The sequence below is a fragment of the Kurthia massiliensis genome, from assembly GCF_000285555.1.
GTDB classification, from domain to species: Bacteria; Bacillota; Bacilli; order Bacillales_A; family Planococcaceae; genus Kurthia; species Kurthia massiliensis.
The window spans coordinates 393,716-451,386 of record NZ_HE610997.1 but is presented as its reverse complement, the minus strand read 5'-3'; the positions used below and the strand labels follow the sequence as shown (position 1 = coordinate 451,386).

The following is a 57,671-nucleotide window of genomic DNA, read 5'->3' as shown; positions in this document are numbered from 1 at the left end:
TGCGTGAGGAATCACTAGATCACGTGTTATTATATGGGCCTCCAGGGCTTGGTAAAACGACGCTTGCTGCAGTCATTGCGAATGAAATGGGTGTTAATATTCGAATGACGAGTGGTCCTGCGATTGAACGTCCAGGGGATTTAGCGGCAATTTTAAGTGGGCTAGAGCCAGGTGATGTACTGTTCATTGACGAAATCCACCGTCTACCACGTTCGATTGAAGAAGTACTCTATCCAGCGATGGAAGATTATTGTTTAGATATCGTCGTCGGTAAAGGGCCAGAAGCACGTTCGATTCGCCTAGATTTACCACCATTTACATTAGTTGGCGCAACTACACGTTCTGGAGCGCTATCTGCTCCACTTCGCGACCGTTTTGGTGTATTATTACGGTTGGACTACTATGATGAAGAAGCGTTAGCAGAAATCGTCACACGTAGCGCCTCTTTGTTTGACGTTGGCATCGATCCGACAGCTTCACTAGAATTAGCACGTCGCTCACGTGGGACACCACGTATTGCGAACCGTTTATTAAAACGTGTACGTGATTATGCACAAGTGCTCGGTGACGGCGATATTACGATTGAGTTATCGAAAACGGCGTTAGAGCTTTTACAAGTCGATCCGCTTGGCTTAGACAGCATTGACCGTAAATTGATTGAAACGATGATTGAACGCTTCCGTGGAGGTCCTGTAGGGCTTGATACGATTGCTGCAAGTATCGGTGAAGAATCAATGACGATTGAAGACGTCTATGAGCCATATTTAATGCAAATTGGCTTTATTCAACGAACACCTCGTGGTCGTATGGCAACGATGGCCGCGTATGACCATTTTGGCTATCGCCACCCATCAGAAATTTAAGAAAAAGAAGGCATAACAATTATGAAACTAGAAGATTTTGATTACCACTTACCAGAAGAACTTATCGCACAAGTACCATTAGAAAACCGTGCTGCAAGCCGTTTAATGGTTTTAGATAAAGAAACTGGTGAAGTCTCACATCATCATTTCCCACACGTCGTTGATGAATTAGAAGCAGGCGATTGCTTAATTTTAAACGACACACGCGTACTACCTGCACGTTTAATCGGCGTGAAAGAAGAAACAGGCGCACATATCGAAGTGTTATTAATTAAACAAACAGCAGACGATGAATGGGAAACATTAGTAAAACCTGCAAAACGTATTAAAGAAGGTACAATCGTATCATTCGGTGACGGTTTACTAACAGCGACTTGCACAGGTGAAATGGATCACGGCGGTCGTAAATTTAAATTTAACTATGAAGGTATTTTCATCGAAATCCTTGAAAAATTAGGTACGATGCCATTACCTCCATACATTCATGAGAAATTAGATGACCAAGAGCGCTATCAAACTGTATACTCTAAAGAGTTAGGTTCAGCGGCTGCACCAACAGCTGGTCTTCACTTCACAGAAGAAATTTTAGACGCAATCCGTGCAAAAGGTGTACAAGTAGCATTCGTTACATTACACGTTGGTATCGGTACATTCCGTCCAGTAAGCACAGACAATATCGAAGAACATGATATGCACGCAGAATTCTACAATTTACCAGAAGGCACAGCAAAAATTATCAACGACACAAAAGCAAATGGTGGTCGCGTGATCGCTGTAGGTACGACTTCAACACGTACATTAGAAACAGTTGCCCAAAACAATGACGGCAAAATCGTCGCTGAATCAGGCTGGTCTAAAATCTTTATTTACCCAGGATTTGAATACAAAGCAATCGACGGTATGGTGACAAACTTCCACTTACCGAAATCATCATTAGTGATGATGATTAGTGCGCTTGCAGGTCGTGAAAACGTCCTAAACGCATACAAAATCGCTGTAGAAAACAAATACCGTTTCTTCAGCTTCGGTGATGCAATGTTTATTCGCCCGAAAAAGAAAGGAAATTAATACATGTCTCAACAACCACCAATTCGTTACGAATTTATTAAAGAATGTAAACAAACAGGCGCCCGTCTAGGTATCGTGCACACACCACACGGCTCATTTGAAACACCAGCTTTCATGCCAGTAGGTACGCAAGCAACAGTTAAAACGATGGCGCCAGAAGAAATCAAAGCGATGGGCGCAAACATGATCCTATCCAATACGTATCACTTATGGTTACGCCCAGGTCACGAATTAGTGAAACAAGCTGGCGGTCTGCATAAGTTCATGAACTGGGACGGCGCAATCTTAACAGATTCAGGCGGTTTCCAAGTGTTCTCATTATCAGATATGCGTAAAATTACAGAAGAAGGCGTACACTTCCGTAACCACTTAAACGGTTCTAAAATGTTCTTAAGCCCTGAAAAAGCGATGGAAATTCAAAATGCATTAGGCGCAGATATTATCATGGCCTTCGACGAATGTCCACCATTCCCAGCAACATTTGAATACATGAAAGCTTCTGTAGAACGTACAACTCGTTGGGCTGCACGTTGTAAAGAAGCGCACGCACGTCCTGATGAACAGGGGTTATTCGGTATTATCCAAGGTGGCGAATACGAAGAACTACGTAAACAATCAGCACGTGACTTAGTCGCAATGGACTTCCCAGGTTATGCTATCGGTGGTTTATCAGTAGGTGAACCGAAAGATATTATGAACCGCATGTTAGAATATACAACACCGTTAATGCCAGCAGATAAACCACGTTACTTAATGGGCGTCGGTTCTCCTGACTCATTAATCGACGGTTCAATCCGCGGTATCGATATGTTCGACTGCGTATTACCAACACGTATCGCTCGTAACGGTACATGTATGACAAGCCAAGGACGCGTTGTCGTGAAAAATGCGAAATATGCAGAAGACTTCACACCAATTGATCCAGAGTGCGATTGCTATGCATGTAAAAACTATACGAAAGCGTACATCCGCCACTTAATTAAAGCGGACGAAACGTTCGGTATTCGTTTAACATCAACACATAACTTACACTTCTTACAAAACTTAATGCGTCAAATTCGCCAAGCAATCCGTGAGGACCGCTTAGGTGACTTCCGCGAAGAGTTCTTTGAAAAATATGGTTTCAATAAACCAAATGCAAAAAACTTCTAAGTCTTGTATAATATTATGTTGATAGTGTTTTTTTTATAGAGAGAAAGGGGGATGTAACAAATGGGTTCTTTAACAAGTTTATTACCGATGATTATTATTATCGCGTTAATGTACTTTATGCTGATCCGTCCGAGTCAAAAGCAACGTAAAAAGCAACAAGAAATGCAAAATAATTTATCACGTGGCAACAAAATCGTGACAATCGGCGGTATGCACGGTACAGTCGATGCTATTGACGATCAAACAGTTGTATTAACAATTGAAGATGGTTCAAAAGTTCGTTTCGAACGCGCAGCGATTCAACGCGTATTAGAAGGCGAAGGCGTATCGTTAACAAAATAATTGTCTATTTGGAGAGTCTAGGAATACCTAGGCTCTTTTTTCATAAACTTTTTTGTGACAGATGACGTCCTATTAAAGCAGATAGTTCGAGTTATTGGTATAATGATGACAGAACTCAATCATAAAGGGGCTGTTCAAATGGTCGTATTTCAATCGTTATATGAGCAAGTTGCAGTTGTATTACAAATGAAGTGTGAAGATTTCGCGATGCAGCGAACGTACGTAACGCCAGAGCAACTATGGGCATTTTGTGTGTCACACATATGGCAAGAACATCAACTAGAGCAGCTCCATATGCATGAAGTTGTCGCGGACTTATGTTCGTTAACAGTCGAACAATATTGGGCGTTACATAGCGCACAATCGTCATAATTTTTTGACGTCATTTGACACAGACGCCAAGCTGTTTCATAATAAGGCTGTTATGTAGAAAATGGCAAAGGGATATGCGTATATCCTTATTGCTTTATAAAAATAGTTTTTTCATGAGCTTATTTTTATAACATATTGTGGCATTCGTTTGAGGAGGATTTTGAATGAAATTAAGAAGTCGAATCGTCGCCTTCCTGCTAATTGTCGTCGCACTATTTGCAGCGATGGGTACGACGGTGAGTGGCGTCCTAAAAGACATCAATCTAGGTCTCGACCTACAAGGTGGCTTTGAGGTACTTTACGAAGTACAGCCGCTCGATGAAAAAAACGGTAAAGTCACAGCCGAGGATGTGCAAGCAACAGCAGATGCCATCTCTAGACGTGTTAACGTATTAGGGGTATCTGAGCCAAGCATCCAAATTGAAGGGGATAACCGTATTCGCGTACAGCTTGCTGGTGTAAAAGACCAAGACCAAGCCCGTGATGTACTATCAAACCAAGCGAACTTAACGTTCCGCGATGTCGATGATAAAGAGTTACTAAATGGTAACGATTTAAAACAAGGCGGCGCGAAAGCAGCATTTGACCAAAATGGTGCCCCAATGGTGACATTGAAACTGAAAGATGCGCAAAAATTTGCAGATATTACATCTAAGCTTTCACAACGTCCACAAGGCGAAAATTTATTAGTCATCTGGTTAGATTTTGCAAAAGGTGATTCTTATGCAAAAGAAATGCAAAAAGAAAACCCAGCTTACGCTTCAGCAGCAAGCGTAAGAGAAACGCTAAATACATCTGATGTTCAAATTACAGGTAACTTTACTGTAGAAGAAACGAAAAATTTAGCAGGTATTTTAAACGCTGGTGCATTACCAGCAAAATTAGTTGAAGTTTACTCAACATCAGTCGGTGCACAATTCGGTGATAACGCATTAAAAGCCACAGTATTTGCGAGTATCATCGGTGTAGCAGCAATCTTCGTATTCATGTTACTTGTTTACCGTCTACCAGGTTTAATCGCAGTGATCACATTAACAGTATTCACATACATCGTTCTGTGGATCTTTGAAATGATCAATGCTGTATTAACGTTACCAGGTATCGCAGCGCTCGTGCTCGGTATCGGGATGGCGGTTGATGCGAACATTCTTATGTACGAACGTATTAAAGAGGAACTTCGTATCGGTCGACCGATTAAGGCCGCTTTCCATGCTGGTTCTAAATCATCATTCACAGCAATTTTCGATGCGAACATTACGACATTACTTGCCGCTGCAGTATTATTCTACTTCGGTACAAGTAGCGTAAAAGGTTTCGCAACAACATTAATCATTAGTATCGTCGTAACATTCTTAACAGCTGTATGGGGTACACGTATTTTACTAGGCTTACTTGTGAAATCAGGTTACTTAGATAACAAACCAGGTCTTTTCGGTGTTAATAAAAAACGTGTTCACAAACTGTCTGAAGGTATTGAAACGTTAGATTTAAAAACACACTTCGATCGTTTTGATTTCGTACACAACCGTAAAAAATTCTTTGCGTTATCAGCGATTTTAATTCTTGCTGGTATGATTGTTTTAGGTATTTTCCGTCTAAACTTAGGTATCGACTTTACAGCGGGTTCTCGTGTTGAAATTCATACGTCACAATCTTTAAAATCTGATGAAGTTGAAAAAGTCGTTGAAAAAGAAGGATTAACACCGAAAGATATTTCAATCGCCGGTGATAAATCTGAAACAGCGGTATTACGCTTTGAAAAAGACTTCACGAAAGATGAAGTAAAAGAATTCCGTGCACATATGCAAAAAACGTACGGTGACGATACAGAAGTAGCGATTTCTACCGTATCACCTACAATCGGTAAAGAGCTTGCGAAAAATGCAATTAAAGCATTAATTTATGCAGCAATTGGTATTATCATTTATGTAGCGGTTCGTTTCGAATGGCGCATGGGTGTCGCAACGATTATTTCATTACTGCATGACGTATTCTTCATGGTAGCAATCTTCAGTATGTTCCGTATTGAAGTAGACATTACGTTTATCGCTGCGGTACTGACGATTGTCGGTTACTCAATTAACGATACGATCGTTACATTTGACCGTATTCGTGAAAACTTACATCGTGTCGGTATTATTAAAGATAAAGAAGAATTGGCGAATATCGTCAATAAATCATTACGTCAAACGCTTGGCCGTTCTGTCAATACAGTCGTAACGGTGTTAGTCGTTGTTATCGCGTTAATGATTTTCGGTGCAACATCAATCCAAACATTCGCACTTGCTTTACTGATCGGTTTAGTAACAGGTGTTTACTCTTCTATTTATATTGCTGCTCAAATTTGGTACGTGCTTAAAGTACGCCAAATGAAGAAAAAAGGCGGTAAAGTAGACGTAAGTAAAAAAGAACGCAAATGGGGTTCTGACGAGCCAGTCGTTTAAGTTTATTGAAAGAGTCGAGACATATCTCGGCTCTTTTTTTATGCATATTTTTGAATGCGTATGCTCAAAATGTAATGTATTTGTCACGTAGGAGTAACGTGCTATAAAATGGGCTGTGATACAATATTGTCTAATCAAGCGTAAATAGTGGACGTTTATGGGAACATACAGTAGGTAGGAGATAAGAGAATGAATGTGAAAAAATGGGGATTAGCGTTTGGCGCAACAATTGGCTTGGCATTTGCAACACCACAATTCGCACAAGCGGCGACACAAGAAGATGTATTTGTCGTATACAAAAACGATGCAGGTAAACAAGCGATTATGCAGCAAGCGTTATCGATTACGAAAGATTTCGAAGCGTTTCAAACGATTGAAGGGGCTTTTACCGATGAAGCATTGAAATCGCTTCAACAAAACGATGATATTCATATCGTTGAAAAAGAAGCTACTACATATGAAACAGCGAATGTAGATACATCGACATTAAAAAGTATTTCAAAACCACTTTGGAATGTGAAAATGACAGGTGTCCAAACGCCGTGGCAACAAGGGTTAAGTGGCCAAGGCGTCAACGTCGCTGTACTTGATACAGGTGTTGCAGAAATCACTGCGTTAAACCACGTGACGGCTTTATCATTCGTAAATGACGATCCACAGACAGCAACGAATGAAGCGACGCCAAAAGATGTAGAAGGTCACGGAACGGCTGTTACGAGCATTATTGCGGGCGGAAAACAGACGACAACTGATGGTACGTTTGTAGGCATCGCACCGAATGCGAAAGTGTATAGCTTAAAAGTGTTTGACCGAGATGGTGCGGAAATGTCGACTATTTTATCAGCTGTTGAATGGAGTATTGAAAATGGTATGGACATTTTAAACATGTCTCTCGGTGCTGAAGAAGCAGACCCGATTTTAAAACGTGCTGTTAGTGCTGCGAATGCTGCAGGCCTAACAATCGTCGCTGCAACGGGAAATGAAAGTTCATTTACACGTGTCGCACCGGTTGATTATCCAGCAGCTTATAGTGGCGTCATTGGTGTCGGTTCTGTAGATGCTTCAAAAGAGCGTTCTTATTTTTCAAATGGTGGCGAAGCGGTTGATTTTGTCGCGCCAGGGGAAGATGTACGCGTTTTAAGCTTAAAAGGAAGCACAGTGTTAGAATCAGGCACTTCATTTTCAGCACCACACGTGACGGCGATGTTAGCACTATTAAAAGAAAGATACCCAACATATTCGACAGCTCAGCTCCAAACGTTATTAAAACAATATAGTGAAGATTTAGGCGCAAAAGGGCACGACGTATTATATGGCGACGGTTTAGTGAAGTTAACAAATTTACCTGCTGTCGCAACGACAACACCTGTCGTTAATACGCCGACAGTACCTGTAGATGAAGACGGTTCAAGTTTACCAACAGAAAGTAATACGAACGTTATTGAAACACAAAATGACGCACAAAAGTACATTAGTGCGCATCAATATGACATTACGAAAGTCATTTCTAAAATTGCAGAAAATCAAAAGTTAACACTCGGTTTAGAGTTTACAAAAGTGTATTCTTTATACAATCATTTAGCAAAACCAGAACAAACGTATATTAAACAATATAATAAAAAGTTAAAAACGGTCGTCGTTTCTTCTTCAACCAAATCATCTAAATTAAGGGCGAATAACTTAACGAAAATGGCGAAAGAAAAAACAACGCAATTGAAATTTACGACAGCAATTAAACCGTCATCGTTAACAGCCAGTCGTATTTATGTGTATAAAGATGGTACAAAATTAACAGGCTTCCAATTGAAAAAAGCTGCAAGTGGGAAAGCAATTCGTCTAACATTCCCGAAAGATTTAAAAGCGGGTAATTATGTCATTATGATCGACCCGACAAATTTAAAAACGAAAACAGGAAAGAAAATTACGACACCATTCGCGGTGAAATTTACCGTAAAATAAATAAATCGCTTATAACGAGGGCATTGCTTCGTTATAAGCTTTTTTTTATAGCTTTTTTCGATAACCAACGATATTTTGGGTTGGTTTTTTTATTATAGAAGGTCGTAAGTAAAGGAAAGGATTTTTTATAATATAGCGTAAAGGGGTGAAGTAGATGGTCGTTTTCGTTTGGATAATAGGCGCTGTATTGGCGTCATTTTGTCATGTTGTTGGGGAACGATTGCCTCAAGGAAAATCATTTTTATGGACGCGTTCCGTATGTTCCCATTGTCAGCGGACATTACGTTGGTATGAGCTGGTGCCGGTATTCTCTTTTTGTTATGTAAAAGGGAGATGTAAAACGTGTCGTCAACCAATTTCAATACTGTATCCGGTTATAGAGATATTATGTGGCTGTTTATTTGTAGCGATTTATACATATAGTGCGGACGTTTATACGATGACGCTTTATGTACTTTTAACATTATTGTTTATCATTATTACCGTTAGCGATATCCATTATTTCATCATACCGAACCGAGTGCTCGGCTGTTTTGCGGTGCTCTTTTTAAGTTGGCTTTGGATGGCGAACGAATCGTTATGGAGCCATTTACTTTTAAGTGTAATAATAGGGTTTTGTTTAGCGTTATTTTCAATCGTCACACATGGTGGACTTGGATTTGGCGATGTGAAATTATACGCACTGTTAGGTCTCGTATTATCGTTTGAACAACTTATATGGTCATTGTTATGGGCATGTATAGGTGGATTATTATATGCAGGATGGACAAAGTTAAAAATCGGCGCACCGTTGCCATTTGCACCTTTTATTGCCATTGGGACGTTTATGAGTATCGTTATGTACTCGTAAAATCATTCGAAGTGAAATGAACAGGACTTTTTCATGTGCCAACGTATCGAATGTCGGTATAATAGGTACGAGTGAGGAAGTGACATTATGGGAACTATAGAAAAAAAGTGGCGTATACATACGCCTGACGAAACAGCAGTAACGGCCGTTGCACGCGAAACAGGTTTATCGACGTTGGCGGCAAAAATTTTAGTAACACGCGGTCTTGATACACCGCAAAAAGCAACTGAATTTTTACGTGTCGATGACGCTGTCGTACACGACCCATTTTTATTGCACGACATGGAAGGTGCAGTAGCGCGTATTCGACGTGCCATTGATGAACAACAACATATTGTTGTCTATGGGGATTACGATGCGGGTGCGACACGTTTCTAAGTGAAAAGCTTAGACACTAAAGAGTTGCGAAATTCTTTAGGAGAACTGATTTCCTTGACAGGTGGAATGATGGAGTAACGCCCTGAAACGCCTGCTCTGATACTCCGACATGCTTTTGCTAAGGTTAAATGGCGAAGTATGAAGCTCGGTGAAGTCGGCAGAGAGATACCGTAAGCTTATAATGTGAAAATCTTTTCATTCACAGTAAGTCACGAAAGCTGTCTAGAGGTAGATGGTGTGTCCTATATGCCGGGAGTCCATAAAATATCTATGGTTAGAATGTGCTGCACAAGCACTGACGAATCTCTGAATGTACAGGTCTAGACGTAGACATTGTAGAAATGCAATGGGTGGCAGTGCCATCGTATGTGTGGGTAAGTAAGAATCTGGCGTTATGAAAGCCCATAGCTTGTTACAGGCAAGCTCCAGCATACAGGACTATAGGAGAAACCTAAGGATATATGAAAGGATAAAGGAATCGGAACGTGGAAAGCGGAGGATGTGGAGGTATTAACCTACCTATGAAACAGTTCAGTATATAAAGGAGTAATCTATTAAAACTGATTAACCTACCGTGAGAGTGGAGTCACAGTACCTTTGAAACCGTGATAATAAGCGGTGGAGGGATAGGCTCTAGTCGGAACTTTCAAAGACTTATAAATGCATAACAAATCACAGATTCGAGTATGACTAATAGAATCACCACTTGAGAAAGGGGGTGATGTCTGTGGCAAATTCACGAATCGCAAAACATGTTAAAAAGTCCAAACTAAGAAATGCGGAATATTACAGTATGCAAGATACATTTGATATGCTGTATGACCAAAGTTCAAAAGGAAGTAATTTTAAAAATTTAATTGGGATAATTAGTTCGCCCGAAAACATTAAATTAGCGTATCGTAATATTAAGAAAAATCTTGGGAGTAAAACGGCAGGGGTAGATGGTCGAACAATCGAACATGTATCGAAGCTAACAGAGGAACAGTTCATTCTTTACGCCAAGAACAAATTACGAGATTATAAACCGAAAGCAGTTAGACGAGTTGAAATACCAAAGCCGAATGGAAAAACGAGACCATTAGGAATTCCAGCTATTTGGGATAGAATAGTCCAACAATGTATATTGCAAGTTCTTGAACCGATAGTGGAAGCAAGATTCTCAGGAAGAAGTCATGGTTTTAGACCAAATCGTTCTGTTGAGAATGCTATCGCCCAAAGTTATCGATTAATGCAGAATTCTAAAATGTCATATGTAATAGACATTGATATAAAAGGGTTCTTCGATCACGTATCACATGAAAAGTTATTAAAACAAATGTGGACAATCGGGATAAGAGACAAAAACTTGCTCACGATTATTTCTAAGATGCTAAAAGCTAAAATCAAAATGCCAAACGGACAAATCATTGATAATGATAAAGGAACACCACAAGGAGGTATTTTATCTCCGTTATTGTCTAATATCGTACTCAATGAATTGGATAGATGGATTGAAAGTCAGTGGGAAAATACACCCGTCTTTAAGGAAAAGATAATTATTCGTAAAGATAGGGGAAATTTCACAGATAAAGGCAATCAGTTCAAAGCTTTGAAGCAAACGCGATTAAAAGAATGTTACATTGTTCGATACGCAGATGACTTTAAAATCTTCTGTAGTAACTATAATCATGCTAAAAGATTATTTATCGCAGTCCAGAAATGGTTAAAAGATAGGTTAGGCTTAGAAATTAGTGAAGAAAAATCCAAAATCGTGAATCTTAAGAAGGATTACTCGGAATTTTTAGGAATAAAAATGAAGTTAATTCCTAAAGGTAACAAGTGGGTTGTTAAAAGCCATATGTGTGATAAAGCAATACAGCGCACCAAAAAGAATCTAAAGAAAATCATTAATGGTATCCGTTATGATAGTGGCTCAAATGACCAAGCTAGAAAGATAGCGTTATACAACTCAACTGTAATCGGACTTCATCAATATTTCCGTATTGCAACAATGATAGCCGAAGATATGGGAAACATTGCATACGAGATAAATGCATGTTTGAAAGACCATCGTATGAAACGGCGCATTAAGAAAACAGGTGTAATTACATCAGATTTCATTAAAAAGGAATACGGAAATAGTAAACAACTTAGATTTATCGCTAAAGCACCGTTTCTTCCAATAGGATACATTAAACATAAAAGCCCAATGATGAAACGGAACGTAGTCAATGCATATACAAAAGAGGGTAGAGAAGAAATTCATAAAAACCTCTCAACGATAGATATAGCATCACTTCGATTTTTAATGGAACATCCGATTCCTCAAAGAAGTGTTGAATATAATGATAACCGTATTGCATTGTATTGCGCACAAAAAGGAAAATGTCATGTAACAGGATACGAATTAAATCCATTAACGTTGCATTGTCATCATAAAGTACCTCGATTGCAAGGGGGTACTGACGAATATAAGAACCTTTGCTTAGTTGATAAAGACATTCATATTTTGATTCATGCTAAGGATGAAGATACAATCTCGAAATATAAATTCTTAATCTCAAATACGAAAATGTTAAATAAGTTAAATACGCTACGAAAGAAACTCGAACTAGAACCAATAACAATCTAATTTGGACAATTAGACATTTATTTATAAGTGAATCTTGTTAAGTTATGTAGATTACAAAAGTTTTGGAAGTTTTCGATGGAACGCCGTGTGAGGTGAAAGTCTCACGCACGGTGTGAAGTGGGGGAAAAGCTGGAGATTATATCAAATGTTTACCTATCACTATATGGTATTACGAGTTCAACAGTGATGAAAACGGTATTAACCGATTTAGGTGCACTCGTTGAGCACGTTATTCCGAATCGTTTTAAACATGGTTATGGCCCGAATGAAGAATTATTCCGTGAAATTGCCGCAGATGGCGCTGATTTAATTATTACGGTCGATAACGGTATTGCAGGGAATGGACCAATTGCGGCAGTGAAAGAACTAGGCGTTGACGTCATTGTGACCGATCACCATGAGCCTGGTAAACAATTACCGAACGCCGATTTTATTATTCATCCGAGACACCCAGAAGGACAGTATCCATTTGGCGAATTAGCAGGCGTTGGTGTTGCATTTAAAGTCGCGCAAGCATTGTACGGTTCTATTCCAGAGCAGTTATATGATGTCGTGGCAATCGGTACGGTAGCTGACTTAGTACCGCTTGTCGATGAAAATCGTTATTTCGTTATTCAAGGGTTAGCGCGTATGCGTTCAAACCCACGTGAAGCGATTCGCGCACTTGCGACAGTTACTGGCACAGAATTACACGATATTGATGAACAAACGATTGGCTTTGGCTTCGGACCACGATTAAATGCACTCGGTCGATTAGGCGAAGCGGCACCAGCTGTTGATTTTTTATTAGCGGAAGACAGCACCGAAGCGATGCATATGGCGAACTACTTAAACGAACGAAATAAAGAACGACAAGACCTCGTTGCAGACATTACAGAACAAGCAGTAGAGATGGTCGAAACGGTAGAAGCTATCGGACAATCCCGCGTGCTCGTTGTCGCTGGTGAAGGTTGGAATGCAGGCGTCGTCGGTATTGTTGCCTCTCGTCTCGTAGAAAAATATTATCGTCCTACAATCGTATTAACAATCGATCGTGAAAAAGGAATTGCAAAAGGTTCAGCGCGTAGTATTGAAGGATTTAATATGTATGCGGAACTAGATCAAAATCGTGATATTTTACCAGCGTTCGGTGGACACCCGATGGCAGCTGGTATGACACTTGATATGAACGATGTCGATGAACTACGTCGTCGTCTGCACGAGCAAGCAATGGTTTGTTTGACGGAAGAAGATTTAACACCTGTATTAGAAATCGATATCCCGTTAAATATTGAAGAAATTGATTTAGCTGCACTTGAAGATTTGAAAAAGCTATCACCTTTTGGCATGTCATTTGAAAAGCCATTATACGGCCTACAAAATTTACACATTAAAACGATGCGTAAAATTGGTGCCAATGAAGACCATATTAAAATGGAAATTGGGAAGCACGATCATTTTATCGATGCGGTCGGTTTCCACAAAGGGTATTTAGCAGATGAACTAACGCAAGGTATTGATATTTCATTTGCAGGAGATATTCAAATTAATGAATGGAACGGTCGTAAAAAACCACAGTTTATATTACAAGATGTTCATACAGATGCATGGCAATTGTTCGATATTCGTGGTGGGCACAAAATTTCGCAATGGTTGGCGAAAATTGATGCGACAGAAACGACGTTTTTAGCGTTCCGAAAAGAGACAATTGCGCACTATGCAAGTGTCATTTCATCTCATATTCATTATTTCAACGAAGAAGATTCGGCTGATCTATATCAAAAATATATTGTTTTATTAGACTTGCCACAAAATGTTCAACAGTTAGAGCACGTTTTACGCATTAAAAAACTGGAAAGAATTTATGCGCATTTTTACGTTTCAGACTCCCATTTATTCGATGGAATGCCGACAAAAGAGCAATTTGCATGGTATTACAGATTTTTACGTAGTCGACGAGAGTTCCATTTACACCAAAATTTGAATAATTTAGCAAAGCATAAAGGTTGGAGTAGAGCAATGCTAATTTTCATGACACAGGTGTTTTTTGAGCTTGAATTTGTTACAATAGAGAACGGACTTGCTAAAATTGTAGATAGCCCACCAAAGCGAGATTTAACATCCGCTGCAATCTACAAAGAGCGAACGCAACAACTTGCGTTAGAAAAAACGCTGTTGTATGCACCATATACAGATTTAAGACAGTGGTTTGATGAAAGACTTCATCAGACAGTTTCTGAGGAGGAACATTTATAATGGATTTAAAACAATACGTATCGGTCGTTGAAAACTGGCCAAAAGAAGGCGTTTCATTTAAAGATATTACAACAATCATGGATAACGGCCCTGCATACAAATATGCAACTGACCAAATTGTTGAATATGCGAAAAAAGTAGGCGCTGAATTAATCGTCGGTCCTGAAGCGCGCGGCTTTATTACAGGTTGCCCTGTAGCTTACGCTTTAGAAATCGGTTTTGCACCAGTACGTAAACCAGGTAAACTACCACGCGAAGTCATTTCAGAAGACTACGGTTTAGAATATGGTAAAGATACTTTAACAATGCACAAAGACGCTGTAAAACCAGGTCAAAAAGTATTAATCGTTGACGATTTACTTGCAACTGGCGGTACAGTTGAAGCGACAATTAAATTAATCGAAAAATTAGGTGGCGAAGTAGTAGGCTGCGCATTCTTAATCGAATTAATGGAACTTGAAGGTCGTAAAAAAATCGAAGGCTACGATGTTTTCACATTAATGGAATACTAGGCCTTATATGTAAAAGTCGTTCTCATTGCAACTGCAATGGGAGCGGCTTTTTTTGTTATTATAAAAATCTTTTACGTCATTCCTTTTTTTGTCTCAATTTGTGGCGAAAAAACAAGCTTATTTAAAAATGCGTCACTATTTAGCTATATCTATTTGATGTAAAGTGAATTTAAAGTAAATTAGCTTTACAAAATAGCCCGTTATTTAATACAATTATTGTTATATCTTTATCGGAAAAATTATCGAAATAGGGTGGGCTAAACATGGCGAAAGATCAAGTAATGACAGCAGAAGAAGTGTTTGACATACTAGCTTCTTACATGAATGAGGAACATGTCGATTTTGTGCGACGCGCATATGAGCTAGCGAGAGAGGCGCATAAGGAACAATTCCGTAGTTCAGGAGAGCCTTATATTGTGCACCCCGTACAAGTAGCCGGTATTTTAGCCGACTTACAAATGGACCCGGAAACGGTCTCCGCGGGCTTCTTGCATGACGTCGTTGAGGACACGGAAGTAACACGTGACGACCTTGTTGAACAATTTGGTGAGGAAGTTGCAATGCTTGTCGATGGCGTGACAAAGCTCGGCAAAATTAAATATAAATCAAAAAAAGAACAACAAGCAGAAAATCATCGTAAAATGTTTGTCGCAATGGCACAAGACATTCGTGTTATTTTAATTAAATTGGCAGACCGTCTGCACAATATGCGTACATTAAAACATTTACCCGTTGAAAAACAACGTCGTATTTCAAAAGAGACGCTTGAGATTTTTGCACCACTTGCACACCGTCTGGGGATTTCTGCAATTAAATGGGAATTAGAAGATACAGCGCTTCGGTATTTAAATCCCCAACAATATTACCGTATCGTGAATTTAATGAAGCGTAAACGTACAGAACGTGAAGCTTATTTGAAAAACGTGATGGACGAAATTCATGGTCAATTAGGCGATGTTGATATTCAAGCTGAATTATCAGGCCGTCCAAAACATATTTATAGCATTTATAAAAAAATGCAGTCACAACATAAACAATTTAATGAAATTTATGATTTGTTAGCGATTCGCGTACTCGTCGATAGCATTAAAGATTGTTATGCGGTACTCGGTATCGTTCATACGTTATGGAAGCCAATGCCAGGGCGTTTTAAAGACTATATCGCTATGCCGAAACAAAACTTATATCAATCATTGCATACAACAGTCATTGGACCTTACGGGGATCCGCTAGAAGTCCAAATTCGTACGAATGAAATGCATAACATTGCAGAGTACGGGGTTGCGGCACACTGGGCTTATAAAGAAGGTAAAAATGCAGCAACTGAAAAATCGGACATTGATAGTAAATTAACGTGGTTCCGTGAAATTTTAGAATTCCAAAGCGTCTCAAATGATGCGGAAGAGTTTATGGAATCATTGAAATTCGATTTATTCTCAGATATGGTATACGTATTTTCTCCTAAAGGTGACGTATTAGAATTACCAGCGGGTTCTGTACCGATTGACTTTGCATACCGTGTTCACTCAGAAATTGGGAACCGTACAATCGGTGCGAAAGTAAACGGTAAAATGGTACCGCTTGATACGCCACTTGAAACAGGCGATATCGTCGAAGTCATTACTTCAAAACAATCGTTCGGCCCGAGCCGCGATTGGTTAAGCATTGCACAATCGTCACAAGCAAAACATAAAATTAAACAGTTCTTTAAAAAGCAAGCGCGTGAAGATAACGTCAATAAAGGCCGCGAAATGATTGAAAAAGAAATTATCGAACAAGGCTTCGATCGTGAAGAAGTATTAACACCAGAAAACTTCAAACGTGCATGTGAAAAATTCAACTATCAATCTGCAGATGATTTAATCGCAGCTGTTGGATTTAACGGTATGACGGCGCTACAAGTCGTTAATCGTCTAGCAGAGCGTATTCGTAAAGAGCGTGATTCTCAAGAGGCGCTTGAAAAAATTACGAAAGAGATGGAAAAACCTGAAGATACGAAGCCAACAGAAACTGGCGTCGTCGTTCGTGGTTTAGAAAACTTATTGATTCGTCTATCTCGTTGTTGCCGTCCAGTACCAGGGGATGATATCGTCGGCTTTATTACGAAGGGCCGCGGCGTATCTGTTCACCGCGCAGATTGTCCGAACGTACAAGCAGCGACAGAAAAAGAACGTTTAATTGACGTTGAATGGAGCTATGCAGAAAACGATAATAAACTGTACGCAGTTGATATCGAAGTGACTGGTTTCGACCGTCCAGCGTTAATTACAGACGTGATGCAAATTGTGAATGAAGCAAAAACACAAATTAGTGCTGTGAATGGTCGTGCAGATCGCGATAAAATTGCAACAGTACATTTAACATTACAAATTAATAACATTCAACATTTATATAAAGTTGTCGATCGTATTAAACAAATTCCAGATATTTATTCTGTACAACGTGTGAACAACTAAAGGGAGTCTTGAACGTGAGAGTCGTATTACAACGTAGTAAACAAGCTTCTGTTACTGTCGATGGACAAGTAACAGGTCAAATTGATAAAGGATACGTATTACTTGTCGGTATTACACATGGCGATACGGAAGCGGATGCAGATTACTTAGCGAGTAAAATTGCGAAAACGCGAATTTGGGAAGATGAAGCAGGCAAAATGAACATCGCGATTAAAGAACATGGCGGTGCGATTTTATCAGTTTCTCAATTTACGTTATATGCGGATACGAAAAAAGGTAATCGCCCAAGCTTTACCGCAGCATCGCGTCCAGAGCACTCGGAGCCTTTATGGGAATACTTTAACGAGGCACTACGTAAAGAGGGCTTAGAAGTCCAAACAGGTATCTTTGGTGCGATGATGGACGTGTCACTTGTAAATGACGGTCCGGTTACGATTATTTTTGATTCACCAGCGAAATAACAAAAAAGAGGTCCGCTTCATGCGAGGCCTCTTTTTTATGCAAAAAAAAAGCTACGCCGAAGCGCAGCTCTTTTCATTAATCACGACCGTAGAATTCGATAATACCGTTTGTAATACCTTCTGCAACAGTTTGACGATACTTGTCAGTGTTAACGCGAGATAATTCTGTTGGGTTAGACATGAAGCCTAATTCAACTAATGTCGCGAATACTGAGTTTTCACGTAATACCATAACGTTTTGGTATTTTAACTTACGATCTTTTACTGATGGATATTCTTCTTGAATCGCATCAATCATGTTTTCATGGATTGTGTTTGCGAATTTTTTAGAAGTTGATTGGTAGTAAAGTGTTTCAACACCTTGTGCTGTAGAAACAGCTGAGTTGTAGTGGATACTAATGAAAGCATTTGCACCTTTTTTTGCAGCTTCTTTTGCACGTAAACCTAAGTCAGTTTTTTTGTTTGATGATAAAGCACCTGAACCAGAGCGTGTCATGTAAACTGTACCGCCTAATGATTCAATTTTTGCTTTTAATACTTGTGCAGATTTTAATGCTAATGTTGCTTCACTAATTTTATTACCGTTTAAATCTTTACCGACAGCACCTGGATCTGAACCACCGTGACCAGCGTCAACGACGATTTTAATACCGCTTAAAGAAGCTGATACAGGTTCTGATACTTGTTGTGGTTCTTCCGTTGTTGTTGATGTGTCAGAAGTTTTTAAAGAAATCCAACCTTTTTGTGAATCGCTATATTGTACTTCAGCCCAGTTTGTGTTTGAAACACGTAAAATACGTGCTGCATAACCTTCAGTTACAGTACCTAATTTAGGAGCTACTGTTGATGGTAAGCTACGTACGTTCATATCATCATGTACTAATACGTAAGTTAATTCTGAAGGAGCACTTGCTGTAAATGTAATATTTGTTGTTGATTTGAATCCGTATACTTCATCGGCACTAATCCAACCTGTTTTACCGCCGTAAGTTACTTGAATCCAGCCGTTTTTTGCTACTTTTTTGATTTTTACTTTTGCACCATAAGGTACAGTAACGCCTACTTTTTTAGCAGTTACGCTATAAGAAGCGCGCATGTTAAGACCAGTCGGTTCTGTGACATAGTAATAAGTTGTTTTTGCAGGAGCTGTCGCTGTTACAGTTGTTACAGCTTTTAAATATTTGGCGTTTACCCAGCCAACTTTAGAAGTGTTATATTTCACTTGCATCCAATTCCCACTAGACTTTACTTTTGTTACAACCGTACCTTTTTTAAGCGTTGCTACTTTCGAATATTTAACACCAGGACCAATGCGGACATTTAATGAGTCAGTCGTTTTATAAGTAGTAGACGCTGCACTCGAAGTTCCTGGGTTAGAAAAGATGATCGTTGAAATGGCAAGCACGCCAGCGATCATAAATAACATGAATTTTGATAAATTTTTACCCATGATCTTCCTCCTTTAAGTTTATTGTATAAGTACTCGATATCAAAAAGCTAGTAAATTTCAAATTTGTTACATGTTTGACACGAACGAAACACATGTAATATTTCAGAAAAAGTTGACATGAACTCTTTTTCTGATTATGATATGAAGTAATCTGAAATTATTTAACAACACCTATGACCGAGCAAGTAGCTAATTCGGACGCATTTTAAAGAGAGAGAAAATCGTGGCTGAAAGTTTTCTTATAATGTGAATTAGTGAATAACACTCGCGAGGTTTTTCTTCGAACAGTTTTTTCTTAGTAGGGGAAAACGGAATCGGCCGTTATCCGATTAGAGAGGGTTATCAACTGGATAACCAACTAGGGTGGAACCGCGGAAGCTAATCATACGAGCTGTCGTCCCTTGCCATTTGGCAAGAGACGGCGGCCTTTTTTATTTCCGTCCCTTCTCGACACGTAATTCAGTATTTTTGAAAGGAGCATACACATGACGTTTAAAGTACCTAGAGGAACACAAGATATCCTACCAGAGCAATCAGCCAAATGGCAAAAAGTAGAGGAAATCATTCGTCATCTATGCCATACGTATCGCTACGAAGAAATCCGTACGCCGATGTTTGAATCAACTGAATTGTTCCAACGCGGTGTAGGTGATACAACTGATATCGTTCAAAAAGAAATGTATACATTCGAAGACCGTGGTGGGCGTTCATTAACATTACGTCCGGAAGGTACAGCTGGTGCAGTACGTGCTTATGTTGAGCACAAAATGTACGGTTTACCTGACCAACCGGTGAAACTTTCATACATCGGTCCAATGTTCCGTTACGAGCGCCAACAAGCTGGTCGTTACCGTCAATTCGTACAATTCGGTGTTGAAGCAATCGGTAGTAAAGACCCTGCAGTTGATGCAGAAGTCATTTCGTTGGCGATGAACGTATACCGTGCCGTCGGTTTAACAGATTTAAAATTAGTGATTAACTCACTAGGTGACAAGGAGGTTCGTGAAGCGCACCGTGAAGCGTTGATCAACCACTTCGAGCCACATATTCACGAATTTTGTTCAGATTGTCAAAATCGTTTAGAGAAAAATCCATTACGTATTTTAGACTGTAAAGTAGACCGTGAAAATCCGTTAATGGAAACAGCACCTGCTTTAACAGACTTCTTAAATGAAGAATCTGCAGCATATTTCGAAAAAGTAAAACATTACTTAGATTTATTAGGTATCGACTACGAAGTAGATCCAAACCTTGTACGTGGTCTTGATTACTATAACCACACAGCATTTGAAATTATGAGCACATCTCAAGGATTCGGCTCAATTACAACGCTTTGTGGCGGTGGTCGCTATCACGGTCTCGTACAAGAAGTTGGCGGTCCTGATATGGCTGGTATCGGTTTTGCGATGAGTATTGAACGCCTACTTTTAGCGTTAGAAGCAGAAGGTAAAGCGTTAGATACAGACAGTGCATTAGATGTCTTTATCGTTTCAATGGACGATGCATCGAAAGAAAAAGCAGTTGAGCTTGCAAGCACTTTCCGTGCGAAATCAATCGCAACTGAAATTGACTATGCTGGTCGTAAAATGAAAGCACAAATGAAAGCAGCAGACCGTCAAGGTGCAAAATGGGTACTTGTTCTTGGTGAACAAGAACTTGCTGAAGGCGCAGCGGCTGTGAAAAACATGGAAACAGGTAATCAAGAAAAAGTACCATTCCATGACTTAGTAAACTACTTACAAACACATTAATTGGAGGAATTACACAATGGCAACACGCACACATGAATGTGGAGTTTTACGCGCTGAAAACGTTGGCGAGCGCGTCGTATTAAAAGGTTGGGTACAATACCGTCGTGACTTCGGTGGTTTAATTTTCATCGACTTACGTGACCGTACTGGTTTAACACAAGTCGTATTCACACCAGAAAACTCTCAAGAAGCTTTAGATCTTGCAGATTCATTCCGTAGCGAATACGTAATCGAAGTTGAAGGTGAAGTACGCGCACGTACACCAGAAATGGTTAACCCGAACTTAGACACTGGTGCAATCGAAGTTTACGTTGATAAAGTAACTTTAATCAACAAAGCACAAACACCACCATTCCAAATCGAAGACCGTATTCAAGTAAATGAAGATTTACGTTTAAAATACCGTTACTTAGACTTACGTCGTCCTGTAATGTACAAAACATTCAAATTACGTTCTGACGTAACAAAAGTCGTACGTAACTTCTTACAAGATGAAGGTTTCTTAGAAGTAGAAACACCAATTCTTACAAAATCAACTCCAGAAGGCGCACGTGACTACTTAGTACCATCTCGTGTACATGATGGCGAATTTTACGCGCTTCCACAATCACCACAATTATTCAAACAATTATTAATGGTGTCTGGTTTCGAACGTTACTTCCAAATTGCACGTTGCTTCCGTGATGAAGATTTACGTGCAGATCGTCAACCTGAATTCACACAAATCGATATGGAAATGAGCTTCTTAGACCAAGAACAAATTCTTGATATTAACGAACGCTTAATCCAAAAAGTAATGAAAGAAGTAAAAGGAATTGATATTCCACGTCCATTCCAACGTATGAAATACGAAGAAGCAATGAATCGTTACGGTTCAGATAAACCAGATGTACGTTTCGGTTTAGAATTAATCGACTTAACAGACGTAGTAGACGGCTGTGGCTTCAAAGTATTTGCACAAACTGTTGCTGATGGTAAACAAGTAAAAGGTTTAAACATCAAAGGTGCAAACGACAAATACTCTCGTAAAGATTTAGACGAATTAACAAAATTCGTTGGCCGTTACGGTGCAAAAGGTCTTGCTTGGATCAAAGTAACTGAAACGGGCGTTGAAGGCTTAACTGGTCCTATCGGTAAATTCTTCCAAGATGAATACGGCGTGAAATTAATGGAACGCATGGGTGCAGAACCTGGCGATACATTAGTATTCGTAGCTGATAAAAAATCAGTTGTTGCTGATGCTCTTGGCGCTTTACGTAAAAAATTAGGTAAAGATTTAGATTTAATCGACGAATCTCGCTTCGCATTCTTATGGATCACTGACTGGCCATTACTTGAATACGATGAAGAAGCTGGCCGCTACACTGCAGCGCACCACCCATTCACTCGTCCATTCGAAGAAGATTTAGCATTAATGGATACAGATCCAGGTAAAGTACGCGCACAAGCTTACGATATCGTTCTTAACGGTTACGAACTTGGTGGCGGTTCATTACGTATTTACGAAAAAGACTTACAACAAAAAATGTTCAAAGCGCTTGGTTTCTCAGAAGAACAAGCTCAAGAACAATTTGGTTTCTTAATGGATGCGTTTGAATACGGCGTTCCTCCACACGGTGGTTTAGCATTCGGTCTTGACCGTTTCATCATGTTACTTTCTGGTCGCGACAACTTACGTGACACAATTGCGTTCCCTAAAACAGCTTCAGCTAGCTGCTTATTAACAGACGCACCATCAGAAGTAGCAACAGCTCAACTTGATGACTTACACATTCGTGTAAAAACAATGGCTGACGAAGACTAATTCGTTCGTGTAAAATAAGCATTCCTCACATGAGGGATGCTTATTTTTTTTAGATAATCAAAGAAAAATCAACAAAAATATTGCGTGAATTAGCATTTAATGTTAATATTGCTTTAACGACAAATCCTGCGGTGTACGACAGCTGCAATCAGTTTTGACCGAACATATTTATTTTTGAGATTTTGTTCATATACAGCTTTTCAGATCATGCCTGTTAGGTGGGACTTTCGATGAAGCTATGAGAACAAAAAACTGCTTTACGCGGGCTCAAAACGATGTGAAAACTGACGGCACAACGGGATTTGTTTTTTTGTGCGTAAAAAGGGTATACGATGAATACAAAGGGATTGTCCATAAGCATTGCTTCGGACAGTCCCTTTTTGATTGGATGGACTTAAAGGGAGGTGGAAGCATGAAAAAACAACCCGCAACACAAAAAAATATTGCACCGGTAGAATATCATTTTATGACCGTTAAGCAACAATTTGTGCAGCAGTTTTTAGCATTGCATCAAACCGATATATCTCTTAAACGAATGGAACACTGGCTAACACCATCATTGAAGCAAGATATGACTGAAAAATTGGATGCGCAAACCGCCCAGCGCTTAGCAGAAGACAGTTTTTTCTTTATTAGTGATGCACCAGACTGGTCACAATATATTATTGAACGTATGAAGCGTGAGCCAAATACAAAATTAAAAAAGCTGATTCATACGTGGCAACAGCCGATTTTTTTCTTCGGTGAAATTATTGACGTGACGAACCGATACGTAGCCATTCAACATGCTTGGACGAATGAAGTTGTGTACGTCCTCGATTTTTCAGCATCGGAGCGTCATATTGGTGAAAATACATTTTTATTACTCGTCAAAGGACTTGATGAGAACATTTATTATTCTTTGAGTATGGCAATCATTTTAACGAAGGCGAGCCATCAGTTGTTTGACGCATGGCGCACACTCTATTATGCAGCTGAAGAAAGTTATCAATCGTTTTTTAGACATTATATGCAAGATTGTTGGCGGTTACTCATTTCAGATTCGATGTTGACGAATTCGATGCCACAACTAGCGAAGCAGTTACTCGTTATGCTCGATGCTGCATTAATTGAATTAGATATTAAAAGCGATCCACTGTTTTTATTCGTACATCATTATTTAAAACATAAACCAATTCCGAATATGCGTAAAAAAGCGAGTTTCATTGCTGGAGCGTTGCAGTTCGGCATGGATTATCACTTCATTCCAGACTTGATGAGTGCAAAGCAATTGGCAGAAGTGTGCGACGTCTCGACAGCAACGGTTTATAATTATGCGCGTAAGCTAGAACGTTATTATAAAGAAGAGTTTGCTGAGTGGCACTTATTAGAAGATGAACAGACGCTTTATTATGCGGGAACAGATGCGACGACGAATGATAAAGAACAATGGCATTTTGAAAAAATATGTGTGGAGCAACAATTGACAGATGAAGTGTCTCGTCAACGCCTAAAGCGTCAACCATTACCACCTTTTGTGCCAAAAACGGCTGAAGATTTAGCACAACATTTTGCATATATGGCGTACGAACAATCAGATGATACGAAACGCTACGATACAGCAAAAATGGCGTATATGTATGACACAACGTGTATAGATGCATTATTGATTTTAAGTGATCAAGATCGGAAGTATTTAGATGAAGCGTGTAAACTCGCAGCGAATGCGTCAAATGTGGCTAGAAATCGTATTTACTTCAAAACAGCAACGGTCTATTTTGATTTGCGTCAAATAGATCGCGCGTTTGATTATTTAAATGCGATGACAAGCTATACGGAAAGTGAGCAATATGTGCGTCTCGCTGTTCTTTGTGCATTAGGAGAAACAACAGCGGCACGTCAATTGCTGGATACGCTACGAGATAATGCGGTGAAACGTTGGTTTGCTTGGTTGTTAGAGCCGTCCTCTGTAGAACGCTACACAGAGGCGATGACGAAAAATGCGTTCGTCGATAAATATCGTCAAAAGCGAGTCGCACCATTGTCATATCCAACGAATTGTTTTTACACTGAAGGCGATCCGACACAAGGAAAGCTCATTTACTTATTGATTTATCCAACGTTAGAACGGCTAGAATCATATTAAAAGGCAAACTGCGCATTGCGGTTTGCCTTTTATCGTTATTCGTCTGAATCAATTGTTGCAATGAAATGATACCGTTTGCCGTCCATTTTAATAGAGATGGCATTTGACGAGCTCGATTCAATTTTATAGCCACTCATTTTGTGTAAATAAAAGCGATTTTTCGCTGTTTGAATAAAGAAGTAATTACCGGTAATTGAATTCGTAAAGTGATTTTCAAACGTGGCACCACCCGCATCAAATGTGACAGTAATGCCATTGCTATCACGTGTGACGAACAATTCGTCTGTCATTTTCGTATTCGTATCGCGTAAATATGGTTCGATGTTTTTGGCGTGATATACTTCTTGTAGTGCTGTTTGTTTAAATTGTTGATCCAATTGTTTGGCGTTCGTTAGTTGCGTACGTAATGTTTTTTCTTGCTTAGATGTTAAAATCGGTTTTTTACGTAAAATCCACGAGTTGAGCCACGTTTGTTGTTCAATAACGTATGTCGCTTGGAAAATGAAATCTTCTTGTTGATCGACTTTTTGAATATTGATTTTTGATGGTTCTGCCATGAAATGTTCTTGTGCGTCGATGTAGCGGTCATAGTCTTTTTGCAGTTGTGTATACGTCGTATCAAGTGATGGATAAATCGATGAAGCAATGACAGCGCCGATCAATGCAAAAATGATTGCAGTTAGCGTAAAGTTAAAAATGGCACGCATACCAATCCCTCCAATTCTTAGTCGGTTACTTGCAATTTTGAAGCATATTGTATATATTTTGAAGGACGCCTACTTTCACATGAGTAGGAATTTTAAACATAACGGAGTGAATGCAATGTTACACCAATTTTCACGTAATGAATTAGCAATTGGTCAAGAAGGCCTTGAGCTATTAAAAAATACAACGGTTGCCATTTTAGGTATCGGCGGCGTCGGCTCATTCGCAGCAGAAGCAGTTGCACGCAGTGGCGTTGGCCGTATTCTTTTAGTCGATAAAGACGACGTTGATATTACAAATATTAACCGTCAACTTGTCGCATACATGTCAACAATCGGTAAATCGAAATCAGCAGTAATGAAAGAACGTATTGCCGATATTAACCCTGATTGTGAAGTCATTGACATGCACATGTTCTACACAGATGAAACAGCTGAAGAATTTTTTAGCTACAAACCAGACTATGTGATCGATGCAAGTGATACGGTCATGTACAAAATTCATATTATGAAGGAATGTTTGAAACGCGATATTAAAATTATTTCAAGTATGGGTGCTGCAAATAAAATGGACCCTACACGCTTCCGCATTGCCGACATTTCTGACACATATATGGACCCATTAGCGAAAGTAATCCGTGTGAAACTTCGTAAAGAAGGTATTAAAAAAGGCATTCCAGTGATTTTCTCTGATGAAAGTCCAATCGTTATTCGTCCTGATGTGGCGGAAATAGTAGGGAAGCCAGAAGCGGAAATCCGCAAAGCGAAAATGCCGCCATCTTCAAATGCATTCGTGCCATCATCAGTAGGCTTAATCGCTGCAAGCTGGGTGATTCGCGATATTTTAAAAGATATCGTCATTACACGCGTACAAGGTTAATCGTATAAAGTTGAAAAACTGTCCGTCAGCGGACAGTTTTTTTATTTCCCTTTTTTTAAACTTTTTAAATGTTCATAAATGCCAGCCATTCGTTTTTCTTGTCCGGCGATAACCGGTTGGTAAAATTCAGTACCGACTAATGCATCTGGTAAATATTGTTGATTGACCCAACCGCCAAAAGTGCCGAGTGGGGTATTGTGGGGATATTGATATCCTTCAACACCGAGCGCTTTCGCCCCACTATAATGCGCATCTCGTAAATGCATCGGGATATCGCCTGTTTTTCCTTGATGAATCGTTGCGATAGCCGCATCAATGGCCGAAATAGCAGAATTTGATTTTTCGGATAAACACATTTCAATGACAGCTTGTGCTAGTGGGATACGTGCTTCGGGCAAGCCGAGACGCTCAGCCGATTGCACAGCGGCGAGTACGTGAGGGCCTACTTGTGGCGCAGCTAAACTGACATCTTCATAGCTCATAACGAGCAAGCGGCGACAAACAGCGACGAGATCTCCGTTTTCTAGGCACATGGCTAAATAATAAATCGCTGCATTCACATCAGAACCACGCACCGATTTTTGTAATGCAGACAATAAATTGTAAAACTGATCGCCTTTTTTATCACCGTATACGCCGATACGTTCTGCAAGTTGCGCTAACGTGCGGTCTTCAATTATGGCGATATCATCTACTTCATCAGCCGCATAATAAGCGGACTCTAATAGTGTCAACGCTTTTCGACCATCACCATTTGCAGCAACAGCGATCGTTTCGAGCTGGTCGTCTGAAATATGAATGCGATAGCGGCCGAGGCCTCGAATTTCATCGTCAAGTGCACGTCTTAATAGTGTCACTAAATCGTCCGTTGTCAGTCGTTTTAATTGTTTGATTTCACCACAGCGCGAGCGAATGGCAGGGTTCACATCGTGAAATGGGTTTTCGGTTGTCGCGCCGATTAAAATAACGCGACCACTTTCAACGTGTGGTAATAGTGTATCTTGTTGGAGCTTATTAAATCGATGAATCTCATCTAAAAATAAAATGACTTGACCTTCAAGTTGCGCATTAGCGACAACGTCCTCGACATCTTTTTTACCCGCGCGTGTCGCGTTAAGTGCATAAAATGGCAAGTGACTTGAACCGGCAATTGCATAGGCGAGTGATGTCTTACCGATCCCAGGTTCACCGTATAATAACATCGATGGCACGTGCCCTTTGGCAATCATTTTATAAAGCGTCGTATGACGTCCGATAAACGCTTCATGCCCAACGACATCATCAAGCGTACGTGGGCGCATACGGAAGGCTAAAGGTTCACTAGACATTAAAATCCCCCCTTTTTGTTACAATTATGATAGTCTAAAACCGAGTGAATTGGAAGGAAATATGATATACTTAAACGATAACAGTATATGAAAATAGAGGTGTCTATATGAAAATTTCAACTAAAGGGCGTTACGGTCTGACAATTATGATTGAATTATCAAAGCAATATGGTCAAGGTCCAATCCCACTACGTCAAATTGCCTCGGAAAATCATCTTTCTGAAGCATACTTAGAACAACTAGTATCACCATTACGTAATTCAGGCTTAGTAAAAAGCGTGCGCGGTGCTTACGGTGGCTATATGTTAGCGAAGCCACCACACTTGATTTCTGCAGCGGATGTTATTAAAGTGCTAGAGGGGCCAATTCAACCTGTTGAAGGAATTGAAAACGAAGCGCCACCACAACGTGAACTTTGGATTCGTGTTCGCGATGCTGTAAAAGAAGTGCTCGACAAAACGAACTTAGAAGATTTAGCGAAATATATAGAAGTGACAGACGATAACAATTATATGTTCTACATTTAGGAAACAACGGCAGCACAAGCTGTACGATTAAAGGAGATTTTATGAAATGACAGAAATTTATCTAGACCATGCGGCAACGTCTCCGATGCATCCAGAAGTGATCGAGGCAATGACAGCGGTGATGATGGAAGTGTATGGTAATCCGTCATCGATTCACCGTATTGGTCGACATGCACGTAAATATTTAGACGAAGCACGCACTAAGTTAGCGCGTTCTATTAACGCGAAAGATAGCGAAATTATTTTGACGAGTGGCGGTTCTGAAGCGGATAACTTAGCCATTTTCGGTACAGCTTACGCACGTCAACATGAAGGTCGTCACATCATCACAACACAAATCGAACATCATGCGGTGTTACGCGCTTGTGAACGTCTTGAAAAAGAAGGTTTTGATGTAACGTATCTTCCTGTCGATAAACATGGTATGATTGCTATCGATGACTTAAAATGTGCATTACGTGATGATACGATTCTTGTAACGGTCATGTATGGTAATAATGAAGTGGGGACGAAACAACCAATTCAAGAAATTGGTGCATTACTTCGCGACCACAAAGCAACGTTCCATACAGATGCCGTGCAAGCGTACGGTTTAGAAAAAATCGACGTCGATGCGCTAGGAGTCGATTTACTATCTACTTCTGCGCATAAATTAAACGGTCCACGCGGTATGGGCTTCCTTTACCAACGCTTTGGCACACATGTGCAACCATTAATCGTTGGAGGAGACCAAGAACGTAAACGCCGTGCAAGCACAGAAAACGTTCCAGCAGTCGTCGGCTTTGCGAAAGCAGTTGAACTTGCACAAAATTCAATGGCAGCAAAAGTCCAAAAAATGAACGATTATCGTCAACTGATGTTAACAAAATTAACAGAAGCAGGCGTTACATACCATACGAACGGGGATGCCCTTCACGCATTACCTCATGTGCTAAACATTAGCTTTAGTGGTATGGATGTTGAATCATTTTTAGTCAACTTAGATATCGAAGGTGTAGCAGCATCAAGTGGTTCAGCATGTACGGCCGGCACACTCGACCCATCACACGTATTAGTTGCGATGTATGGCAAAGGTGCAGATGAGCTCCACAACTCGATTCGTTTTAGCTTTGGCTACGGTTTAGATTCAACGCAAATCGAACGTGCGACAGATGCGATCATCGCTATCGTCAAACGTTTAACGAAATAACGAGAAAAGGTGAAGTAAAACAATGACAAAAGCAGTAAAATCAAACGCAGAAACACGTGTCGTCGTCGGCATGTCAGGTGGTGTCGATTCATCAGTAACGGCTCACATTTTAAAAGAGCAAGGATACGATGTAATCGGTATCTTCATGAAAAACTGGGATGACACAGATGAAAATGGTGTCTGCACAGCGACAGAAGACTACGAAGACGTGATTAAAGTATGTAACCAAATCGGTATTCCATACTATGCGGTTAACTTCGAAAAACAATATTGGGATAAAGTATTTACTTATTTCCTTGAAGAATATAAAGCAGGACGTACGCCAAACCCAGACGTGATGTGTAACAAAGAAATCAAGTTCAAAGCTTTCCTTGAGCACGCATTACGTTTAGGTGCAGATTACGTCGCGACAGGTCACTACGCACGTATTGGTGAAGATGAAAACGGTAACCGCGTCATGTTACGTGGTGTCGATGACAACAAAGACCAGACGTACTTCTTAAATCAATTATCACCAGAACAATTAGAACACGTTATGTTCCCAATTGGTGAAATCGTGAAACCACGTGTGCGTGAAATCGCAGCAGAAGCAGGACTTGCAACAGCGAAGAAAAAAGACTCTACAGGTATTTGCTTCATCGGTGAACGTAACTTTAAAGAATTTTTAAGCCAATACTTACCAGCACAACCAGGTAACATGGAAACATTCGACGGTAAAGTGATGGGTAAACATGACGGTTTAATGTATTACACATTAGGTCAACGTCACGGCTTAGGAATCGGTGGCGACGGTGAACCTTGGTTCGTAGTCGGCAAAGATTTAGAACGTAACGTATTACTTGTTGGCCAAGGTTTCCACAATGATAAATTGTATTCAACGAGCTTAACAGCTGTGAAAACAAGTTTCTCAACGAAACGTGAAATACCAGCAACATTCGAATGTACAGCAAAATTCCGCTATCGTCAAAAAGACGTGCCTGTTAAAGTTGAAATTATCGGCGAAGACAAATGGCACGTTACATTCTCAGAGCCAACACGTGCGATTACACCAGGACAATCAGTCGTTTTATATGATGGCGATGTGTGTTTAGGTGGCGCAACGATTGACGAAGTGTTTAAAAACGGCGAAAAATTAACATACGTAGGATAATAGAGGTGTCACAATTGAATTACAACGAAATTGGTATCCAAGCGATGCAAGAAGAACGCTTTGAAGATGCGGTAAAAGCATTTACAGAAGCAATCGAACAAAACCCAGAAGATACAGTCGGTTACATCAACTTTGGTAACTTACTTGGTGCGATGGGCGACAGCGAACGTGCAGAACGTTTCTTCCAAAAAGCGATTTCATTAGATGAAAGTGCTGCAACAGCTTATTATGGCTTAGCAAATCTTTACTACAACAATGAACGTTTTGACGAAGCGGCGAAACTATACGAACGCTCAATTCGTAAAGGCATTGAAGGTGCAGATGCACATTACATGCTTGCAAAATCATTCGAACATGCAGGTCACAACAAGCTCGCATTACCATATATGCAACGCGCTGCTGAACTTGCGCCAGAAGATGTCCAAATTCGTTTAGCGAATGCGATCTTAATGGCTTCATTAGAAATGTTCGACTTTGCAAAACCAGAGTTAGAAGCAGTACTGAAACTTGATGAAAACAATGCAGATGCCTATTATAACCTTGGTGTGTTATATGCCGTGTCAACAGATGATATTGATAAAGCAAAATCGCACCTTTTAAAAGCGTTAGAAATCGCACCTGAATTTGATCAAGCTAAATATATTTACGATATGCTGATGCAACGTAAAGACTAAATAGGAGGTGACAGGGATGACTGAAAATTTATCACTATTTGCGGAAGAACCGTTATTTGTGGTAGGTCGACCTGTCGTCTCCATTTTTCATAATGCGGACAATTTGTTTTCAATTATTAAATTAAAAATTCAAGAAACGAATACAGATTATAGCGAGCGCGAGATTATCGTTGCTGGTTATTTTCCGCATGTAGATGAAGAGGCGATGTATCGGTTCCAAGGACATTTAAAGCAACATCCGAAGTATGGTTTGCAGTTTCAAGCGACGTCGTTTGAAAAAGAGATCCCAGCAACAGAAACCGGTGTCATTCAATATTTATCGAGTGATTTGTTCCCGGGAATCGGTCAAAAAACAGCCGAATTAATCGTCGAGAAACTCGGACCAGATGCCATTAAAAAAATTATTGAAAATCCGGCCGTACTTGATGGTGTACCACGATTAAAAGACGACAAAAAAGAAACGCTGTTAGAAGTATTAAAAGCGAATCTTGGTATGGATCGTATTTTAATTAAGCTCGGTGAATGGGGGTTTGGCCCGCAAATTGCCGTCCGTATTTATCAAAAGTACGAAGGCAAGACGATTCAGCTATTGCAAGAAAATCCGTATCGTTTAATTGAAGATGTCAGTGGTATCGGCTTTGCACGTGCAGATGACCTCGGTGCGCAACTTGAAATTACCGGGGACAATCCGGGACGTATTAAAGCGGCTGTTTTACATTTATTAAATCAAGTCGCGTTATCAGATGGTCATTTATATATGGAAGCGCCGGAATTAATCGTTGAAGCGAAAGCATTGCTTGAAAAAAGCCAACCGATTGATATTCCATATGAAGAAATTTCGAAAGCGATTATTGAACTTGGTCAAAAAGGAAAACTTTGCGGGGAAGCGCAACGATTATATGTGCCTTCACTTTATTATTCCGAAGTAGGGATCGCAGAAAAGCTACTCGAGCTCATTAGCCGTAACGAAGAACATTCTGCTTTTCCGAGCTCAGAAATTCGTAAATGGATTGGTGATGCGGAGGAACGTTTTGGCGTTGTATATGCAGAGCCACAAGTAAAAGCAATTGAAACAGCAATGAATAGTGCAATTATGATTTTAACAGGGGGCCCCGGGACAGGGAAAACGACAGTCGTCCGTGGACTCGTTGACGTTTATGCGGAACTTCACGGGTTATCATTAAATGTAAAAGATTATGATAAAGACACGCCATTTCCAATCGTTTTAGCAGCACCGACAGGACGTGCCGCGAAACGTTTAAGTGAATCAACTGGCTTGCCGGCACAAACGATTCACCGTTTGCTCGGGTTTACCGGTCAAGAAAACCAAGACGATGAGATGGAGCGCGATATCGTCGGCAAGCTTATTATTATCGATGAGATGTCGATGGTCGATACGTGGCTTGCGTATCAATTGTTAAAAGCGATTCCAGAAGATTGTCAAATCGTCTTCGTCGGAGACCAAGACCAATTGCCACCAGTAGGGCCAGGACAAGTGCTAAAAGATATGCTCGACTCAGGGGTCATTCCAACGGTTGAACTCGGTCAAGTATATCGCCAAGCAAACGGTTCCTCAATCGTAGAAATGGCGCATCAATTGAAACATAACGTCATTCCGCAAGATCTAACGAAAAAAACGAGCGATCGTTCATTTATTCAAGCGCGTGCGGCGCAAATACCTGACGTCGTAGCACAAATTATTAAAAGCGCATTAAAAAAAGGTTTTTCAATTTATGATGTGCAAGTGCTTGCACCGATGTACCGAGGCGATGCAGGAATTGATAATTTGAATAAAATGATTCAAGAACTCGTCAATCCGAAGAAAAATGCCAAAACGAAAGAAATGGCGTTCGGTGATACCATTTATCGAATTGGCGATAAAGTGTTGCAACTCGTCAATCAGCCAGAAAGCAATGTATTTAACGGCGATATGGGTGAAGTCATCGCTATTTTCCGTGCGAAAGAAACGACAGATAATGTTGATCAATTGATCGTATCATTTGATGGCAATGAAGTGACGTATTCGCGTGGTGATTTAAGTCAATTGACGCTTGCTTATTGCTGTTCGATTCATAAATCTCAAGGGAGCGAGTTTCCGATGGTCATTATGCCGGTCGTTAGAAGCTATTACAAAATGCTCCGTAAAAATTTATTGTATACCGGGCTGACGCGTGCGAAAGATTTCTTGATTCTTTGTGGCGAGCCAGATACGTTCGTCAGAGGCATTCAAAACATTGAGGACGTATCACGCCGTACGACACTTGTCGGGCGCTTAAATGGCACGATAGATACCGAAGAAATAGCCGATGAACAAACGGACTACTCAACCGATAACAGTGCAAAAGTGCTGACGATGGACAATTATACGTCGATTGATCCGATGATTGGCATGGACGGGGTCACGCCTGAACAGTTTATGCATTGATTCAATTGACACTCTCGACCCTTTTTCTTATAATCATCTATAGAATAGATGAAAACGATGACGGAAAAAGTACGATCGTAAGCGCATTGCCAAGAAAGGGATTTCCAGGCTGAAAAAATCTCCATTGCGTTTGGTCCGAAAGCTAATCCGGAGTGCAGCTAACCACTGCCGTTCACTACGTTACAGTGCTAAGAGATAAACGATTGTGTAAAGCATCGTTTATGAATTAGGGTGGTACCACGAAACGAATTTTCAGTTCTCGTCCCTTTTTAGGGATGGGGACTTTTCTTTTTGTTTGCACGCATCCATTCATCAAAATCTAGGAGGAATATATACAATGAAAGCATCAGAAATTCGTCGCAAGTATATCGAATTTTTCGTAGAGAAAAATCACAAACAAGAACCAAGCATGCCATTAGTGCCAATCAATGATAACTCATTACTTTGGATCAACTCAGGTGTTGCTACATTAAAAAAATACTTTGATGGTTCAGTTATCCCTGAAAACCCACGTATTACAAATGCACAAAAAGCGATTCGTACAAACGATATCGAAAACGTTGGTAAAACAGCACGCCACCATACATTCTTCGAAATGCTTGGTAACTTCTCAATCGGTGACTACTTCAAAAAAGAAGCGATTCACTACGCGTGGGAATTTTTAACGGATAAAAAATGGATGGGCTTTGATCCTGAAAAATTATCAGTTACATTACACCCTGAAGATACAGAAGCATACGACATTTGGAAAAATGAAATCGGTGTTCCTGAAGAACGTTTAATCCGTCTTGAAGGTAACTTCTGGGATATCGGTGAAGGTCCTTCTGGTCCAAACTCAGAAATCTTCTACGATCGCGGCGAAGCTTATGGCAATGACCCAACAGATCCTGAACTTTACACAGGTGGCGAAAACGAACGTTACCTTGAAATTTGGAACTTAGTATTCTCTCAATTCAACCACAACCCAGATGGTACTTACACACCACTACCAAAACAAAACATCGATACAGGTATGGGTCTAGAACGTATGGCTTCAGTTGTTCAAGACGTGCCAACAAACTACGACACAGATTTATTCATGCCAATCATCGAAAAAATCGAAGCGTTCGCAAACCGTAAATACAAACGTCCAAACGAACTAGATTTAGCAGAAATCTTCAACTCTGAAGAAGATATCAACACACCATTCAAAGTAATCGCTGACCATATCCGTACAGTTGCATTCGCAATCGGTGACGGCGCATTACCATCAAACGAAGGTCGTGGCTACGTATTACGTCGTTTATTACGTCGTGCAGTACGTTACGCAAAACAAATCGGTATCGAAAAACCATTTATGTTCGAACTAGTACCAACTGTTGGCGACATTATGAAAGACTTCTACCCAGAAGTAGCTGAAAAAGAAGCATTCATCATGAAAGTCATCAAAAACGAAGAAATCCGTTTCCACGAAACATTAGACGGCGGTCTTGCAATCTTCAACGAAGTTGTAGAAGCACAAAAAGCAAAAGGCGAAAACGTCATTCCTGGTGCTGACGCATTCCGTTTATATGACACATACGGTTTCCCTGTAGAATTAACAGAGGAATATGCTGCTGAAGTAGGCATGACTGTTGATGAAGCTGGTTTCGAAGCTGAAATGGAAGCACAACGTAACCGCGCCCGTGCAGCACGTCAAGATGTTGATTCAATGCACGTTCAATCAGAAGTACTTGCGAACCTTACACAAGCATCTGAGTTCGTTGGTTATGACACATTAGAAGCTGAAACAACTGTTGAAGCAATCGTTGTTGGCGGTCAAGAAGTGAAAGTAGCTTCTGAAGGCGACGAAGCATTAGTCATTTTAGCGAAAACACCATTCTACGCTGAAATGGGTGGTCAAGTAGCCGATGAAGGTACAATTACAAACGAAGCATTCACAGCGACTGTGAAAGACGTACAAAAAGCACCAAATGGTCAACCACTTCACACAATCATTATTGAAAGCGGCGAGTTAACTGTCGGTGCGAACGTAACAGCAACTGTTGATCGTGATGCACGTAACTTAACAGTGAAAAACCACACAGCGACACACTTAATGCAATCAGCACTTAAACACGTATTAGGCGATCACGTTAACCAAGCAGGTTCTTACGTTGGTCCAGACCGTTTACGTTTCGACTTCTCTCACTTCGGTGCGGTAACAAAAGAAGAATTAGAACAAATCGAATTAGAAGTAAACGAAAAAATCTGGGACGATATCGAAGTTGTGATTCAAGAAATGGCAATCGACGAAGCAAAAGCAATGGGTGCGATGGCATTATTCGGTGAGAAATATGGCGATATCGTACGCGTTGTTTCTGTATCTGATTACTCAATCGAACTTTGCGGCGGTATCCACGTGAAACGTTCATCTGAAATCGGCTTATTCAAAATCGTATCAGAAGGCGGTATCGGTGCCGGCACTCGTCGTATCGAAGCGGTAACTGGTAAAGAAGCATTTAAAGCTGTCAAAGAAGAACAACACATTTTAGAAAACACTGCAGCACTTTTAAAAGCAAATCCAAAAGATTTAACGATGCGTGTTGAAAACCTTCAACACGAATTAAAAGATGCACAACGTGAAAACGATGCATTATCTGCAAAAATCGCATCAGCACAAGCTGGCGACATTTTAAAAGATGCACAAGACATCAACGGCGTAACAGTACTTGCAACACGCGTTGACGCAAAAGACAACGGTCAATTACGTCAATTAATGGATGACTTAAAATCTAAAATGGAAAAAGCAGTGATCGTTTTAGGTGCAGCAGCTGACGGTAAAGTAATGCTTTGCGCTGGTGTAACAAAAGATATCGCGGGTAAAGAATACCACGCTGGTAACATTGTAAAATCAGTTGCAGAACAATGTGGCGGTAAAGGTGGCGGTCGTCCAGACATGGCAATGGCCGGTGCAAAAGACGCTGAAAAACTAGACGTAGCGCTACAATATGTATACGAAACAGTGAAATCAGTTTAAAACATTCATTAATTCCGTTATACTTTAAGTAATGGTTTCTAATGAATCTGAAAAGGGGTGCATTGCATGAGCAAGTTCGATCAAACGATGAAATTTAATTTCCCGGAAGAATCAATGGAACAGGAAGTAAAGGAAACGCTACTTTCTGTACATGCAGCACTGGAAGAAAAAGGTTACAACTCGGTGAATCAAATCGTTGGCTATTTATTGTCAGGCGATCCTGCCTACATTCCACGCCACCAAGATGCCCGCGCGAAAATGCGCAAATTGGAGCGCGATGAAATTATCGAGGAGTTAGTGAAGTTTTACATTAAAAAGAATAACGAGGCTAAATAATGAGAGCAATGGGTTTAGATGTCGGTACGAAAACGGTTGGTGTCGCAATTAGTGATGCACTAGGTTGGACAGCACAAGGTATCGAAACGATCAAAATTGACGAAGAAAATGGCGAATTTGGCTTAGAACGAGTAGCAGAACTTGTGAAAGAATACAAAGTAACAGAATTCGTCGTTGGCTTCCCAAAAAATATGAACAACACGGTCGGCCCACGCGGAGAAGCATCTATTGCCTATAAAGAAAAACTGGAAGCGCAATTTGCGCTTCCAGTTACATTATGGGACGAACGTTTAACAACAATGGCTGCTGAACGTTTATTAATTGAAGCAGATGTCCGTCGTAAAGACCGCAAAAAAGTAATTGATAAAATGGCTGCTGTAATGATTTTACAAGGCTATTTAGATCGCAAATCATTTTAGAGGTGAACAACATGGAAGAAAACCAAACATTTATTATCGTTGACGAAGAAGGCCAAGAGCACAACGCTGTCATCGTATATCAAGTAGAACCAGAAGAAGAAGGCAACACATTCGGCAAAACATTTATTTTCTACTACGTAGAAGATGAATCAGATGACGAAGACGTACGCGTATATGTTGCAACAATTGATCCAAACGCTCCAGAAGGCGAACTTGGTGAAATCGAAACTGCTGAAGAACAAGCATACATTGAAGACATCTTCAACAACTTAGAAGAAAACGTAGAAGAATAGGGGACGTCACGTGAGCGAACAATTAAACAACGAAAATGTCGTAGCTGATACTGAGACAAAAGAAAATGAATTCAAAGTCATTACTTTAGTCGATGAAGACGGGAATGAAAACTTATACGAACAGCTTTCTTACATCTCAAAAGAAGCGAAAGGCAACAAGTTCGGTAAAGTGTACGCACTATATGCCCAAGTCGGTTATGAAGAAGATGAAGCAGGCCGCACAGATATCATTCCAGTCGTGATTACAGACGATGGCGAGCTTGACTTAGTTGAAACAAAATCAGAATGGAAGTTCATCGAAAGTATTATCGAAGAACAATCTAAACAATAAGGCGGGCATACAATGGCATTAGAACGTTTATATATTGCTGGCGAAGATAATAACGAGATTGAATTAGTCATCGTTAAACGCTTCGAAGCAAATGATAAAAAATACATTATCTTCTACGCAACAAACGATCCTCAAGTAGGCAATGACTTACAAGCTGCAACGCTTGTACCGACTGAAAATGGTACGGAAGCATTCGGCGAGATTGAAACGCAAGAAGAAATGGACTTAATCAATGAAGTATTAAATGACTTAGTCGAATCTGGTGAATTCGTTCCTGAAGAAGGTCAAGGTCACGATCATGACCACGATCACCACGATCACGAACATTTATATGCAGAAGATGAAGACGGCAACGAAATCGTCTTCGCGGTGGAACGTCGCTTAGAAATCAACGGTAAACAATACATTGTTTACTACGATGAAAGCGAAGCACAACCACGCATGCAAGTGTCTGAATTAGTAGAAACAGCAGATGGTACAGAACTATTTGATGTAGAAACTGATGAAGAAATGGCGTTAATCGACGAAGCATTACACAACGACGACGAAGAATAGGGGATGACGGTATGTCAGAGCACCAACATAATCACGAACATTTAGTAGCAGTAGATGAAAACGGTAATGAAATCGTTTTTGCCGTACTACAACGTTTTGAAGCAAATGGTAAAAACTTTATCCTTTTTGCAGAGGAAAAAGAAGGCGGTTCTGAGATTCAAGCAGCAATCGTCGTAACAGATGAAGATGGCGTTGAAGATTTACAACCAATTACAGACGAAGCAGATCACGCAGTTGTCGGAGAAGTGCTTGAAGCATTATCTGCACAACAAGATGACGAAGTAGAATCAGAGCACATCGTTGCAATCGATGAAAACGGCAATGAAATCAATTTCGTCGTTATTGCACGCTTCACAGTTGGTGAAAAAACGTACGTAGCATTCGTTGAAGAAGGTGTTGAACAACCTGATCTTCAAGTTGCAACAATTACAGAAAATGAGGCTGGCGAACAAGGTTTAGCACCAATCGAATCTGAAGAAGAATTCGAAAAAGTGCAAGCAATTGTAACGGAGATTTTATCTGGCGCTGACGAATAAGAGGTGAAACAGATGGCACAAGACTTTCACGGCGTAACATTCGTCGAGTATGATGAAGATGGCCAAGAAACGGTTTACCGTATTCTTTCTCGCGTGGAGCCAACCGATAGTGAAAAAACGTATTTAGTGTTCTGTGAAGATACAGATGACGCTGAGGCGGAAGTATTTATCGAGGCAGCGGAAGTGCTACCAACAGATGATGGTGGCGAAGCACTTTACGAAATCGAGAGCGAAGAAGAATGGGAAATGCTTGAAGAAGTTATTAATACGATTTTAAGCTTAGAACAATAAATAGAACATGGGTGGGGTGTACAAGCATTCCACCCATTTTTTGTGCAAAATCGTCAGAACCATGTATAATATTATTTGGAAAAAGGAGGGCACAACTTTGGATTCTCAATCATCAGAAAAACAAATGAAAAAATTAGAGCAACGCAAGTCCGAACAAAAAACGGTAAAAAAAATTGTGCTCATCGCGACAGCAGCGATTGTTGCACTCATACTGATCATCGGTATTAGTGGGTACTTTTATGTGAAAGGTGCTTTGAAACCAGTTGATAAAGATTCAAAAACATCGGTTAAAGTTGAAGTACCAATCGGTTCATCGGTTGATTCGATTGCCGCAACATTAGAAGATAAAGGCATCATTAAAAATGCGAAAATCTTCAAGTACTATACGAAGTTTAATAATGGTGCAGGCTTCCAAGCAGGTACATATGATCTTTCACCAGCGATGACAATCGACGAAGTTATTAAAAGTTTGAAAACCGGTAAAGTATATCGCACGCCAGAATTTACATTAACGATTCCAGAAGGTTTAACGATTGACCAAATTGCTGAACGCGTCGCGAAACAAACGAAATTCTCAAAAGATGAGTTTATGGACCTTGTAACGAGCAAAGCATTCATTAAGAAGATGAAAGCACAGTTCCCTGAAACGGTAACGAAAGATATCGACAATAAAGATATCCGCTATAAACTAGAAGGTTACTTATATCCATCAACATACTCATTCTATGAAAAATCACCATCGCTTGAAACGATTGCAACAGATATGGTCAAACAGACGAATACTGTCGTTGAACAATATCAAGCAACGTTAAAACAACAAAAAATGAGCGTGCATGAATTCTTAACGTTTGCATCATTATTAGAACGTGAAGCAACGGCAAGTACGGACCGTGAAACAATCGCAAGTGTATTCTACAACCGTATTGATAAAGATATGCCGCTACAAACAGACCCAACTGTTTTATATGCACTCGGTAAACATAAAAACCGCGTCTTATATTCAGACTTAAAAGTGAAAAACCCATACAACACGTATACAAATAAAGGGTTACCACCAGGTCCGATTGCCAATGCAGGTATTGAATCATTAAAAGCTGCCATTGATCCAGCGCAAACTGAGTATTTATACTTTGTTGCGGATAAAGATGGTAATAACCACTTTGCAAAAACATACGCAGAACATCAAAAAAATGTAGCGAAATACATTAAATAGCAATTTTTAAAAGGCCGTACAACGCACTGTACGGTCTTTTTTTCGACTTTGTGAAAAGTCTGACGTCATTTTTGCTTGACAATGGTTCGATACCTCGCTTTTTATGATGATTTATGATAGGATAAAGTGTATTTTGTATATACGTAAGGGAGATAGTTAGACGTGAATATTTCAGATGCATATACGAACTCCTTCATTTCAGAGCGAAGCGATTTACTGCTAGAAATGGAGCAGTTCGCAGAAAAAAATTATGTGCCGATTATGCAATTACCGGCCATTGAGACGTTGCTTCAAATGCTGCGCATTCAACAGCCGAAGCGAATTTTAGAAGTAGGTAGCGCGATTGGCTATTCTGCAATTCGCATGGCTGAGGCAGTACCTGAGTGTCACATCATCACCATTGAACGTGATGAGGCACGTATTGCCAATGCGAAGGATTTCATTGCACGTTCTGCGGTAGCAAATCGCATCGAACTCGTAGAAGGAGATGCTTTAGAAGTAGATATCGCATCAAGTCATGACACCTTTGACGCCGTATTTATTGACGCTGCAAAAGGACAATATCAAAAATTCTTTGATAAATATAGTCCACTTGTAAAGCAAGGCGGCATTTTATATATCGACAATATGTATATGCATGGCTTGTCTGATTTAGATATGAAAGATGTTCCAAGACGAAAAAGAACGATGATTCGTAACTTGCATCACTTTGCAGATTGGGTCATTCAAAATGAAGATTATCAATCAACATTTTTCCCAATCGGAGACGGATTATTAGTTTGTATTAAGAAGTAAGAGGTGACCATTCTATGAAGAAACCTGAATTACTCGTAACGCCAAAATCAGTTGAACACGTAAAAGCATTACTAGCAGCTGGTGCTGATGCTTTCTTAATCGGTGAAGAAAAATTTGGCTTACGTTTAGCAGGCGAATTTACGTTAGAACAAGTAAAAAAAGCGACTGCATTAATCCATGCAGCCGGTAAAAAAGTATATGTCGCAATGAATGCGATTTTCCATAATGACCGCGTGCCAATGCTTGCACCATATATGGAAGCAGTAGACGAAATTGGTGTCGATGCGATTTATTTCGGCGACCCAGCGATCGTTATGACAAAGCGCGAAACAGGCTCTAAAACACCATTACACTGGGATGCAGAAACGATTGCAACAAACTGGTTCCAAGCGAATTACTGGGGCAAACGTGGCGCAACACGCGCTTACCTTGCACGTGAATTAGGTATTGAAGAGATTATCGAAATTAAAGAAAATGCCGAAGTGGAAATTGAAGTACAAGTACATGGTATGACATGTATGTTCCAATCAAAACGTCCACTACTTGGTAACTATTTCTTATATCAAGGTAAAGCGATGGAAGTTGAAAACCGCAAAGGGGCGCGTAACATGTTCTTACATGATAAAGAGCGTAACAACAAATACCCAATCTATGAAGATTACAACGGTACACACATTTACTCACCAGCAGATATGTGCATCATTGATGAATTAGATGAGTTATTTGAAGCGGGTATTGACGTCTTCCGCATTGAAGGTGTACTTCATGAAGAAGATTACGTAACAACAGTTGTCGCACAATATCGTAAAGCCGTCGATGCATATTTCGAAGACGAAGATGCATACTTTGACATGAAAGAAGAATTAGTCGAAGCGATTGAAGCAATTCAACCAGCATTACGTCCACTTGACACAGGCTTCTTCTTCAAAGAAACAGTTTACTAGGAGGTCTATCAATGGCAACAATTGAAATCAACGATCGCATTAGCGAGATTATTGATGGCAAACGCGTCATCACGAAAAAGCCTGAGTTGCTAGCACCTGCTGGTAACTTAGAAAAATTAAAAATCGCTGTACATTACGGCGCTGACGCTGTATTTATCGGTGGTCAAGAGTTCGGTCTGCGTTCAAATGCAGGGAACTTCTCGATCGAAGAAATGCACGAAGCTGTACAATTTGCGAACAAATATGGTGCAAAAATTTATGTGACAACAAATATTTTTGCCCATAACGATAACATGGAAGGCTTAGAAGAATACTTAATCGCACTGTCAGGTACAGGTGTTACAGGTATTATCGTAGCCGATCCATTAATTATCGAAACTTGTCGTGAAGTTGCACCAAATTTAGAAATTCACCTTTCTACACAACAATCACTTTCTAACTGGAAAGCGGTTCAATATTGGAAAGATGAAGGTTTAGACCGTGTCGTATTAGCACGTGAAACAGGTGCAGAAGAAATTAAATTAATGAAAGAAAAAGTAGATATCGAAATCGAATCGTTCGTACACGGTGCGATGTGTATCGCTTATTCAGGTCGTTGTGTACTGTCTAACCATATGACAGCACGTGACTCAAACCGTGGTGGCTGCTGCCAATCTTGTCGTTGGGATTATGATTTATACGCTGTTGAAGACGGCGAAGAAAAACCATTATTCTCAGAAGACGATGCGGCATTTGCAATGAGCCCAAAAGATTTAAACTTAATTGAATCAATTCCGAAAATTATTGAACTTGGCATCGACTCATTAAAAGTTGAAGGTCGTATGAAATCAATTCACTACATTGCAACAGTTGTCACTGTATACCGCAAAGTAATAGATGCATATTGTGCAGACCCTGAAAACTTCGTCATTAAACGCGAATGGGTAGAAGAGCTTGCAAAATGTGCAAACCGTGAAACAGCTTCATCATTTTTCGAAGGTGAACCAGGACATGAGCAACAAATGTTTGGCGTTCATAGCAAACAAACAACATACGACTTCTGTGGTATGGTATTAGACTATGACGATGAAACACAAATGATTACCTTACAACAACGAAACTTCTTCAAACCAGGCGATGAAGTTGAATTCTTCGGCCCTGGCATTGAAAACTTCACAGTCGTTGTAGAAGAAATTTTTGACGAAAAAGGCAATAGCTTAGATGCTGCCCGTCACCCATTAGAAATCGTGCGCTTCAAGTGCCCACAAAAAGTAAATCCATTTGATATGATGCGTAAGGAGATGCGATAAATGACAAAACGTCGCCCAGTTGTAATTGGTATTGCCGGAGGATCGGGTTCAGGTAAAACAAGTGTTACCCACGCCATTCTTGATGTCTTCAAAGACCATTCTGTTGTCGTAATTGAACAAGACTACTATTATAAAGATCAAAGCCATCTAGAATTTGAAAAACGTCTAGAAACAAACTATGATCACCCAGATGCTTTTGATAATGAGCTATTGGCACAAGATATCGAAAAGCTATTAAACCGTGAATCAATCGAAAAACCTGTTTATGATTACGCACTACACACACGTGCAAAAGAAACAGTGCATATCGAACCTCAAGATGTCATCATTTTAGAAGGTATTTTAGTATTAGCAGACCAAGGTCTTCGCGAATTAATGGATATGAAATTATTCGTCGATACAGATGCGGATTTACGTATCATTCGTCGTATTTTACGTGACATTAATGAACGTGGTCGTTCAATGGAATCTGTCATTGAACAATATTTATCAGTTGTGCGCCCAATGCACAACCAATTTATCGAGCCAACGAAGCGTTATGCAGATATCATTATTCCAGAAGGCGGCGAAAATAAAGTCGCAATCGATTTAATGGTTACAAAAATTAAAACAATTCTTGAATCGAACAACATTGTGTAATATTATGGATAGTGATAATCTATCTATATGAAACAAGGCTATGTCGCTTGCTACATTTACGTAAGTAAGCGACATAGTATTTTTATTAATTGTAGAAGTAGTTAAGGAGTGACGAACATGTCAGCAGAAAAACAATACCCAATGACAGCAGAAGGTAAAGCAAAATTAGAAAAAGAATTAGAAGATTTAATTCAAGTAAAACGTCCGGAAGTTGTAGAACGTATTAAAATCGCTCGTGGCTACGGTGACCTTTCAGAGAACTCTGAGTACGATGCAGCGAAAGACGAACAAGGTTTCGTTGAAGGCCGTATTAAATTAGTAGAAACAATGATCCGTAACGCTGTGATTATCGAAGAAGGTGCAGAAGGCGATGTTGTAACAATCGGTCGTACTGTTACTTTCCAAGAAGATGACGATGAGCCAGAAACTTACCAAATCGTTGGTTCTGCAGAAGCAGATCCATTTGAAGGCCGTATTTCAAACGACTCTCCAATCGCTAAAGGCTTAATTGGACACGCTGTTGGTGAAACAGTAAAAATCCAAACACCGGGTGGCGAATTCAACGTTAAAATCATTGAAGTAAAATAATGAGCCAAATAGAAAGCGGCAGGCAACTATTGTCTGCCGCTTTTCGTTTTGTTAATAAACTGTAATGTATGAAAGCGATGTGCATACAAAAAAATATGCTATCATACATTGAGAGGTGATCTTATGGAACAACCATCACAACGTAAACGACGTTATACACCGAAGCCAGAACCAGATAAATCAAAATCTGATAAAGTGTTAAACATTTTAATTGGTGTCGTCATCGTATTAATTTTAATCGTCGGTTATTTCGTCCTTACATATGAAGGAACAAACAGTAAGCAACAAGAAGAAGCAAAAACTGTTCAACAAAAACCGAAAGAACCAACGGCTGAAGAAAAAGCAGCCGCTATTCGTAAAGCAGATGCGAAAAAAGATATTACAGAGCGTTCAACTGTGACACAAAGCGAATCAACAGATCCAAATGTTGAAATGACAATTGTTGATAGCGCGTGGAAACCGACAAAAACAACGCAAACTGAAAATATTGGCGAAGGTCATGTGTCAGCTTACGATGGTACATCAGTCGACTGGCAAGAAAAAGTCACGACACTTGCAAAAGTTACGAATATTCCTGAAGAGGAAATGAAAATTGTGCGCGTGAAAAATGGTGGGACAGCAAGTCGTACAATCGGCATTGTCACATCAGCGGACGGAACGAAAAAATATCGCGTGACGTTACAATGGATTGCTGATAAAGGTTGGCAAGCAGAGCAATTAGAAGTGTTAAAATCTTTAGACGGTACGTATTAAATAATAAGAAAAATCCTGTAGTTCTTGACGGCTATAGGATTTTTTATATATTGTATAGAAGATACAAATAGGAAGGTGGAGTTACATCCATGAAAATCGCAGTAATCGGCGCAATGGAAGAAGAAGTAGAATTACTACGCGCTAAGTTAGAAAACGCAACATCAGAAACAATCGCCAACAGTGAATACACACAAGGTACGTATGCAGGAAAAGACGTCATTTTATTAAAATCAGGTATCGGTAAAGTAAATGCCGCAATGTCTACAACGATTTTACTTGAAAAATACAAACCAGACTTCGTCATCAACACAGGTTCAGCAGGTGGTTATGATGAAAACTTAGAAGTCGGTGCAGTCGTTATTTCTGACGAAGTACGTCACCACGATGTAGATGCAACAATCTTTGGCTATGAAATGGGTCAAGTACCACAAATGCCAGCAGCTTTCAAAGCAGACAAACATTTAATGGACGTTGCACAACAAGCTGTTGCTGCTGTTGGTGAACACCAATCAGCAACTGGTTTAATTACAACAGGAGACTCATTCATGAACGACCCTGTACGTGTAGAAACAGTACGTGGCTACTTCCCAACGATGAAAGCTGTCGAAATGGAAGCTGCAGCAGTCGCACAAGTATGTTACCAATTCAGTACACCGTTCGTTGTGATCCGTGCTTTATCAGATATTGCTGGTAAACAATCAAACATTAGCTTTGACGAGTTTTTACCAGTAGCTGCAAAACATTCAACACAAGTTGTATTAAAAGCAATCGAAACGTTATAAGCAATCAAAAAAGCCCGTTCCAATGATGGAGTGGGCTTTTTATTATACTTTTTTTAGTTTAAAACTAGCGACCATCACATAAGAGAGTACGAGGAATAAAATTAAATAAATGCCTGGATTGATAAATGGTACTGCAAAAAATGATACGGTGGCAATGACGCCTGCTGCTGTGATCGGTAGACCAGTGAAATAACCATTGGCTTCTGTCGCGTTAAAACGTGCAAGACGGAAAGCACCGCAGACGATATACATAACGGTAGCAATCATACCGATTGGGCCGAACTGCGCTAATACGATGCCATAAATGAGCAATGCAGGGGCTACACCGAATGAAATGATGTCACTCATTGAATCGAGTTGTTTACCGAGTTCTGATTGTTGATTAAATTTGCGTGCTACTTTGCCGTCGTAACGGTCACATAGTGCAGCAAGGAAAATATAAAGTACAGCATGACTATAAGCATCGTGGAACGTTGCCATGATAGCCGCACCACCAAAAGAAATATTGCACAGCGTTAATATGTTTGCAAGCTGTGACTTCGCTTTTTTGAGCGTTTCATCTACTCTTTGTAATAAAAACATGGCTAAACTCCTTTATTTTATGACTACTTTATTATACTGTTAAAAAGGACACGAGAGGGGATGATCGAATGAAAGAAAAACTATATCGTGCAGCGATTGAACTAACAAATAATAAACAAACGTCGTTGCTATTAAAATGGATAATGACGCGTAAGCTAAGTAAACGATGTATCCCCGCTTATCGAAAGTTTTATAATATCGAGACTCACGACGTACAAGATCCGATGACAAGCTATGCAACGTTGCAACAATTTTTCACACGTACATTGAAAAAAGATGCACGTACTGTTGATGTATCGCCCACAACGGTTGCGAGTCCCGTAGATGCTACGATCGCATCTTTCGGAGATATTCTTGATGATACCACATTTTTGGTAAAGGGTAAAAAGTACAAATTAACAGACTTATTAGGCAAACGAGCAATTGCAGAAAAATATCGCAACGGCCAATATATCGTTTTTTATTTGAGCCCAGCGAATTATCATCGCATTCATAGCCCGTTGAACGGTCACGTATTGCGTCAATATGTGCTTGGAAATCGTTCATACCCAGTGAATGATTTTGGACTTACTTACGGCGAAAAGCCATTGTCGCACAACTATCGTCTCGTGACGGGGTTAGATACCGCTTGTGGACATGTCGCAGTCATTAAAGTTGGCGCCATGTTTGTGAATTCGATTAAACTAACGAATGTCACAACAGATTGGCAAAAAGGGGAAGAAGTGGGCTATTTTGAGTTTGGGTCCACTGTCATTATGCTTTTTGAGCCATCGCGTACACAATTCTTAAACAATGTTCAAAAGAACGCGGTAATCCGAGTGGGTGAAGCGTTTGCGGATATGTTATAATCGTTTAAGTAACTTGTTGTACAATGAATAATCGAAAAATGAGGGAATTAGTTTTGTATAAACGTTTTATGCCAAAAGAGTTTGTCAATTCGGTCTATGACGTAACGCCTGAAAAACTCCACGCATTAGGAATTAAAGGGATCATTACAGACCTTGATAATACATTAGTTGAATGGGATCGCGCAGATGCCACACCTGAGTTGATGGCTTGGTTAAAGCTAATCCAAGATTCGGGGATTCAAGTGATCATCGTATCAAACAACAAAGAAGCTCGTGTGAAGCACTTTGCTGACCCGCTAGGCATCCAGTACATTTTCCAAGCACGTAAACCTTTACGAAATGCATTTAAACGAGGTTTAAAGATGTTAAACCTACCATCAGAGCAAGTGCTCATGCTAGGGGATCAAATGATGACGGATATGCTAGGCGGCAATGCGCTCCACTTGTATACGATTTTAGTAAAACCCGTTGCGCAGTCTGACGGCTTTGTTACAAAGTTAAACCGCAGATTAGAGCGTCGCGTATTTAATTATTTACGCAAACACGGTATTGAAACTTGGAGGGAAAAATAAATTATGAACGAAATGCCACACTGCATCGGTTGCGGCACGCAAATTCAAACGGAAGATCCGAAAGCACCTGGTTTTGCACCAGCATCAGCTGTCGAAAAATCAGACGAAATTATTTGCAAACGCTGTTTCCGTTTAAAAAACTACAATGAATTACAACCAGTATCACTAACGGACGATGATTTCTTACGAATCTTAAATGGCCTTGGTACACAAAAAGGCTTAATCGTAAAAATCGTCGACATTTTTGATTTTAACGGTAGTTGGTTACCAGGTTTACACCGCTTCGTCGGCAACAACCCAGTATTATTAATCGCAAACAAAGTCGATTTATTACCGAAATCAATCAATCCGAAAAAAGTAATTAACTGGCTTCGTCACGAAGCGAAACAACTCGGTTTAAAACCAGTAGACGTGTTACTTGTATCTGCACATAAAGGTACAGGTGTTCAAGAAGCGATGGCGAAAATCGATGAATATCGTGACGGTGAAGACGTATACGTTGTCGGCTGTACGAACGTTGGTAAATCAACATTTATTAACCGCATCATTAAACAAGCAACAGGCCAAGGAGATATTATTACGACGTCTTACTTCCCAGGTACAACACTTGATATGATCGAAATTCCATTAGACGATGAAAAAGCAATCTTTGACACACCAGGGATTATTAATCATCACCAAATGGCACACTATATCGACCCAAGTGAGTTAAAATACATTACACCGAAAAAAGAAATCAAACCGAAAACGTTCCAATTAAATGCAGAACAAACGTTATTTATCGGCGCGCTTGCACGTTTTGATTTTATTCAAGGAATGCGTTCTAACTTTACGGTTCACATTTCAAATGAATTAAACATTCATCGTACGAAGCTTGAGCGTGCTGATGAATTATATGAAACACATAAAGGTGAATTACTTGCACCACCATCAAAACAGTTTATCGAACAATTACCAAAACTTGTACGTCACGAGTTTTCAATTAAAGAAGGTAAAACAGATATCGTGTTCTCAGGTTTAGGTTGGATTACAGTTCAAAATCCAGACGTTGTCATTGCAGCATACGCACCAGAAGGCGTAGAAGTAATGTTACGTCCGTCACTTATTTAGGGGGAAAACGTTGTGAAGAAATGGTACGCAGTCATTGGAGATCCGATTGAACATTCGATGTCACCACTTATGCATAATACGTGGATGAACGCAGAGGAACGTGATGGGACATACATTCCGTTACACATTACGAAAGAAAACTTAGTGGAAGGTTTTAACGGTATGAAGTTACTCGGTTGTAGCGGCTTTAACGTAACGATTCCACATAAGGAAGCCATTATTCCACTGCTAGACGATATCGATCCGCTGGCACAAAAAATGGGTGCTGTAAATACAGTCGTTCGCCAGCTAGACGGCACATATAAAGGATACAATACAGATGGATTAGGCTTCGTAAAGTCGTTAGAAGATGCAGTAGGCACACATCATAAAGACAAACGCGTTCTTGTAATTGGTGCAGGCGGCGCTTCTCGTGGCATTTGCTTTGCGCTTGCGCAAGAAGGCTATACGAAGCTAAGTATTGCAAATCGTACGGTAGCGAAAGCACAAGCGATTTGCGATGAGCTAGACGTCGTAGCAACTGCGTATTCATTAGAAGAAGCGGCTGCAAGTTTAGACGAGTTTGGCATTATTATTCAAACGACATCAGCGGGACTTAATAACAGTGCATTTAGTTTACCGTTATCGCTTGAAAAATTATCAAACACTGCAATTGTTGCCGATATTGTGTATAATCCATTAATGACACCATTTCTAGCACAGTCACAACAAAAAGGAGCAACAGTCGTGACAGGTCTTGGTATGTTTATTCATCAAGGCGCATTAGCGTATAGCTACTGGAACGACGTGTATCCGACAGCAGACACGGTAAAGCCGGTACTGCTTGAGCAATTAGGAGGAAATTAATACATGTTAACAGGCAAACAAAAACGATTCTTACGTGCGGAAGCGCACCACTTAAACCCAATTTTCCAAGTTGGTAAAGAAGGCGTAGGCGAAGCGCAATGTGAGCAAATTCGTCAAGCATTAGCTGCACGTGAATTGTTAAAAGTTCGCATTTTAGATAACTGTGAAGAAGACAAAAAAGTTGTTGCACAACAACTTGTTGAAGGTACTGACGCAGAACTAGTACAATTAATCGGCTTAACAGTCGTTCTTTATAAACAAGCATCAAAACGCGAAAACCGTAAAATTGAATTACCAAAAGCATAAGGAATGATGGACGTGAAGAAAATCGGACTATTTGGCGGTACATTTAATCCGCCGCATTTAGCACATTTAATTATGGCAAATGAGGTGGCAACAACACTTCAATTAGACGAAGTACGCTTTATGCCGAATGCCGTACCACCCCACAAAGTAAAAGCTGGGGATGCGACAGCAGCACAAAGACTTGAAATGACACGTCTTGCAATTTCGGATAATCCACTGTTTACGCTCGAACCGTTTGAGATTGAGCGTGGTGGGGTGTCATATACGTATGACACAATGAAATTACTGACAGCACGTGAGCCAGATGTCCAGTTTTACTTCATTATCGGTGGCGACAGCATGGACGATTTGCATACGTGGTATCACATCGATGAACTCGTACAACTCGTACAGTTTGTCGGCGTTGCACGACCAGGTCACGCAGGTACGACGGATTATCCAGTCGAAGTCGTCGAAGCGCCACTCATTGATCTTTCTTCTACGTTAATTCGACAGAGATTACAAGCGAATGATACCGTTCGCTATTTACTGCCAGACAAGGTGGCACAATATATTCGAGAGGAAGGATTATATGGAACGCGCTAGTTTACTTGCAGCGATGAAAGACCGTATGCCTGAAAAACGTTATATTCACACGATTGGCGTAACAGACACAGCGATGGCCTTAGCTGAAAAATTTGGTCAAGATCCAAAAAAAGCAGAGGTGGCGGCGATTTTACATGATTCATGTAAATACGCTGACCGCGATTGGATGAAACAAACGATTGTTGAACAACAAATGGATCCAACATTACTGACATATCATCACGAATTATGGCACGGCCCAGTTGGTGCATACGTCGCTGAAACAGAATTCGGTGTAACAGATGCCGATATGTTAAATGCGATTCGTTTCCATACGACAGGACGTGCCGGCATGAGCGATTTAGAGAAAATCGTCTACATTGCCGATATGATCGAACCGAACCGTAAATTCCCTGACGTTGACACATTACGTGCTGCAGCGCAGGAAATGACACTCGATGATTTAATGATTACGTGCTTGTCGCATTCGATTCAATTTTTAATGTCGAAGCATCAGCCGGTGTTCCCAGATTCATTTAATTGTTACAACGATTTATTGTTAAAACAGAAAGGAACAAAATCATGACACAAACACTTTTAGATACAGTATTTAAAGCAGTAGATGACAAACGCGCGGAGGATATCGTCGTATTAAATATGGAAGGTATCTCTTTACTATCAGATTATTTCTTAATCTGTGAAGGTGGTTCAGAACGTCAAGTTCAAGCAATCGCTCGCGAAGTAAAAGAACAAGCTGAAAAAGCAGGCTACACAGTAAAACGTTTAGAAGGTTTTGACACAGGTCGTTGGGTATTAGTAGATATGGGCGACGTTGTAGCACACATCTTCCACAAAGACGAACGTGGCTATTACAACTTAGAACGCCTATGGGGCGATGCACCACAAAAATTTATCGCAGTTGAGTCAAATGACTAATAGTTACGGTCGCTTTGCAGAAGTGTATGACGCACTAATGACAGATATTCCGTACGATGAATATGTACAATGGGTGATGCAACATGCACCTGCTGCAAGCAACAAAAAATTACTAGACATTGGCTGCGGTACAGGCGTAATGGCTGTATCGTTTGCGAAAGCAGGCTACGATGTAAGCGGCTTAGACCTTTCAGAAGAAATGTTAATGGTCGCAAGTGAGCGTTGCTACGAAGAAGATGTGAACGTCTTTTTCGTTTGCCAATCAATGGATGAGCTAGAAGGCTTTGAACAATTAGACGTCGTGACGATTCCGATTGACTCACTAAACTATGTGCCTGAACAAAGTGCTGTGCAAGAAACGTTAAACCGCGTATATGCATCACTAAAACAAGGTGGACATTTATTCTTTGATATTCATTCATTATTTAAAATGGATGAAATCTTTATGGATAGTCCATTCACATACGATGATGGCGACATTACGTATTTATGGGATACTGAAGCGGGTGAAGCACCTCATTCTGTACATCACGATATGGTTTTCTATGTCGTGACGGAAGATGGTACGTACGAACGTTTCGAAGAACAACATTATCAACGCACGTATGCAATTGAAGAAATGTTAAACATGCTTCAGCAAGCAGGTTTTAACGATATTGACGTGACGGCAGACTTCACTGATGAAGCACCGACACTTGATAGCGAACGCATTTTCTTCCACTGTGTAAAATAAGGTTGCAGAAAAATTACAAATTTTGTATATTGGAATTAGCTTCTATGAATGCCCGTTGAAAGGTGTGTGAAGCTAATTCCTTTTTTTGTGCAATATAAAAAACACCTCCTCATGATTGGCGCTATCGCAGCGGCTATCATTTTTTACTTCCTCAACAAACAACCGACAACACCACTTGAAAATCCTTTACAATCAATTGACCCACAACCTATGATGACAAATGATACGACGGCGCACACAGCTGATACACCGACACAACCGGAAACGTCGATAGCTGTCGATATTAAAGGCGCTGTAAAAAAGCCAGGCGTTTATGAGGTACAGACGTCAGACCGCGTATACGATGCGATTATGGCGGCTGGTGGCTATAAAGACAATGCAGACCGGAATGTTATTAATCATGCAGCACATGTCAAAGATGAAATGGTCATTTACGTACCGAAAAAAGGCGAAAAACTCGACAACGTTCCATTCGCTTCATCTACGACAACGAATGAAGGGGCTACTTCTAATACTCAGCGTACGGCAGAAAATACTGTTAACATTAATACAGCAGACGAGGCCGGTCTTCAAACGATTAATGGCATCGGTCCTGCAAAGGCGAAAGCAATTATTCAATATCGCCTTGAAAACGGTCCATTTCAAACTATTGATGATCTTAAAAATGTTTCGGGTATTGGGGATAAAACACTCGAACAATTGCGACCATTTATTACTGTACAATAGTCTGACCTCTTATGAACGTATTGACGCAAAAAAGTTTATCAGGCTAAACTAAGAACAAGAGATATTAGGGGGCATTCATATGGAGCGAATTACTTGGGATCAATTTTTCATGGCGCAAAGCCATTTATTAGCGTTACGTAGTACATGTACGAGATTGGCAGTCGGCTCAACGATCGTACGTGATAAACGTATTATTGCGGGCGGCTATAACGGTTCGATTTCAGGAGATGATCATTGTATCGACAAGGGATGTTACGTCGTCGATAACCATTGTGTACGTACAGTACACGCTGAAACGAATGCATTGCTACAATGTGCGAAATACGGTACACCGACGAATGGGGCAGATTTATATGTGACGCATTTCCCATGTTTACCGTGCACGAAATCAATTATTCAAGCAGGTATTAAAAACTTATATTATGCAACAGATTATAAAAATAACCCTTACGCGATTGAGCTGCTCGAGCAAGCAGGTGTAAATGTTGTACATGTACCATTTGATGAACGTAAAGTCGACTTTTTAAGTGATGAAAAAATAAGTCTTTATGTTGAATTGTTAAATGAACTACGTGACAAAGGCGCAACACCTGAAGAATTGGCACCTTATGAACAGAAGGTGGAAATGTTATTTGGCAAAATGTTAGAAACGAAGTAATTTATATCGCTTTGGCAGCACTACTCGCAACAGTCGCGAGCTTTGTGTCGCCAAAGCTTTTTTTATGTTCATTCCTTATGTATTGTTTTTAATATGGCGACAAACCGCTATTAGTTGTCTCGTGTGCGTCGTCATTGTAGCGTCTGTTTGTACGTGGCGTGCATATGACGTGCACCGACAGCCCGATACGTTGCCGAAGTCAATGACGTTAACGTTTGAAGATAATATACGTATAAACGGCAAAATGTTACGAGGGTTTGCGCGTTCGGCTGAAGGGCGGATATATGTCACATATGAATTGAAGTCCGAGACAGAAAAACGACAATTTGAACAGCGGCCACTTGCAGGCATGACCGTCTTAGCACAAGGAGAGCACGAGCAATTAGAGAAACCGTTACATCGATTTCAATTTTCAATGGAGAACTATTTATTAAGTCAGCAGGCGATAGGGACATATGCGATTAAGACGATGGCGTTTCAGCAGTACAAACAAACGTTAACAGCGAAGTTAGCACGTTACCGACATGCATTGTTAACGCATATTGATACGCATTTTCCAAAAAGTTTACGGGCAGAAGCAAAAGCATTATTGCTCGGTGATCAACAAGATATAGACCATGATGTATCACGCACATATCAAATTTTAGGGATTACCCATTTATTTGCGATTTCTGGGCTACATGTCGCACTGCTCGGTGGCTTATTTTATCAACTATTACTCATTTGTCATGTGCGTGTACATTGGGCGCGACTATTGCTCATTATCGCATTGCCGACGTATGCGATACTCGCAGGCAGTACACCTTCTGTTTGGCGCGCGGCAATGATGACACTCATTGTTTTAATCGTGCAATTTAAACAAACGAAAATAAGTGCAGCCGATGCATTGGCGCTTAGTTTTTTATTATTCGTTTTATATCGTCCAGCTGTCATTTTCCAGGTGGGCTTTCAATTGTCTTATTTGGCGACGGCTGCCCTCATTTATTCAACGCGTATTTTAACGACATCTAATTGGTTAAAAAATACTTTCTTTATGACATTCGTGTGCCAACTGCTCGTCTACCCGTTATTACTCCATCATTTCTATGAAATTAGCTTATCATCATTTATCGTCAATATTTTACTCGTTCCGCTATTTTCATTTATCATTTTACCGATAAATGTAATATTGTTTATCGGTTCTTATATATTTCCAACATTCGCGCAAGTAGTGATGGCGCTATATACCCCATGTCGCGAATCATTAACGACAATTTTATTAGCGATTGCGGATATACCATATCAATTGTGGCAACCAGGCCGCCCATACGTTTGGTTAAGTTGCGTCGCAATGCTCGGCGTGCTGATGATGTTCATTTTTTTCGAACGCCGTCATTATAAACGTGCATTTTTATCGGTTGCGTTGCCGGTTTGTCTCATTCAATGGTTGCCGATGTTACATGATGATTTACGTATTACGTATTTAAGTGTTGGGCAAGGCGACAGTACAATTATTGAATTGCCGTATCGTCGTGGCGTATATGTCGTTGACACTGGTGGGGTACTACGCTTTCAAGAAGACGGCTGGAAAAAGCGCGACCAATTATATGAAATCGGTCGCCAAGTCGTTGTCCCTTATTTAAAAGGTAGAGGATTATCAAAAATTGATACGCTTATTTTGACGCATGCAGATGCCGATCATGTCGAAGGAGCAGAGGAAGTCATGAAGGAAATACGCGTGCGTGAAATTCATATTTCCCCGCAATCAGCAACAGAAAAAGTGATGAGCGATGTAATGGCGGAGGCAAAAAAACAACAAATTCCTGTGAAGGAACAAATGGCGGGGCGTGAATTTCAAGTTGGTGATGTGTCGTTTCAATATTTATGGCCGTATGATATAGACTACGAAGGAAATAATGATTCACTCGTCGTCAAAGTATCGCGTGGCTATTTTTCAACATTATTAACAGGTGATATCGAGCAACAAGGTGAATTGTCCTTGTTAGAAAAAAGCGATGTGCAGACGACGATTTTATCACCTGGTCATCACGGTTCAAAAACGTCGAGCGCAGAAGCATTTTTAAAAGCAACGAATGCACAGCTTGCTATTTTTTCGACTGGTAAAAATAATCGTTATGGGCACCCGGCACCTGAAGTACGCGAACGCTTTGAATCACTCGGTATACCGACGCTTAATACAGCAGAAGATGGCACGGTAGAAGTGTATATCGGGAAGGAAATCAAATTGAAGAAACATCAATAGGAAGGAATCGTGTATACTGAAAGAGTATATAGGAGGCTGAAAAATGTTTCAAAAAGTATGGAAAGACATCTCATCAGGGAATATTGCACCGGTATATGTGATCGCGGGGCAGGAGACATATTTTATTGATGAAACGATGAAACGCTTAAAAGAAAAATTACAAGCGCAAGGCGAGCTGGATTTAATGACGTATGATTTAGAGGAACATTTAGTCGATGAAGTGATTGATGAAGCGGATACGATTCCATTTTTCTCAGATAAAAAATTAGTCATCGCCAAAAATGCCTCTTTTTTAAAGGCGACTGAAAAAGGAAAAGAAAAGCTACCGCATGATTTAAAAAAATTAGAACGCTTTTTACAGTTCCCATCAGATACGTCTGTGACGGTATTTATTGCACCGTATGAAAAATTAGATGAACGTAAAAAAGTGACGAAGCAAATGAAGGAGCATGCGCTTTATTTATATGCGGAGACACCGAAAGAACGTGATTTAGCCGTTTGGGTACAAAATGAAGTAACGGCGCGTGAAGCAACGATTAGTGATGCTGCTGTCGAACGCCTAATTGAATTAGTCGGTATGAACATGCTGCACTTACAAAGCGAGATTGATAAGTTAGCGCTTTACGTTGCCAATAATCAAGAGATGATTATGCCAGCGCTTGTCGAAGAGATGGTTGCGAAAACGTTGGAGCAAGACGTATTTAAATTGTTAAATGCATATATCCGAGGGGATCGTTCTACGGCGCTTGCGATTTATCATGATTTATTACGTCAAAAAGAAGAACCGATTGCGCTCGTGGCACTCATTTCATCACAAGTACGCTTAATGTCGAACGTTTATTATTTATTATCAAAAGGGTATCATCCACAACAAATTTCAAAACAGTTAAAAGTAAATCCTTATCGCGTGAAACGGATTGTCGAAGATCGCGGTCAAATAACCGAGCAACAGCTATTAGATGCTTTATACGGTTTAGGGGAAGTAGACTTACAATTAAAGACGATGAGTGGTAACCGCGCACGCTTTTTAGAGTTCTTCTTGATGAAGCCAATTGGTTATCGTTTACGATAAAGAA

The 57,671-nt window shown here is 40.2% G+C and carries 56 protein-coding genes, 1 other RNA gene and 1 other annotated feature (1 of these 58 cut by a window edge); of the genes, 53 read left to right on the top strand and 4 right to left on the bottom strand.

Annotated elements, in window-relative coordinates:
- The 14 genes from ruvB to dtd form a co-directional block, all read left to right on the top strand.
- On the top strand, positions 1-863 hold the 3' portion of the coding sequence (ruvB, locus tag KMHG_RS06575) for a Holliday junction branch migration DNA helicase RuvB (RefSeq protein WP_010288114.1). 142 nt of this gene lie to the left of the window's left edge; the window shows 863 of its 1,005 coding nt (coding positions 143-1,005); its start codon lies off the left edge, out of view; its stop codon occupies positions 861-863.
- Between the two features lie 21 nt (positions 864-884).
- Positions 885-1,931 carry a tRNA preQ1(34) S-adenosylmethionine ribosyltransferase-isomerase QueA gene (gene queA, locus KMHG_RS06570; RefSeq protein WP_010288112.1) on the top strand — a complete coding sequence of 349 codons (1,047 nt, stop codon included), beginning with the start codon at positions 885-887 and terminating at the stop codon, positions 1,929-1,931.
- A 3-nt stretch (positions 1,932-1,934) separates the two neighbouring features.
- Positions 1,935-3,083 carry a tRNA guanosine(34) transglycosylase Tgt gene (gene tgt / locus KMHG_RS06565; RefSeq protein WP_010288111.1) on the top strand — a complete coding sequence of 383 codons (1,149 nt, stop codon included), beginning with the start codon at positions 1,935-1,937 and terminating at the stop codon, positions 3,081-3,083.
- A 60-nt stretch (positions 3,084-3,143) separates the two neighbouring features.
- Positions 3,144-3,425, top strand: a complete 282-nt coding sequence (gene yajC / locus KMHG_RS06560) for a preprotein translocase subunit YajC (protein WP_010288103.1) — start codon at positions 3,144-3,146, stop codon at positions 3,423-3,425.
- A 138-nt stretch (positions 3,426-3,563) separates the two neighbouring features.
- Positions 3,564-3,797, top strand: coding sequence for a post-transcriptional regulator (locus KMHG_RS06555; protein WP_010288102.1), 234 nt, complete (start codon positions 3,564-3,566; stop codon positions 3,795-3,797).
- A gap of 164 nt (positions 3,798-3,961) precedes the next feature.
- Complete coding sequence (secDF, locus tag KMHG_RS06550) at positions 3,962-6,241, top strand: protein translocase subunit SecDF (protein ID WP_010288101.1); 2,280 nt, start codon at positions 3,962-3,964, stop codon at positions 6,239-6,241.
- A 189-nt stretch (positions 6,242-6,430) separates the two neighbouring features.
- Positions 6,431-8,200, top strand: a complete 1,770-nt coding sequence (locus tag KMHG_RS06545; protein WP_010288100.1) for a S8 family peptidase — start codon at positions 6,431-6,433, stop codon at positions 8,198-8,200.
- Between the two features lie 154 nt (positions 8,201-8,354).
- The gene (locus tag KMHG_RS18715) at positions 8,355-9,050 is read left to right on the top strand and encodes a prepilin peptidase (protein WP_026022024.1); all 696 of its coding nucleotides are present in this window, start codon (positions 8,355-8,357) and stop codon (positions 9,048-9,050) included.
- Positions 9,051-9,137: 87 nt separating this feature from the next.
- The gene (locus KMHG_RS06535; RefSeq protein WP_010288093.1) at positions 9,138-9,428 is read left to right on the top strand and encodes a hypothetical protein; all 291 of its coding nucleotides are present in this window, start codon (positions 9,138-9,140) and stop codon (positions 9,426-9,428) included.
- Positions 9,429-10,155: 727 nt separating this feature from the next.
- A complete protein-coding gene (gene ltrA, locus KMHG_RS06530) occupies positions 10,156-12,039 on the top strand; it encodes a group II intron reverse transcriptase/maturase (RefSeq protein WP_010288091.1) in 1,884 nt (627 codons plus the stop codon).
- 117 nt (positions 12,040-12,156) lie between these two features.
- Positions 12,157-14,274, top strand: a complete 2,118-nt coding sequence (gene recJ / locus KMHG_RS06525) for a single-stranded-DNA-specific exonuclease RecJ (protein WP_261797372.1) — start codon at positions 12,157-12,159, stop codon at positions 14,272-14,274.
- On the top strand, positions 14,274-14,786 hold the full coding sequence (locus KMHG_RS06520; RefSeq protein ID WP_010288087.1) for an adenine phosphoribosyltransferase: 513 nt from the start codon (positions 14,274-14,276) through the stop codon (positions 14,784-14,786). The genes recJ and KMHG_RS06520 overlap by 1 nt, the downstream gene beginning before the upstream one ends.
- A 263-nt stretch (positions 14,787-15,049) precedes the next feature.
- A complete protein-coding gene (locus KMHG_RS06515) occupies positions 15,050-17,242 on the top strand; it encodes a RelA/SpoT family protein (RefSeq protein WP_010288080.1) in 2,193 nt (730 codons plus the stop codon).
- A gap of 14 nt (positions 17,243-17,256) precedes the next feature.
- Complete coding sequence (dtd, locus tag KMHG_RS06510; protein WP_010288079.1) at positions 17,257-17,703, top strand: D-aminoacyl-tRNA deacylase; 447 nt, start codon at positions 17,257-17,259, stop codon at positions 17,701-17,703.
- A 76-nt stretch (positions 17,704-17,779) separates the two neighbouring features.
- Here dtd and KMHG_RS06505 read toward each other — a convergent pair whose 3' ends face one another.
- Positions 17,780-19,153, bottom strand: coding sequence for an N-acetylmuramoyl-L-alanine amidase family protein (locus tag KMHG_RS06505; RefSeq protein WP_010288078.1), 1,374 nt, complete (start codon positions 19,151-19,153; stop codon positions 17,780-17,782).
- Between the two features lie 164 nt (positions 19,154-19,317).
- Positions 19,318-19,558 (top strand) — a binding site (T-box leader).
- A gap of 80 nt (positions 19,559-19,638) precedes the next feature.
- On the opposite strand from KMHG_RS06505, the gene hisS reads away from it, so the two are divergent.
- The 4 genes from hisS (at position 19,639) to KMHG_RS06490 (ending at position 24,833) form a co-directional block, all read left to right on the top strand.
- Positions 19,639-20,904, top strand: coding sequence for a histidine--tRNA ligase (gene hisS / locus KMHG_RS06500; protein WP_010288076.1), 1,266 nt, complete (start codon positions 19,639-19,641; stop codon positions 20,902-20,904).
- A gap of 16 nt (positions 20,905-20,920) precedes the next feature.
- On the top strand, positions 20,921-22,708 hold the full coding sequence (aspS, locus tag KMHG_RS06495; RefSeq protein ID WP_010288074.1) for an aspartate--tRNA ligase: 1,788 nt from the start codon (positions 20,921-20,923) through the stop codon (positions 22,706-22,708).
- A 120-nt stretch (positions 22,709-22,828) separates the two neighbouring features.
- Positions 22,829-23,014: non-coding RNA, 6S RNA (gene ssrS / locus KMHG_RS18710), on the top strand.
- Positions 23,015-23,120: 106 nt separating this feature from the next.
- Complete coding sequence (locus KMHG_RS06490) at positions 23,121-24,833, top strand: hypothetical protein (RefSeq protein ID WP_010288072.1); 1,713 nt, start codon at positions 23,121-23,123, stop codon at positions 24,831-24,833.
- A gap of 35 nt (positions 24,834-24,868) precedes the next feature.
- Here KMHG_RS06490 and KMHG_RS06485 read toward each other — a convergent pair whose 3' ends face one another.
- On the bottom strand, positions 24,869-25,540 hold the full coding sequence (locus KMHG_RS06485; RefSeq protein WP_010288071.1) for a hypothetical protein: 672 nt from the start codon (positions 25,538-25,540) through the stop codon (positions 24,869-24,871).
- 115 nt (positions 25,541-25,655) lie between these two features.
- Between KMHG_RS06485 and KMHG_RS06480 the strand changes: the two genes are divergently transcribed.
- Complete coding sequence (locus tag KMHG_RS06480; RefSeq protein WP_010288069.1) at positions 25,656-26,417, top strand: tRNA threonylcarbamoyladenosine dehydratase; 762 nt, start codon at positions 25,656-25,658, stop codon at positions 26,415-26,417.
- 41 nt (positions 26,418-26,458) lie between these two features.
- On the opposite strand, the gene KMHG_RS06475 is transcribed toward KMHG_RS06480, so the two are convergent.
- Positions 26,459-27,745, bottom strand: a complete 1,287-nt coding sequence (locus tag KMHG_RS06475; RefSeq protein WP_010288067.1) for a replication-associated recombination protein A — start codon at positions 27,743-27,745, stop codon at positions 26,459-26,461.
- Between the two features lie 107 nt (positions 27,746-27,852).
- Between KMHG_RS06475 and cymR the strand changes: the two genes are divergently transcribed.
- The 21 genes from cymR to mtnN all read left to right on the top strand — a co-directional run bounded on the left by cymR (position 27,853) and on the right by mtnN (position 46,472).
- Positions 27,853-28,272: a cysteine metabolism transcriptional regulator CymR gene (cymR, locus tag KMHG_RS06470; RefSeq protein WP_010288066.1), complete on the top strand. Its 420-nt coding sequence runs from the start codon at positions 27,853-27,855 to the stop codon at positions 28,270-28,272.
- Between the two features lie 46 nt (positions 28,273-28,318).
- Positions 28,319-29,461: a cysteine desulfurase family protein gene (locus tag KMHG_RS06465; RefSeq protein WP_010288064.1), complete on the top strand. Its 1,143-nt coding sequence runs from the start codon at positions 28,319-28,321 to the stop codon at positions 29,459-29,461.
- Between the two features lie 22 nt (positions 29,462-29,483).
- Positions 29,484-30,611 (top strand): tRNA 2-thiouridine(34) synthase MnmA, encoded by a 1,128-nt coding sequence (gene mnmA / locus KMHG_RS06460; RefSeq protein ID WP_010288063.1) that lies wholly within the window; start codon positions 29,484-29,486, stop codon positions 30,609-30,611.
- A 14-nt stretch (positions 30,612-30,625) separates the two neighbouring features.
- The gene (locus KMHG_RS06455) at positions 30,626-31,285 is read left to right on the top strand and encodes a tetratricopeptide repeat protein (protein WP_010288062.1); all 660 of its coding nucleotides are present in this window, start codon (positions 30,626-30,628) and stop codon (positions 31,283-31,285) included.
- Positions 31,286-31,301: 16 nt separating this feature from the next.
- Positions 31,302-33,710 carry an SF1B family DNA helicase RecD2 gene (gene recD2, locus KMHG_RS06450; RefSeq protein ID WP_010288059.1) on the top strand — a complete coding sequence of 803 codons (2,409 nt, stop codon included), beginning with the start codon at positions 31,302-31,304 and terminating at the stop codon, positions 33,708-33,710.
- Positions 33,711-34,047: 337 nt separating this feature from the next.
- Positions 34,048-36,708, top strand: coding sequence for an alanine--tRNA ligase (alaS, locus tag KMHG_RS06445; protein ID WP_010288058.1), 2,661 nt, complete (start codon positions 34,048-34,050; stop codon positions 36,706-36,708).
- Between the two features lie 66 nt (positions 36,709-36,774).
- Positions 36,775-37,044 carry an IreB family regulatory phosphoprotein gene (locus KMHG_RS06440; protein WP_010288057.1) on the top strand — a complete coding sequence of 90 codons (270 nt, stop codon included), beginning with the start codon at positions 36,775-36,777 and terminating at the stop codon, positions 37,042-37,044.
- Complete coding sequence (ruvX, locus tag KMHG_RS06435) at positions 37,044-37,463, top strand: Holliday junction resolvase RuvX (RefSeq protein ID WP_010288055.1); 420 nt, start codon at positions 37,044-37,046, stop codon at positions 37,461-37,463. The genes KMHG_RS06440 and ruvX overlap by 1 nt, the downstream gene beginning before the upstream one ends.
- 11 nt (positions 37,464-37,474) lie before the next feature.
- Entirely contained in the window at positions 37,475-37,756 is a 282-nt protein-coding gene (locus tag KMHG_RS06430) for a hypothetical protein (protein ID WP_010288054.1), read from the top strand.
- Between the two features lie 10 nt (positions 37,757-37,766).
- The gene (locus tag KMHG_RS06425; protein ID WP_010288053.1) at positions 37,767-38,087 is read left to right on the top strand and encodes a DUF1292 domain-containing protein; all 321 of its coding nucleotides are present in this window, start codon (positions 37,767-37,769) and stop codon (positions 38,085-38,087) included.
- Positions 38,088-38,099: 12 nt separating this feature from the next.
- On the top strand, positions 38,100-38,642 hold the full coding sequence (locus KMHG_RS06420; RefSeq protein ID WP_010288052.1) for a DUF1292 domain-containing protein: 543 nt from the start codon (positions 38,100-38,102) through the stop codon (positions 38,640-38,642).
- An 11-nt stretch (positions 38,643-38,653) separates the two neighbouring features.
- Positions 38,654-39,178: a DUF1292 domain-containing protein gene (locus KMHG_RS19520; RefSeq protein WP_010288050.1), complete on the top strand. Its 525-nt coding sequence runs from the start codon at positions 38,654-38,656 to the stop codon at positions 39,176-39,178.
- A gap of 12 nt (positions 39,179-39,190) precedes the next feature.
- The gene (locus KMHG_RS06410) at positions 39,191-39,469 is read left to right on the top strand and encodes a DUF1292 domain-containing protein (protein WP_010288048.1); all 279 of its coding nucleotides are present in this window, start codon (positions 39,191-39,193) and stop codon (positions 39,467-39,469) included.
- Positions 39,470-39,566: 97 nt separating this feature from the next.
- A complete protein-coding gene (gene mltG / locus KMHG_RS06405) occupies positions 39,567-40,682 on the top strand; it encodes an endolytic transglycosylase MltG (protein WP_010288045.1) in 1,116 nt (371 codons plus the stop codon).
- A 162-nt stretch (positions 40,683-40,844) separates the two neighbouring features.
- On the top strand, positions 40,845-41,477 hold the full coding sequence (locus KMHG_RS06400; protein ID WP_010288040.1) for an O-methyltransferase: 633 nt from the start codon (positions 40,845-40,847) through the stop codon (positions 41,475-41,477).
- Positions 41,478-41,491: 14 nt separating this feature from the next.
- Positions 41,492-42,421 carry a peptidase U32 family protein gene (locus KMHG_RS06395; RefSeq protein ID WP_010288039.1) on the top strand — a complete coding sequence of 310 codons (930 nt, stop codon included), beginning with the start codon at positions 41,492-41,494 and terminating at the stop codon, positions 42,419-42,421.
- A gap of 11 nt (positions 42,422-42,432) precedes the next feature.
- On the top strand, positions 42,433-43,710 hold the full coding sequence (locus KMHG_RS06390) for a peptidase U32 family protein (RefSeq protein WP_010288037.1): 1,278 nt from the start codon (positions 42,433-42,435) through the stop codon (positions 43,708-43,710).
- Positions 43,711-44,349 (top strand): uridine kinase, encoded by a 639-nt coding sequence (gene udk / locus KMHG_RS06385; RefSeq protein ID WP_010288036.1) that lies wholly within the window; start codon positions 43,711-43,713, stop codon positions 44,347-44,349.
- A gap of 117 nt (positions 44,350-44,466) precedes the next feature.
- Entirely contained in the window at positions 44,467-44,937 is a 471-nt protein-coding gene (gene greA, locus KMHG_RS06380) for a transcription elongation factor GreA (RefSeq protein ID WP_010288034.1), read from the top strand.
- 123 nt (positions 44,938-45,060) lie between these two features.
- Positions 45,061-45,690, top strand: coding sequence for a DUF1510 family protein (locus KMHG_RS06375; protein ID WP_010288032.1), 630 nt, complete (start codon positions 45,061-45,063; stop codon positions 45,688-45,690).
- Positions 45,691-45,779: 89 nt separating this feature from the next.
- Positions 45,780-46,472, top strand: coding sequence for a 5'-methylthioadenosine/S-adenosylhomocysteine nucleosidase (gene mtnN / locus KMHG_RS06370; RefSeq protein ID WP_010288029.1), 693 nt, complete (start codon positions 45,780-45,782; stop codon positions 46,470-46,472).
- Between the two features lie 42 nt (positions 46,473-46,514).
- On the opposite strand, the gene pssA is transcribed toward mtnN, so the two are convergent.
- Positions 46,515-47,054 (bottom strand): CDP-diacylglycerol--serine O-phosphatidyltransferase, encoded by a 540-nt coding sequence (gene pssA, locus KMHG_RS06365; protein WP_010288022.1) that lies wholly within the window; start codon positions 47,052-47,054, stop codon positions 46,515-46,517.
- 68 nt (positions 47,055-47,122) lie between these two features.
- Between pssA and KMHG_RS06360 the strand changes: the two genes are divergently transcribed.
- The 13 genes from KMHG_RS06360 (at position 47,123) to holA (ending at position 57,667) form a co-directional block, all read left to right on the top strand.
- Positions 47,123-47,902 (top strand): phosphatidylserine decarboxylase, encoded by a 780-nt coding sequence (locus KMHG_RS06360; protein ID WP_010288020.1) that lies wholly within the window; start codon positions 47,123-47,125, stop codon positions 47,900-47,902.
- Positions 47,903-47,955: 53 nt separating this feature from the next.
- Complete coding sequence (locus KMHG_RS06355; protein WP_010288019.1) at positions 47,956-48,474, top strand: YqeG family HAD IIIA-type phosphatase; 519 nt, start codon at positions 47,956-47,958, stop codon at positions 48,472-48,474.
- A 3-nt stretch (positions 48,475-48,477) separates the two neighbouring features.
- Positions 48,478-49,584: a ribosome biogenesis GTPase YqeH gene (gene yqeH, locus KMHG_RS06350; RefSeq protein WP_010288018.1), complete on the top strand. Its 1,107-nt coding sequence runs from the start codon at positions 48,478-48,480 to the stop codon at positions 49,582-49,584.
- A 12-nt stretch (positions 49,585-49,596) separates the two neighbouring features.
- Positions 49,597-50,430: a shikimate dehydrogenase gene (aroE, locus tag KMHG_RS06345; RefSeq protein WP_010288017.1), complete on the top strand. Its 834-nt coding sequence runs from the start codon at positions 49,597-49,599 to the stop codon at positions 50,428-50,430.
- Positions 50,431-50,433: 3 nt separating this feature from the next.
- Positions 50,434-50,736, top strand: coding sequence for a ribosome assembly RNA-binding protein YhbY (gene yhbY / locus KMHG_RS06340; protein WP_010288016.1), 303 nt, complete (start codon positions 50,434-50,436; stop codon positions 50,734-50,736).
- 12 nt (positions 50,737-50,748) lie between these two features.
- Positions 50,749-51,321 carry a nicotinate-nucleotide adenylyltransferase gene (locus KMHG_RS06335; protein ID WP_026022022.1) on the top strand — a complete coding sequence of 191 codons (573 nt, stop codon included), beginning with the start codon at positions 50,749-50,751 and terminating at the stop codon, positions 51,319-51,321.
- On the top strand, positions 51,308-51,886 hold the full coding sequence (yqeK, locus tag KMHG_RS06330) for a bis(5'-nucleosyl)-tetraphosphatase (symmetrical) YqeK (RefSeq protein ID WP_010288012.1): 579 nt from the start codon (positions 51,308-51,310) through the stop codon (positions 51,884-51,886). Before KMHG_RS06335 ends, yqeK begins: the two co-directional genes overlap by 14 nt.
- Entirely contained in the window at positions 51,883-52,236 is a 354-nt protein-coding gene (rsfS, locus tag KMHG_RS06325; RefSeq protein ID WP_010288011.1) for a ribosome silencing factor, read from the top strand. Before yqeK ends, rsfS begins: the two co-directional genes overlap by 4 nt.
- Entirely contained in the window at positions 52,229-52,969 is a 741-nt protein-coding gene (locus KMHG_RS06320; RefSeq protein ID WP_010288010.1) for a class I SAM-dependent DNA methyltransferase, read from the top strand. Before rsfS ends, KMHG_RS06320 begins: the two co-directional genes overlap by 8 nt.
- Positions 52,970-53,080: 111 nt before the next feature.
- On the top strand, positions 53,081-53,695 hold the full coding sequence (locus KMHG_RS06315; RefSeq protein WP_010288009.1) for a helix-hairpin-helix domain-containing protein: 615 nt from the start codon (positions 53,081-53,083) through the stop codon (positions 53,693-53,695).
- Positions 53,696-53,774: 79 nt separating this feature from the next.
- Complete coding sequence (locus tag KMHG_RS06310) at positions 53,775-54,353, top strand: ComE operon protein 2 (protein WP_010288008.1); 579 nt, start codon at positions 53,775-53,777, stop codon at positions 54,351-54,353.
- A 64-nt stretch (positions 54,354-54,417) separates the two neighbouring features.
- Entirely contained in the window at positions 54,418-56,595 is a 2,178-nt protein-coding gene (locus KMHG_RS06305) for a DNA internalization-related competence protein ComEC/Rec2 (protein WP_238984673.1), read from the top strand.
- A gap of 43 nt (positions 56,596-56,638) precedes the next feature.
- On the top strand, positions 56,639-57,667 hold the full coding sequence (holA, locus tag KMHG_RS06300; protein ID WP_010288004.1) for a DNA polymerase III subunit delta: 1,029 nt from the start codon (positions 56,639-56,641) through the stop codon (positions 57,665-57,667).
- The last annotated feature ends 4 nt before the right edge of the window (positions 57,668-57,671 follow it).

Coding starts and splice junctions, on each gene's coding strand:
- queA (WP_010288112.1), top strand. CDS start 885: ATGAAACTAGAAGATTTTGATTACCACTTACCAGAAGAACTTATCGCA.
- tgt (WP_010288111.1), top strand. CDS start 1,935: ATGTCTCAACAACCACCAATTCGTTACGAATTTATTAAAGAATGTAAA.
- yajC (WP_010288103.1), top strand. CDS start 3,144: ATGGGTTCTTTAACAAGTTTATTACCGATGATTATTATTATCGCGTTA.
- KMHG_RS06555 (WP_010288102.1), top strand. CDS start 3,564: ATGGTCGTATTTCAATCGTTATATGAGCAAGTTGCAGTTGTATTACAA.
- secDF (WP_010288101.1), top strand. CDS start 3,962: ATGAAATTAAGAAGTCGAATCGTCGCCTTCCTGCTAATTGTCGTCGCA.
- KMHG_RS06545 (WP_010288100.1), top strand. CDS start 6,431: ATGAATGTGAAAAAATGGGGATTAGCGTTTGGCGCAACAATTGGCTTG.
- KMHG_RS18715 (WP_026022024.1), top strand. CDS start 8,355: ATGGTCGTTTTCGTTTGGATAATAGGCGCTGTATTGGCGTCATTTTGT.
- KMHG_RS06535 (WP_010288093.1), top strand. CDS start 9,138: ATGGGAACTATAGAAAAAAAGTGGCGTATACATACGCCTGACGAAACA.
- KMHG_RS06520 (WP_010288087.1), top strand. CDS start 14,274: ATGGATTTAAAACAATACGTATCGGTCGTTGAAAACTGGCCAAAAGAA.
- KMHG_RS06515 (WP_010288080.1), top strand. CDS start 15,050: ATGGCGAAAGATCAAGTAATGACAGCAGAAGAAGTGTTTGACATACTA.
- KMHG_RS06505 (WP_010288078.1), bottom strand. CDS start 19,153: ATGGGTAAAAATTTATCAAAATTCATGTTATTTATGATCGCTGGCGTG.
- hisS (WP_010288076.1), top strand. CDS start 19,639: ATGACGTTTAAAGTACCTAGAGGAACACAAGATATCCTACCAGAGCAA.
- aspS (WP_010288074.1), top strand. CDS start 20,921: ATGGCAACACGCACACATGAATGTGGAGTTTTACGCGCTGAAAACGTT.
- KMHG_RS06490 (WP_010288072.1), top strand. CDS start 23,121: ATGAAAAAACAACCCGCAACACAAAAAAATATTGCACCGGTAGAATAT.
- KMHG_RS06485 (WP_010288071.1), bottom strand. CDS start 25,540: ATGCGTGCCATTTTTAACTTTACGCTAACTGCAATCATTTTTGCATTG.
- KMHG_RS06480 (WP_010288069.1), top strand. CDS start 25,656: ATGTTACACCAATTTTCACGTAATGAATTAGCAATTGGTCAAGAAGGC.
- KMHG_RS06475 (WP_010288067.1), bottom strand. CDS start 27,745: ATGTCTAGTGAACCTTTAGCCTTCCGTATGCGCCCACGTACGCTTGAT.
- cymR (WP_010288066.1), top strand. CDS start 27,853: ATGAAAATTTCAACTAAAGGGCGTTACGGTCTGACAATTATGATTGAA.
- KMHG_RS06465 (WP_010288064.1), top strand. CDS start 28,319: ATGACAGAAATTTATCTAGACCATGCGGCAACGTCTCCGATGCATCCA.
- mnmA (WP_010288063.1), top strand. CDS start 29,484: ATGACAAAAGCAGTAAAATCAAACGCAGAAACACGTGTCGTCGTCGGC.
- recD2 (WP_010288059.1), top strand. CDS start 31,302: ATGACTGAAAATTTATCACTATTTGCGGAAGAACCGTTATTTGTGGTA.
- alaS (WP_010288058.1), top strand. CDS start 34,048: ATGAAAGCATCAGAAATTCGTCGCAAGTATATCGAATTTTTCGTAGAG.
- KMHG_RS06440 (WP_010288057.1), top strand. CDS start 36,775: ATGAGCAAGTTCGATCAAACGATGAAATTTAATTTCCCGGAAGAATCA.
- ruvX (WP_010288055.1), top strand. CDS start 37,044: ATGAGAGCAATGGGTTTAGATGTCGGTACGAAAACGGTTGGTGTCGCA.
- KMHG_RS06430 (WP_010288054.1), top strand. CDS start 37,475: ATGGAAGAAAACCAAACATTTATTATCGTTGACGAAGAAGGCCAAGAG.
- KMHG_RS06420 (WP_010288052.1), top strand. CDS start 38,100: ATGGCATTAGAACGTTTATATATTGCTGGCGAAGATAATAACGAGATT.
- KMHG_RS19520 (WP_010288050.1), top strand. CDS start 38,654: ATGTCAGAGCACCAACATAATCACGAACATTTAGTAGCAGTAGATGAA.
- KMHG_RS06410 (WP_010288048.1), top strand. CDS start 39,191: ATGGCACAAGACTTTCACGGCGTAACATTCGTCGAGTATGATGAAGAT.
- KMHG_RS06395 (WP_010288039.1), top strand. CDS start 41,492: ATGAAGAAACCTGAATTACTCGTAACGCCAAAATCAGTTGAACACGTA.
- KMHG_RS06390 (WP_010288037.1), top strand. CDS start 42,433: ATGGCAACAATTGAAATCAACGATCGCATTAGCGAGATTATTGATGGC.
- udk (WP_010288036.1), top strand. CDS start 43,711: ATGACAAAACGTCGCCCAGTTGTAATTGGTATTGCCGGAGGATCGGGT.
- greA (WP_010288034.1), top strand. CDS start 44,467: ATGTCAGCAGAAAAACAATACCCAATGACAGCAGAAGGTAAAGCAAAA.
- KMHG_RS06375 (WP_010288032.1), top strand. CDS start 45,061: ATGGAACAACCATCACAACGTAAACGACGTTATACACCGAAGCCAGAA.
- mtnN (WP_010288029.1), top strand. CDS start 45,780: ATGAAAATCGCAGTAATCGGCGCAATGGAAGAAGAAGTAGAATTACTA.
- pssA (WP_010288022.1), bottom strand. CDS start 47,054: ATGTTTTTATTACAAAGAGTAGATGAAACGCTCAAAAAAGCGAAGTCA.
- KMHG_RS06360 (WP_010288020.1), top strand. CDS start 47,123: ATGAAAGAAAAACTATATCGTGCAGCGATTGAACTAACAAATAATAAA.
- yqeH (WP_010288018.1), top strand. CDS start 48,478: ATGAACGAAATGCCACACTGCATCGGTTGCGGCACGCAAATTCAAACG.
- yhbY (WP_010288016.1), top strand. CDS start 50,434: ATGTTAACAGGCAAACAAAAACGATTCTTACGTGCGGAAGCGCACCAC.
- yqeK (WP_010288012.1), top strand. CDS start 51,308: ATGGAACGCGCTAGTTTACTTGCAGCGATGAAAGACCGTATGCCTGAA.
- rsfS (WP_010288011.1), top strand. CDS start 51,883: ATGACACAAACACTTTTAGATACAGTATTTAAAGCAGTAGATGACAAA.
- KMHG_RS06320 (WP_010288010.1), top strand. CDS start 52,229: ATGACTAATAGTTACGGTCGCTTTGCAGAAGTGTATGACGCACTAATG.
- KMHG_RS06315 (WP_010288009.1), top strand. CDS start 53,081: ATGATTGGCGCTATCGCAGCGGCTATCATTTTTTACTTCCTCAACAAA.
- KMHG_RS06310 (WP_010288008.1), top strand. CDS start 53,775: ATGGAGCGAATTACTTGGGATCAATTTTTCATGGCGCAAAGCCATTTA.
- KMHG_RS06305 (WP_238984673.1), top strand. CDS start 54,418: ATGTTCATTCCTTATGTATTGTTTTTAATATGGCGACAAACCGCTATT.
- holA (WP_010288004.1), top strand. CDS start 56,639: ATGTTTCAAAAAGTATGGAAAGACATCTCATCAGGGAATATTGCACCG.